This window comes from Pseudomonas sp. BAY1663 (genome assembly GCF_000582595.1).
Lineage (GTDB): Bacteria > Pseudomonadota > Gammaproteobacteria > Pseudomonadales > Pseudomonadaceae > Stutzerimonas > Stutzerimonas stutzeri_AF.
On record NZ_AZSV01000011.1, the window covers coordinates 1 to 57374 of the forward strand.

Consider the following 57374-nt stretch of genomic DNA (forward strand, 5'->3'; position numbering starts at 1 on the left):
GGAAGTATCAGCACACTCGATAATCGATTTAACGACAAACTTCCAGACAAACCGAACAGCAGCACCATCACCCAATCTTGCCAGTCCGATATCGAGCCTCTTTTTATGGCTGCAAGCACCGGGAGGCTCAGTCGGGCGCGGCGGTGTCACTCACCTCGCAGCCTTTGATCACCATGCGGATGATGGTCTCGGCAGCGGCGTTGTAATCGGCGTCGTCGAGGCGGGCCTTGCCGGTGACGGTGCTGATCTGCCAGTCGAAATCGGCGTAGGTTTGGGTCGCTGCCCAGATGCTGAACAGCAGGTGATGCGGGTCGACGTCGGCCATCAGGCCCTGGTCGATCCAGCACTGGATGCAGGCGATGTTGTGCGCAGCCTGGGCATTGAGCTGCGCGGTGCGCTCCGGCGACAGGTGCGGGGCGCCGTGCATGATCTCGCTGGCGAACACCTTGGATGCACAGGCGTGATCGCGGGAGATGCGGATCTTGGTGCGGATGTAGGCCCGTAGCACCTCGGCCGGATGGCCCGGCTGGTTGAACGGGGCCGAGGCTTCGAGCAGCGGCTCGACGATGCTTTCCAGTACCTCGCGATAGAGGTTTTCCTTGGACTTGAAGTAGTAGTAGACGTTGGGCTTGGGCAGCCCGGCGCGGGCGGCGATGTCGCTGGTCTTGGTGGCGGCGAAGCCCTTCTCGGCGAATTCCTCGCTGGCGGCTTTCAGGATCAGCTCTTTGTTGCGCTCACGGATACTGGACATAGGGCCTTTTCGCTGGCTGCCGTCGCTTGCCGACGACCGCCGGCATGCTAGCACCGGCTTCGCGAGACGCTCAACCCAGCGCCGGGCGGCGGGCGAAGGGGGCTGGCCCCTTCGCCGTGACGCTTAGAAGTGCGCCTTGACGATGGCGCTGAAGGTGTTCTGGTCGGTCTTGCCAACGAAGTTGCGGCTGACGTAGCCACCGTCTTCGATGCCGTACTTGTCCGACCAGTAGTCGTACTCGATACCGACGTAGAGCTTGCCCGGTGTGTAGTCCAGCGCCTTGCCCAGGTCGTACTTGATCTGCGGCACGATGTGCAGGTTCTTCGAGAGGAAGTCGCCACGCGACTCGGAGCCGGCGTCGTTGACCACCCAGTCGATGAAGCCGTCGAAGAGGATGTCGGACTTGCCGACCGGGAAGGTCATGGCCCAGGTCGGGGTGACCTGCCACTGGCCGGAGGCGCGCCCGGTTGAGCCATCGGGCTTGCGGTAGTAGAGGTTGAGGGCGAAGCGGTCGAAGCCGGGCAGCTCCAGGTCCACCGCCGGGCCGAGCAGGTAGTTCTGGTTCGGCACGCCGTCGGCCGAGCTTTCGCCGCGTTCGTAGGTGGCGGCGACCAGCACGTCCTTGACCGGGCCGAACGACAGCTCGCGGCCGCTGATCTTGCCCAGCGACAGGCGCGGGCTGAATTCGCCGTAGTAGGTGTGGCCGTCGTTACCGCTGACGCCGTTGAACCAGATGTTGTCGACGAACAGGAACATGTCGCCCCAGGCCCAGCCGCTGGCGTGCTCGAAGGTGACGGTCTGCTGGGTGTCCGGGTCGATCTTGTAGTCCTTGCCGTACAGGTAGGTCAGGCTGTTGTCCTGCCAGTGCAGCAGGTCGCCGGCCAGCGCCGGGGTCGCGATCAGGGCGCCGCTGAGGGCGAGGCAGAGTGGGGCAGTCTTCAGTTGCATGTGGAGGGTTCCTGTGTGTTTTTTTATCGGGCGAGGCCGAGCGCGACCGGGCGCGTATTCTGGGCGAAGGTCGCGGCGGCGGGAAGCGAGGCGTGCGCCGTTCAGCCGGTGGAATCGGCCCTGGCGGCCTGTGGCATGGCGTCGCGGCGGTGGCCGTCGTGCTCCCGGTAATCGGGGATGTTCACCGACAGGGTGTTGGTGCCCACGGCATCCTCGATCAGCTCTTCGGGGTCGAAGACGTCCTCTTCGCCCGGCTCACGCGGCAGGAAGAGATTGAGCAGGATCGCGCTGAAGGCGCCGATGGTAATCGGCGAGCCGAAAATATTCTTCAATACTTCAGGCAGATGACTGAGCACCTCGGGTACCGCCGCGACGCCGAGCCCGAGGCCCAGCGAGATCGAGACGATGAGCATGTTGCGGCGGTTCAGGCCGGCTTCGGCGAGGATCTTGATGCCGGCGATGGCGACGGTGCCGAACATGATCAGCGTGGCGCCGCCGAGGACCGGCTTGGGCATCGCCTGCAGCACGCCACCCACCGCCGGAAACAGCGCCAGCAGGATCAGGATCGCCGCGATGTAGCGGCCGACGTGGCGGCTGGCGACCCCGGTCAGCTGGATCACGCCGTTGTTCTGGCTGAAGGTGGTCATCGGCAGGCTGTTGAATACCGCGGCGATCACCGAACTGCAGCCGTCGCCGAGAATGCCGCCCCTGATCCGCCGCAGGTACAGCGGGCCACGGACCGGCTGGCGCGAGATCATCGAATTGGCGGTCAGGTCCCCGGCGGTTTCCAGCGGGGTGATGAGGAAGATCACCGCGATCGGGATGAAGGCCATCCAGTCGAAGGCGAAGCCGAACCTGAACGGCTGCGGCACGCTGAACGTCGGCAGCGTGGCGAGGCTGGAGAAATCCACCAGGCCCATCAGCCAGGCGGCGAAATAGCCGATGGTCAGCGCGACGATCACCGCCGACAGCCGCAGCAGCGGCATGCCGAAGCGGTTGAGCACGATGATGGTGCCCAGCACCAGCCCGGCCAGCGCCAGGTTGCGCAAGGCGCCGGGGTCCTCGGCGCCGTAGCCGCCGGCGATGTCGGTCATCGAGACCTTGATCAGCGAGAGGCCCATCAGGCAGATGATGGTGCCGGTGACCACCGGGGTGATCACCCGCCGCAGTTTGTTGATGCACTGGCTGAAGGCGATCTCGACGAAGGCGGCGCAGAAGCCGATGCCGAACAGCGTGGCGAGGATGTCCTCGGGACTGCCGCCACGGCCCTTGACGATGAAGCCGGCCGCGAGGATGGCGCTGAGGAAGCCGAAGCTGGTGCCCTGCAGGCAGAGCATGCCGGCGCCGATGGGACCGATGCGCCTGGCCTGGATGAAGGTGCCGATGCCGGAGACGAACAGCGCCATGCTGACCAGGTAGGGCACGTACTGGCCGAGGCCGAGCACGCTGCCGATGATCAGGGTGGGGGTGATGATGCCGACGAAACTCGCCAGGACGTGCTGCACGGCGGCGAAGATGGCGGGAAGCGGGGCGGGCCGGTCCTCCAGCTGGTAGATGAGGTCCTGGTTCGCTTGCGGAGCGCTGCCGCTCCTGGTTTCGGTTGCGGTCATTGTTAAGCCTGCCATTTGTTGTTGTACGGTCATGGGCTTGCGAGGCTTCACGGCACCTCTTTCGCTGGCCGCCGAAACCTGTTCGGTCGGTCAGGATGTTCGGACTATAGCAATCTGTAGACAGGCTAATAAACAATTAATTTTAATATTGTGCACAATTTTTATGCGCCGCTGGCCGCTCGGTGACGGGGGATTGACGCCCGTTGCGAAGCCGGACCGGAGCGTGCCGTCCGGCTTCGAACAGGGCCGCCGCGCGCGGCTCAGCGTGCACCGGCCGGTGCTATTCGCGCGGCCAGCGGCGTATGGCGGATCACCAGCTTTTCCAGTTCCGCCATGGCGAACACCAGCAGGCCGGCGCAGACCACCTGGCCCCACTGCAGCGGCGACAGAGCGGTCGAAGCGAAGATCGACTGCATGAGCGGCGCGTGGGTGAAGGCCAGTTGCAGGGGAATGCAGGCGGCGATGGCCAGCAGCACGTAGGGATTGCCCGTCAGGCCCTGGCGGTTGACGACCGAGGCGAGGATCGAGCGGCTGTTGAGCAGGTAGAACATCTCCGCCATCACCACCGCATTGACCGCCATGGTGCGCGCCGCCTCGACGTTGCCGCTGCTGTGCATTTCCCAGAGGAACAGGCCGAGGGCGCCGGTCATCATCAGCACCGACACCATCAGCACCCGCCAGACGAAGAAGCCCGACAGCAGGGCCTCGCCCGGCGGGCGCGGCCGGCGGCCCATGATGCCGCGTTCGGCCGGCTCGAAGGCCAGCGCCAGGCCCAGGGTGCTGGAGGTGACCATGTTGATCCACAGCACCTGCGCCGGCGTCAGCGGCAGGGTGAGTTCGAAGAGGATCGCCGCGATCACCACCAGCGCCTCGCCTCCGTTGGTGGGCAGCATGAACAGGATGAACTTCTTCAGGTTGTCGTAGACCGCGCGGCCTTCGCGCACGGCGGAGGCGATGGTGGCGAAGTTGTCGTCGGCGAGCACCATGTCCGCGGCCTCCTTGGCCGCCTCGGTGCCCTTCAGGCCCATGGCCACGCCGACGTCGGCGCGCTTGAGCGCCGGCGCATCGTTGACCCCGTCGCCGGTCATGGCCACCACCTGGCCGCCGTCCTGCAGGGCCTGCACCAGGCGCAGCTTGTGTTCCGGGCTGGCGCGGGCGAACACGTCGACGTCCATGGCGACCTGGCGCAGGGCGGCCTCGTCCATCAGCGCCACTTCGGCACCGGTCACCGCCGGCTTGCCGACGCCGATGGCGAGCTGGGCGCCGATGGCCCGCGCGGTCTCGGCGTGGTCGCCGGTGATCATCTTCACGCGGATACCGGCCCGATGGCATTCGTCCACCGCGACGATGGCCTCCTCGCGCGGCGGGTCGATGATGCCGACCAGTGCCAGCAGGGTGTAGCCGGTTTCGACGTCGGCGAAAGCCAGCTGGCCGTTCGCCGGCGCGGCGCGCTTGCAGGCCAGCGCCAGCAGGCGCAGGCCCTTGGCCGCGGTGTCGCTCGCCATGCGCCGCCAGTAGTCGCGGTCGATGGGCTGGTCGCCAGCATGGCCGGCCTGGCTGTCGCAGATGTCCAGGAGGCGTTCGGGCGCGCCCTTGACGAAGATCCAGGGCGCGCCGTCGCTATCATGGTGGTAGGAGGCCATGAAACGGTGCTGCGACTCGAAAGGAATCGAATCCAGCCGCGGCCAGGCGCCGTCGGCCACGTGCCGGCTGAAGCCGACCTTGCTGCCCAGCACCAGCAGCGCGCCCTCGGTGGGGTCGCCCATGACGCGCCACTGGTGGGCCTGCTGCTGGAGGTGGGCATCGTTGCACAGCACGCCGGTGCGGATCGCCAGCGCCAGCGCGGGGTAATGTTCGGGATCGACGATCTTGTCGTCGAGGCGGCAATCGCCCACGGGCTCGTAGCCCACCCCGGAGACGTCGAATACGTGATCGGCGCTGACCACCCGCTGCACGGTCATCTCGTTGCGGGTGAGGGTGCCGGTCTTGTCGGAGCAGATCACCGTCACCGAGCCCAGGGTTTCCACCGCCGGCAGGCGCCGGATGATCGCGTTGCGCTGGGCCATGCGCTGCACGCCCAGGGCCAGGGTGACGGTCATGATCGCCGGCAGGCCCTCGGGAATCGCCGAGGCGGCCAGGGCCACCACCATCATGAACATGTCGGCGGCCGCATGGCCGCGCCAGAGCGTGCCGAGGACGAAGGTGGCGGCGGAGGCGGCCAGCACGGCAAAGGCCAGCCAGCGGCCGAAATGATCCACCTGGCGCAGCAATGGGGTGGTCAGGTTGCGGATGCCGGTGAGCATCTGGTTGATCTTGCCCAGCTCGGTCGCCGCGCCGGTGGCGACGACGATACCGGTCGCCTGGCCGAATACCACCAGCGTGCCGGAGTAGGCCATGCCGTAGCGATCGCCGAGCGGCGCGTCGGCGGCCACCGCCTCGGTGCCTTTTTCCACCGGCAGGGACTCGCCGGTGAGCGCGGCCTCCTCGACGCGCAGTTCCTTCACCTTCAGCAGGCGCAGGTCGGCCGGCACGCGGTCGCCGGAAACCAGCAGCACGCGGTCGCCCGGCACCAGCTCGGCGGCGTCTATCTGCCGGCGCTCGCCGCCGCGCACCACCGTGGCATGCGGCGAGAGCATGGCGCGGATGGCGTCCAGCGCGGCCTCGGCCTTGCCTTCCTGGATGAAGCCGATGATGGCATTGATCACCACGGCGGCGAGCAGCACGCCGGTATCGACCCAGTGGCCGAGGATGGCGGTGATCAGCGCCGCGCCGAGCATCACGTAGAGCAGGATGTTGTGGAACTGCATCAGCAGCCGCATCAGCGTGCTGCGGCGCTTGGACGGGGTGAGGCGGTTGGGACCGTACTGGCCGATGCGCCGCGCCACTTCGTCGTCCGCCAGCCCGGCCGGGCCGCTTTGCAACTGCGTTTCGACTCCGGCGGCCGGCAGGGTGTGCCAGCTCGGTTGCGACTGTTCGCGGGGGCGGGTGGTCGAGCGGTCGGGCATGGCCGGCGCCTCTGGATGGTCCGATGCCGTCGAAGCTTACCCAAGTGCTTGCCGGCCGGCACGATCTGCGGCCGCCGTTGTGTTTCCGAACAATGCAATCGTCCCGGCGCGGCGCTCAGGCCTGCGGCTGCAGCTCCCGGGCGACGTTCTCGGCCAGGCCGGTGCCGGCCTCGGTCATGGTCAGGTAGGTGTGGTCCGCGCCGGCGGCCTGGATGCGCAGGGCGATGTCCTCGTACATGGCATGGGACACGATCAGGCCCTTGAAGCCGATGGCGCGCAGCTTGGTGGTGGAAATGATCTTGGCCTCGGGATCGTTCATCGCCAGCACCACGGCCTGCACGTCGTTCATCGCCAGGTTCTGCCAGAACAGCTGGTCTTCGGCATCGGCGAAGAACACGTTGCGGCCTTCCTTGGCGTTGCGCTCCACCATCACCGGGTCGGAGTCCAGGCTGGCCAGGCGGAAGCCCTTGCGCTGCAGGTGATCGTAGGCGGCGCGTCCGGTACGACCCATGCCCATCACCAGGATCTGCGCGCAGCCCAGCGACACCGGCTGTTCGTCGGGGTGGCGGATGTCGCGCTCCAGCGGGATCAGCCGCTTGGCCAGGCGCTCGTACAGTGGGTGGGCGACGCGGTTGAGCTGCGCCGAAATCACGAACGACAGTGCCACGCTGATCGCCAGCGGCGTCAGCCACTGCGGCAGCACCACGCTGGCGACGATCAGGCCGAACTCGCTGTAGTTGGTCAGGCTCGCGGCGCTGAGGAAGGCGCTGCGCGCACGCAGGCGGAAGCTGAGGAAGAGGAAGAAGAACAGCACGCCCTTGAGTGGAAGCAGCAGCGCCACCACGGCGGCGAAGATCATCGCGTTGGCATCCGGCAGGCCGCCGATGCCGATCTGCAGGAAAAACCCGACCAGGAAGACTTCCTTGATCGCCCACAGCGAATTGGACAGCTCGGTGGCGCGCGGATGCTTGGCGAGCATGGCGCCGAAGGCCAGGGCGCCGAGTTCCGAGCTCAGCCCGACCGCCTCGAATCCCGCGCCGCCGACCACCAGCGCCAGCATCAGGCCGAGCAGGACCAGCAGTTCCTCGTGGCCGCTGTGGTCGAGCAGGCGGAACAGCAGCGGCCGCAGCAGCGGCAGCAGGAACACCAGCAGCGCCCAGGCCGACGGGGTCTTGCCGCTGGCCAGGCTCATCACCACCAGGGCGATCAGGTCCTGGATGATCAGTACGCCGATCGCCACCCGGCCGTGGAAGGCGCGCAGTTCACGCTTGCCCTCCAGCACCTTGGCCGCCAGCACGGTACTGGAAAAGGACAGGCCGATGGCCAGCAGCAGGCTGTCCTGCCAGCTGGCATCGAAGAACAGCACGATCGCCGGCAGCACCAGCACGCTGGAAATGGCGAAGTGCAGCAGGCTGCCGCCGATCACCTCGCGGCGCACCAGGTTGCCCAGCTTGAGCTTGAGGCCGACGGTGAACAGCAGCAGGAGCACGCCGAGGTGCGCCAGGTGCTGGAGAATCACACCGTCCTGCTTGCCCACGCCGACATGTTCGCCGATCGCGGCCAGGGCGAAGCCGGCGCCCAGATAGCCGATCAGCGGCGGCAGGCCGATGGCACGGGCGAATAGGCCCAGGGTGAAGGCGAAGGCGATCCAGCTGGCTTCTAACATCGGTGGCATCCGGCAGGGCAGGGGCGGCGCATTTTAGCCAAGCCGGCATGACAACGGGCGATCGAACGCAATCGGCCCGGTAAAAAGGACGAGGCCCGCGCGATGGCGGGCCTCTGGCCTGCGACGAATGCGCAGTCTCAGCGATGACCCGCGCTGGCGCCCGTCAGCGCGCCGCGCTCGGCGCCGCCGAGCACGTTGAACAGCAGGTTGAGGGTCACCGCGCTGAGGGTGGCCACGGCGATGCCGCTGTGGGTGATCGGTTCCATCCAGTGCGGCAGCTGGGCAAAGAATTCCGGGCGCACCACCGGCACCATGCCCAGGCCGATGCTCACGGCGACCAGCAGCTGGTTGCGGCGATCGCCGATGTCGGCTTCCTGCAGGATCCTGATGCCGGTGGCCGCCACCATGCCGAACATCGCGATGCCGGCGCCGCCGAGCACGGCGGCCGGAATCGACGCGACCAGGAAGGCGGCCTTGGGCAGCAGGCTGAGGCTGACGAGGATCACCCCGGCCAGGGCGGTGACGTAGCGGCTGCGCACGCCGGTCATCTGCACCAGGCCGATGTTCTGCGCGAACGAGGAATGGGTGAAGGTGTTCATGAAACCGGCCAGGAAGGTGGCGCCGGCGTCGCACAGCAGGCCGCGGCGCAGGCGTTTGGGATCGATGCTCTCGCCGGTGATCTTGCCGAGCGCGAGGAACATGCCGGCCGACTCGACGAAGATGATCACCACCACCAGGCACATCGACAGGATCGGCGCGAGCGAGAACGTCGGCGCGCCGAAGTGGTTCGGCGCCACCACCTGCAGACTCGGTGCCTGGGCCAGCCCCGAGAGATCGACCATGCCCAGGCTGGCGGCCAGCACATAGCCCAGCGCCATGCCGATCAGCACCGAGACGTTGACCCAGAAGCCGCGCAGGAACTGGTTGATCAGCAGGATGGTGAGCAGCACCGCCGCGGCGATGCCGAGATAGTGCAGGGCGCCGAACTGCGACGCGCCGCTGCCGCCGCCTGCCCAGTTGACCGCCACTGGGAACAGCGAGAGGCCGATCGAGGTGATCACCGTGCCGGTCACCAGCGGCGGGAAGAAGCGCACGATCTTGCAGACGAAGGGCGCGATCAGCAGCCCGAACAGCCCGGCGGCGATGGTGGCGCCGAAGATGCCGGGCAGGCCGACGCCGGGCATGCCGGCCATGACCACCATGCTGCTCACCGCGGCGAAACTGGCGCCCATCATTACCGGCATGCGGATGCCGGCCGGGCCGATGCCCAGCGACTGCACCAGCGTGGCGATGCCGGCCACCAGCAGGTCGGCGTTGATCAGCAGGGCGATGTCCTCGCGGGGCAGGCCGGCCGCTTGGCCGACGATCAGTGGGACGGCGACGGCGCCGCCGTACATCAGCAGCACGTGCTGCAGGCTCACCAGGAGCAGTTGCAGGGGCGGCAGCCGGCGCGAGGCGCCGGCCGGCTCGTTGACGTCGTTCATGCAAAACACCTCGGGCGATTCTTGTTGTTGGCGGTCGCGATAGCCCCCTCTCGGAGGGGCCGGGTATTTCGTTGTGCGGTCGTGTTGGCTCTTGTTGGAAGGGGGCGGGCCGTACCCGTGGGAGAACGGCCCGGCGGCGTCAGTCGATGCTGGCGCCCTTGGCGATCCAGCTGGCGAGCAGGTCGCGCTCGTCCTGGGTCATCTGGGTGATGTTGCCCAGCGGCATGATCTGGCTGGCGACGCTCTGCGCGTGGATCTTCGGTGCCAACTGGCGGATCTGCTGCGGCGTATCGAACATCACCCCGGCCGGCGCGGCGCTGAACATCGGGCTGCTCGGCTGCGCCGAGTGGCAGACGGTGCAGCGCTCGTGGATCACCTGGCTGACCTTGGCGAAGTCGTCGCTGCCCTGTTGCTGCGCGCTGCCGGCCGCCTGCGGGGTACTGGCGGCGACATCCGGCGCGGCGGGCTGGCGCACGGGCGAGGTGACGAAGGCCAGGCAGATCATGCCCACCGCGGCGGCCGGTAGCGCCCAGGCGAAGCGGTTGCTGTCATGGCGGGTGTTGAAGTAGTGCCGCGCCAGCACCGACAGCGCGCCGAGGGCGGCGAGGATCAGCCAGTTGTACTGGCTGCCGTAGGTGCTCGGGAAGTGGTTGCTGATCATGATGAACAGCACCGGCAGGGTGAAGTAGTTGTTGTGCCGCGAGCGCAGCAGGCCCTTGGCCGGCAGCACCGGATCGGGCGTGCGATTCTGCTCGATGGCCGCCACCAGCGCGCGCTGGGCCGGCATGATGATGCGGAACACGTTGCCGACCATGATGGTGCCGATCAGCGCGCCGGTGTGGATGTAGGCCGCGCGGCCGCTGAAGATCTGCGAGTAGCCCCAGCAGGCGGCGATCACCAGCACGAACAGCACCAGGCCGAGCAGGACCGGCGTCTTGCCCAGCGGCGAGTCGCAGAGCAGGTCGTAGATGAACCAGCCGACGATCAGCGAGCCGAAGCCGATGGCGATGGCGGCGGCCGGGGACAGCTCGCTGCCCGGCGCGATCAGGTAGAGGCTCGGGTTGAGGTAGTAGACCACCATCAGCAGGGCGACGCCCGAGAGCCAGGTGGTGTAGGCCTCCCACTTGAACCAGTGGAGGTTCTCCGGCATCTGCGGCGGGGCCAGCTTGTATTTCTCCAGGTGGTAGATGCCGCCACCGTGGATGGCCCAGAGGTCACCCGAGAGCCCTTCGCGAGGGTTGCTGCGGTTGAGGTTGTTCTCCAGCCAGACGAAATAGAAAGAGGCACCGATCCAGCGATGCCGACGATCATGTGAATCCAGCGAATACCCAGGTTCAGCCATTCGGTCAGATGTGCGTCCACTTTTGTTTACCTCTCGCACGGCCGGCGAAGCGGCCGCTGTTTCTTCTTGTGGGAACCGGCTCGAGCACGTCGCGGACGCGGCAGATGCTCAGCGCGATTCCGATTGGGGGTCGAGGAGAAGCTGTTCACTCTCCGTGAAGAAGTACTCGTCGCAGTTGTTGCCAGAACCGCTGCGATCGACCACCAGGAATTCATCCCGCTTTTCGATCGTCAGCACCGGGTGGTGCCAGACGCCGCGGTGGTAATTGACGCCCTGCCTGCCATTGCTGACGAATGCGCGGACGTGGCCCGGTACAGGTGCATCGCCAGGTGGCGCGACCACGACCAGAAAGGGGTGGCCGAGCAGCGGCACGAAGGCCTGGCTGCCCAGCGGATGGCGCTCCAGCATGCGGATGGCCAGCGGCATCTCGAGCGCCTCGGCGGCGAAGATGCTGATGATCGCGCGGTCTTCCGGCTGCGCGGTCTCCACCGTCGCCAGCTTGTGGTAGCGACGGGTGGAGCCGTTGTTGATCATGAAATACTCGCTGCCGTCGGTCTCGATGACGTCGCCGAAGGGGGCGAAGGCGTCCTTGGTCAGCGGTTCGATGGTCAATGTGCGCATGCTGTTCTCGTTGTCTGGAGGATGTAGGAGCGAGCTTGCTCGCGATCCTGGGTTGCGTCATTCGCGAGCAAGCTCGCTCCTACAGGGTTATGTGCCTACGCATGGAGCGGAATCTGACCGATGCCGCCGCCGTAGCCGTTAGCGCGCTACCTTGCCGAACAGGCGCAGCCGGCTGACGCCGCCGTCCGGGAAGATGTTCAGGCGCACGTGGGTCACCGGGCCGAGCGGGGCGATCTGCTCGGCAAACTCGTGCTCGGCGTGCATCTGCAGTTTCTGGCTCGGCAGCAGCTCGCGCCAGAACAGGCTCTGGGTCTCGATCTGGCTGTCGGTGCCGCCCTTGACGTAGGCCGCCTGGATCGAGCAGCTGTCCGGGTAGTTGCCCTTGAAGTGCAGGGTGTCGACGACGATGCGCTCGATCTCGCCCGGATGGCCGAGGGCGACGATCACCCAGTCGTTGCCCGGGGTGCGGCGGCGCGCGGTTTCCCAGCCGTCGCCCATGTTCTCGCCACGATTCGGGTTGAGGATGTTGCTCATGCGGCCGAAGTGCTCGTCGGAGCAGGCCAGGGCGCGACCGCCGTTGAGCGCGGCGGCCAGATCGACCTGCTGGTTGTCGCCGATGGCGCTCCAGTCGCGGAACGGGATGCCGTGCACGCGCAGGCGCGCCACGCCGCCATCCGGATAGATGTTGAAGCGCAGGTGGCTGATCGGCTGCTCGAAGGCGATCTCGTGGTAGTGATGGCTGTTGCCTGAAGCTCCACCGCCGGGAGGATTTCCGTCCAGACGGTGGCGTCGGTCGGGTCGCCCTCGGCGACGAAGCAGGCCTCCAGCGATGCCGACGGCGGGAAATTGCCGGTGAAGTGGCTGGTGTCGATGTCAACGCCCTTGATCCAGCCCGGCACGCCCAGGCGGATCACCGCGTGGTCGTAGCCCTCGAACCGCTTGCGGCGCGATTCCCAGCCGTCCATCCACTTGCCGTTGTCATCGAACACGCCCTCCTTCCATACGGCCGGCGTCGGCTGGAACAGCCGGTTGACGTCGGCGAACCAGTCGTCGGTGACGGAGATGGCGCGGGTGCCCAGGCGGGCGTCGGCCAGGTTGACGTATTTCTCGAAGGGTACGGCGTAAGCTTTCATCGCGATCTGCCTTGAGTTGAGTGGAGCGGTTTCTGCCTTTATTGCCTGTGTTGCGGTGTTGCCTGTTTGCCCGTTCCGGCTACATGGCCTGCAGTCGGAACAGGGCGATCTTGTTGATCTCGGCCAGCGCCGTGGCGAATTCCTGCGCGGGCGTGTTGTGGATGCGCTCCTCGAAGGCCGCCAGGATCTGGTGCCGGTTGCTGCCTTTCACCGCCTTGATGAAGGGGAAGCCGAACCGGGCCTTGTAGGCGTCGTTGAGTTCGGTGAAGCGGGCGAATTCCTCGGCGCTGCACTCATGGATGCCGGCGCCGGCCTGTTCCGAGGTGGAGGAGGCGGTGAGCTCGCCGCGGATGGCGGCCTTGCCGGCGAGGTCCGGGTGCGCGTTGATCAGCGCCAGTTGGGCCTCGTGCGGCGCGCCGAGGAGGACGTCGGCCATGCGCCGGTGCAGGGCGTCGATGTCGTCGAGGCTGGCGTCCACGCCGCGGTCGTAGGCCTGTTCGGCGACCCAGGGCGAGTGCTCGTAGATGTCGGCGAAGGCGGCGACGAACGCGTCGCGGTCGAGCTGGGACGGGGTCAGGGTCTGGAAGCGGCTCATTGTGCGCCCTCTTGCTTGAACGGGTGGGTGGCGTGCCAGTGGCGGGCGATATCGGCGCGGCGGGCGAACCAGACGCCGTCGTGGCCCTTCACGTAGTCGATGAAGCGCGCCAGCGCGGCGATGCGTGCCGGGCGGCCGAGCAGGCGGCAGTGCATGCCGATCGAGAGCATCTTCGGCGCGCCGTCGCAGCCTTCGGCGTAGAGCACGTCGAAGGCGTCCTTGAGGTAGGTGAAGAAGTCGTCGCCGCTGTTGAAGCCCTGCACCTGGGTGAAGCGCATGTCGTTGGTGTCCAGCGTGTAGGGGATCACCAGGTGCGGCTTGTCCGGGGTCGATTCCGGGTCCCAGTAGGCAGGTCGTCGTCGTAGGTGTCCGAGTCGTAGAGGAAGCCGCCTTCCTCGCGCACCAGGCGCCGGGTGTTGGGGCCGGTGCGCCCGGTGTACCAGCCGACCGGGCGTTCGCCGGTCAGCTCGGTGAGGATGCGGATGGCCTCGAGCATGTGCTCGCGCTCGGTGGCCTCGTCCATGTACTGGTAGTCGATCCAGCGGTAGCCGTGGCTGCAGATCTCGTGGCCGGCGGCGGCCATCGCGCGGATCACCTCCGGATGACGCTGGGCGGCCATGGCCACGGCGAAGATGGTCAGCGGGATATCGTGGCGCTCGAACAGCTTGAGCAGGCGCCAGACGCCGGCGCGGCTGCCGTATTCGTAGAGCGACTCCATGCTCATGTGGCGCACGCCCTGCAGCGGCTGCGCGGCGACCATCTCGGAGAGGAACGCCTCGGACTCCTTGTCGCCGTGCAACACGCAGCGCTCACCACCTTCCTCGTAATTGAGCACGAAGGACAGGGCGATGCGGGCCTCGCCCGGCCAATGCGGATGGGGAGGGTTGCTGGCGTAACCGATGAGATCGCGTGGGTAGTCGGCGCTCACTGTGATGCTTCCTGTGTGGCGGGTCGTGAAGGGGCGACCGGATGTTGAGATTGTATACAAAACGATTTGCGCTTTGTAAATAAGAAATTTGCCACCCGTTGCCTCCGCTTGTCCGGCGAGGCGCGCCAATCCACGTCGTCCGCCGCCGGAAAGCCCAGCAGGAAGCGGGCCAGCTCGTGTCTTTGCGATTGTGTACAAGATTATTATGAAATTGTCTTGAATGGCTGCGCGCGCATGCTATGCTCCAGCGCATTCCATCCATCGAAGCGGAGGTGCCCGTGGGCCGTTTGACCACACACGTACTGGATGCTGCCCACGGTTGTCCGGGCAGCGGTATCAAGGTCGAGCTGTATCGCGTCGAGGCGCAGGGCCTGGAACGGGTCGCCACGCGCGAAACCAATGCCGACGGTCGTTGCGACAGTCCGCTGCTCGAAGGCGACACCTATCGCTCGGGCGTCTACCAGCTGCAGTTCAGTGCGGGCGACTACTACCGCCGCCGTGGAACCGCACTGGCCGAGCCGGCGTTCCTCGACGTGGTGGTGCTGCGTTTCGGCATCGATGCCGGGCAGGAGCATTACCACGTGCCGCTGCTGATCTCGCCTTACAGCTATTCCACCTACCGGGGTAGTTGAATCCGTTTACCGTGCAACGACTCTCCCTGAGTCCCTTTACCCGCCCGCGTGGCGGGTTTTTTGTGGGGTGTGGTGGACTCAGGCTGGACGTATTCAACCCACCACGCGCACGGTGAAACCTTGTAGGCGCCCGCTTGCGGGCGATCCATCGCCGGCAAGGACTCGGCGTCCCCCCCCAGGCTCCTACGGGCCCGATGTGCACATGCTGTTTTTGCTCGCGAGATCGTGAACAGGCTCTGAGGCGATAGGTGGAAAAGCCCGGCGAGCCTTACCGGCTCAACAACGATGCCGCTCCCGCGCTCCCGAACAGTGCCGCACTGGTCCGGTTGAACCAGACATGCCCCTTGCCGGTGCGCAGATAGCGCGCCGCTCCCTGCGCGCCGAACCCGTAGGCCAGCTTGCAGCACAGGTCCAGCACCGCCCAGGTCACGATCATCACCAGCAGCTGCGGCAGCAACGGCTGCCCCGCGCTGAGGAACTGCGGCAGGAAGGCGGCGAAGAACAGGATGTCCTTCGGGTTGCTGCCACCGAGAATGAAGGCCCGGCCGAACAGCCGACCAAAGCGCGGGGCCAGCGCCGGGCTCTCGATCTCACGCGCCGCGGGTGCCTGGCGCGCCTCCTGCCAGCTCTGCCAGGCCAGGTAGAACAGGTACAGCGCACCGACCAGCTTGAGCGTGCTGAACAGCCGCTCCGAGGCCAGCAACAGCGCGCCGAGGCCCAGCGCCGAGGCGCTGAGCAGGGCGATGGAGGCTGTCACGCCGCCGAGGAAGGCCGGCCAGGAGCGGCGCACCCCGTAGGTCAGGCTGTTGCTGATCATCAACAGCGACAGCGGGCCGGGGATGAGGATCACCACCAGCGCCGCACCCGCGAACAACAGCCACATCTCCAGGGTCATGAGGGCCTCCTATAGCCAAAGCAAAAGCCCCACCGCGAGGCTGTGGGGCCGTGGTGAGCCGGGCGCTGCCGGCCCGGTTCAGAGAAACGCGAATTTGGCGATGAATATGACACAGAGCGCATACAGGCTGATCGACACCTTGTCGCGCTGGCCGGTCAGCAGCTTGAGCGTCGCATAGGTGAGAAAGCCCAGGGCGATGCCGTTGGCGATGGAAAAGGTCAGCGGCATCATCACCACGGTGACGATCGCCGGGATGGTGTCGGTGAGGTCTTCCCAGTCGATGTGCGCCATGCCGCTCATCATCAGCATCGCCACGTAGATCAGCGCGCCGGCGGTGGCGTAGGCGGGGATCATGCCGGCCAGCGGGGCGAAGAACATCGCGGCGAGGAACAGCACGCCGACGGTGATCGCGGTCAGCCCGGTGCGCCCGCCGGCGGCGACGCCCGAGGCGCTTTCCACGTAGCTGGTCACCGGCGGGCAACCGACGAAGGCGCCGACCACGCTGGAGGTGCTGTCGGCTTTCAGTGCGCGGGACAGGTTCTGGATCTTGCCGTCCGCGTCGACCAGCTGCGCACGGTGCGCCACGCCCATCAGCGTGCCGGCGGTGTCGAACATGTTCACGAAGAGGAAGGCGAGGATCACGCTGATCATCGCCACGTCGAGCGCGCCGGCGATGTCCATCGCCAGCCAGGTCGGTGCCAGGCTCGGCGGCATCGACACCAGACCGTTGTACTCCACCAGCCCCAGCGTCCAGCCGATGCCGGTGACCGCGAGCATGCTGACCAGAATCGCGCCGAACACGTTGCGGTGGCTGAGCACGGCGATCAGCAGGAAGCAGATCGCCGCCAGCAGCGCCGAGGGTTCGCCGAACGAGCCCATGGTCAGCAGCGTGGCCGGGCTGTCGACGACGATGCCGGCGGTCTTCAGGCCGATCAGCCCGAGGAACAGCCCGACCCCGGCGCCCATGGCGAAGCGCAGGCTCATGGGGATGCTGTTGAGCAGCCATTCGCGGATGCGCGACAGGCTCATGATCATGAACAGCACGCCGGAGATGAACACCGCACCGAGGGCGATCTGCCAGCTGTAGCCCATCTCGCCGACCACCGTGTAGGTGAAGAAGGCGTTCAGCCCCATGCCCGGCGCCAGGCCCACCGGCCAGTTGGCGTACAGGCCCATGAGGAAGCAGCCGAGCGCGGCGCCGATGCAGGTGGCGACGAACGCCGCGCCGTGATCGACGCCGGCGTCGGCCATGATGTTGGGGTTGACGAAGATGATGTAGGCCATGGTGACGAAGGTCGTCAGGCCGGCGAGCAGCTCGGTGCGGACGCTGGTGCGGTGCTCGCTGAGCCTGAAGAAGCGGTCGAGCCAGCCGGGTGCCTTGTGCTGCAGGTGCGCAGCCTTGTGTTCCTGCTTGATGCTTTCCACTGGGTGTTCCTCATCGTTCTTGTTGTCGATCACCCGGAGCGCAAGTACTCCCGAGGGGCGGGTGATGGTAGGCGCATCCTGTTCCGGTAGTTGACCGAAAGGTCAGAAATGCTCACTGGATTATGCGTTTGTATACAAAAAATGCAAACGATGAAACGGAATAAGCAGCCGTTTTGTCGGAAACACTGGTGTCGAGTCGCCATGTGGCAGCTATTCAGGGGCTTTAGCGGAAGTCCCAGGAAAGGCGTAAAAAGTTGATTGTGCACAATATATGCGACTTTTCTTTCGCTTTATTTTGCTCGGCGAACTGCCCGCCGCTGCGTGAACGCAGTAAAGTTCTGCCTTGCCGACACCTCATATGCGAGCCCCCGATGAACGAACAATTGCAGCCCCTGAAGAAGCCGGGCAAGACCGGCAAGACTCGCACCGGGACGCAGGACGATATCGTTTATGCGCACATCTTCGACGCCATCCTCGAGCAGCGCCTGGCACCGGGCACCAAGCTCAGCGAGGAAGCGCTGGGGGAAATCTTCGGCGTCAGCCGCACCATCATCCGCCGCGCATTGTCGCGCCTGGCCCATGAAGGCGTGGTGCTGCTGCGGCCCAATCGTGGCGCGGTGGTCGCCAGCCCGAGCGTCGACGAGGCGCGGCAGATCTTCTTCGCCCGCCGCCTGGTGGAACGTGCGATCACCGAGCTGGCGGTGCAGCATGCCAGCGACGAACAGCTCGCCGAGCTGCGGCAGATGGTGACGGACGAGCGCGACTGCTTCGCCCGCGGCGACCGCGGCGCGGGCATCCGCCTGTCCGGCGAGTTCCACCTCAAGCTCGCCGAGGCGGCGAAGAATGCACCGCTGGTGAGTTTCCAGCGCAGCCTGGTGTCGCAGACCTCGCTGATCATCGCCCAGTACGAGAGCGGTAGCCGCTCGCATTGTTCCTACGACGAGCACAACGAACTGATCGATGCCATCGCCGCGCGCGACAGCGACCGGGCGGTGAGCCTGATGATGCATCACATGGATCACATCGACAGCAAGCTCAACCTCGAGGAAGACAGCGCCTCGAACGACCTGCACGCGGTCTTCTCGCACCTGACCCTGATGAAGAAGAAGGCGCGGACGGCCCGCTAGCCCGCGCTCCGCGGTTCCTCTCGGAGCCTCCCGCGAACTCATCGCGGTGCTCCGGATTCATCGGGTAGTCGCTTCGCATCAGCCTCCCGCCGCGCCACTTCGCGGTAGTACGCTTTGTTCGTAATGTTATGTTATAACTTCTATCTTCTGGCGATAAACCTTGCCACACATCGTATCGGGCGGCGCGGAGATGGAGTTTGTGATCGTGATCGAATGCCATGACTTGCAGTGGGGCGCCGGCGGGCGTGCGCTCACGCCGCCTCTCAACCTGCAACTGCCTGCCGGCAGTCTGACGGCGGTGATCGGCAACAACGGCGCGGGCAAGAGTGGCCTGCTGCGGGTATTGGCCGGGCTCGATCGCTCCCTGGCCGGTCACATTCGAATGAGCGTGGCGCGCCCGGGCGGTGTGGCCTATCTGCCGCAGCAGCAACAGATCGACCGGCAATTTCCGATACGTCTGCTGGAGCTGGTCAGGGGCGGTTTCTGGGGCAGTCGGCTCGGCCGTAGCGAACGCCAGGCGCGGCTACGTCAGGTACTGGCCGACTGGGGCTTGCTCGATCTGCAGACCCAGGGCCTGCACGCGCTGTCCGGTGGGGAACTGCAGCGGGCGCTGCTGGCCCGGATGAGCCTGACCGATGCGCAGGTACTGCTGCTCGACGAACCCGAGGCGGCACTCGACGAGACCGGTCTCGATCTGCTCTGGCAGCACCTCCGACGCTGGCAGCAGCAAGGCAGAACGCTGGTGCTGGTCAGCCACAACCTCGACAGCCTTCGGGAGAAGCGCTGCAACGCACTGCGTATCGCGCGCAACGGCTGCGTCGCAGCGCCGATCGATCAGCTACTCGATCGTGATCCGCTCGGGCGAGTGGCGTGATGGCCGATCTGCTCTGGAGCCCCTTTGCCGAGTTCGCCTTCATGCGCCGCGCGCTGCTCGGCGGCGTGGCGCTGGCCTGCAGCGCGGCGCCGCTGGGTGTCTTCCTGATCCTGCGGCGGATGAGTCTGATCGGCGATGCCATCGCCCACGGCATCCTGCCGGGTGCGGCGCTGGCATTCTGGCTGTTCGGTCTCAGCCTCCCGGCACTGACGCTCGGTGGCCTGACCGCCGGGCTCGGCATGGCCGGCGCAGCGGCCTGGGTCAGCCGCCGTACCGGCTTGCGCGAAGACGCCAGCCTCGCCGCGCTTTATCCCATTTCGCTGGCCAGCGGCGTGCTGCTGCTCGGCCTGGCGGGACGCAAGCTCGACCTCTTGCACCTGCTGTTTGGCTCCGCGCTGGCCGTGGACGCCGACACCCTCAGCGGCATGCTCGCCACGGCGGCGTTCAGCTGCTGGTGCTGGCACTGATCTACCGCGCCCTGGCGCTGGACAGCCTGGACCCGTTGTTCCTGCGCAGCGTCAGCCGAATCGGGCCATTGGCCCATGCGGGCTTTCTGACACTGGTGGTGCTCAACCTGGTGATCGGCTTCCAGGCCATCGGTGCGCTGATGGTGGTGGGGCTGATGATGCTGCCGGCTGCGGCCGCGCGCTTCTGGAGCCGACGCCTGCCCGTCCTGTTGCCGCTGGCGGCGCTGCTGGGCGCCCTGTGCGTATGGCTGGGGCTGCTGCTGTCGTTCTACGCCAGCCTGCCCAGCGGGCCGTGCATCGTGCTGCTGGCGGGGGTGTTCTACCTGATTTCAGTCGTTGCGGGCCCGGTATATGGCCTGCTGCGTTCGCGCGCTTCAATCCAGACCGTCTGAGGTATCACCCATGCGTTACCTGTTTCTGTTGTTGGCCCTCTGGCTGCCCCTTTCCCTGCAGGCGGCCGAAAAGATCAGCGCCGTGACCAGCTTCAGCATCCTTGCCGACATGACGCGGGAGGTCGGTGGCGAGCATATCGAACTGACCAATCTGGTCGGTCCCGACGCCGACGCGCACCTTTATGAACCCAGCCCGGATGATGCCCAGGCCTTGCTCCGCGCCGACCTGATCATCGCCAACGGGCTGGGCTTCGAACCCTGGCTGGAGCGCCTGCTGGCCAGCAGCGAGCCTGCGGGCAAGCGGATCGATGCCAGTGCGGGTGTCGTGCCTCTGATGCTGGAAGAGGAGGGCGAGGCGGTGCCTGACCCTCATGCGTGGCAGAGCCTGACCAATGCCGAAATCTACGTGCGCAATATCGCCAAGGCGCTCGTGGCGCTCGATCCGGCGCATCGCAACGACTATGAGCGGCGTCGTGACGCCTACCTGAGCCGGCTACACGCGCTGCTGAAGAAGGCCGATACCCGTATCGGCAGCCTGCCGGCCAGCCAGCGCAAGGTCGTAACCAGCCATGACGCCTTCGGCTATCTGGGGCAGGCCTGGCAGCTCCAGTTCATCGCGCCGCAGGGGCTGTCGACCCATGACGAACCCTCGGCCGCCGACGTGGCCGCGTTGATCCGCCAGCTCCGCGAGGAAGGGGTGAGGGCCGTGTTCGTGGAGAACATTCGTGATCCGCGGCTCATCGAGCAGATCGCCGAAGAGGCGGGCGCCACGGTCGGCGGCACCCTGTACTCCGATGCGCTGGCCAGCGCAGGGCCGGCCAGCACCTACCTCGGCATGTTCGAGCACAACCTCGATACGCTGATGCAGGCGTTGCAGCGCTAGCCAGCCTTGCGATGCACCGAGACGCCGGCGGCGAAGGTTTCCTTCACCGCGCGGTCGTCGCCGAGGATCATCAGGGCGAAGAGCTTTTCCTGCAGGGTCGTCGCCTGGCTCAGGCGATAGTCGATCAGCGGCGTCGCCTTGTAGTCGAGCACCACGAAGTCGGCCTCCTTGCCCGGCTGCAGGTTGCCGATCCGGTCGTCCAGATAGAGCGCCCGCGCGCCGCCAAGGGTGGCGAGATAGAGTGCCTTGAACGCGTCGAGCTTCTGGCCCTGCAGCTGCAGCACCTTGTATGCCTCGTTGAGGCTGGCGAGCTGCGAGAAGCTGGTGCCGCCGCCGACATCGGTGCCCAGGCCGACGCGCACACCGAAGCCTTCCACCTTGGCCAGATCGAACAGGCCGCTGCCGAGGAACAGGTTGGAGGTCGGACAGAACGACACCGCCGAGCCGGTCTCACCGAGGCGTTTGCACTCGTCGTCGCACAGGTGGATGCCGTGGGCGAACACCGAGTGCGGGCCGATCAGGCCGTGGTGGTCATAGACGTCCAGATAGCCCTTGCGCTCGGGGAACAGCTCCTTGACCCACTCGACCTCCTGCTTGTTCTCGGAGATGTGGGTGTGCATGTACAGCTCGGGAAATTCGGCGAACAGCTTGCCGGCCAGGGTGAGCTGCTCCGGCGTGCTGGTCGGGGCGAAACGCGGGGTGACGGCATAGTGCAGTCGGCCCTTGCCGTGCCAGCGCTCAATCAGCTCGCGGCTGTCGGCGTGGCCGGACTCGGCGGTGTCGGTGAGGAACTCCGGGGCGTTGCGGTCCATCAGCACTTTGCCGGCGATCATCCGCAGATTGCGCTTCTCGCACGCCTCGAAGAAGGCGTCCACCGACTGCTTGTGCACCGTGCCGAACACCAGCGCGGTGGTGGTGCCGTTGCGCAGCAGCTCGCCGAGAAACAGCTCGGCCTGCTGGCGGGCGTGGGCCATGTCGCTGAAGCGGCCCTCGTTGGGGAAGGTGTAGGTTTCGAGCCAATCCAGCAGCTGCGCGCCGTAGGAGCCGATGACGCCGACCTGCGGGTAGTGGATATGGGTGTCGACGAAACCCGGAGTGATCAGCGCGTCCGGGTATTCGACAACCTCGGTGCCGGCCGCCAGGGTCGGCAGCAGCTCGGCGGCGTGGCCGATGCGCGCGACCTTGCCGTCCTCGACGACCAGCAGGCCGTCCTCGAAGTATTCATGGGATTGCTCGATGCCCACTTCGCGCGGGTCGGCGAGGCAGTGGAGCAGGGCGGCACGGTAGGCTTTGGCTTGGGGCATGACGGTTCTCGGAATCGTTGTATGAATACGGTGCGGCATTGTGGGAGGCCCGACCTCGGGGCGAGCTTTTCAGCCCGTTTCGCCTCCCACGGGAAGGAGAATGGCCGGGTGATCAGCTAGCCTGAGAGCGCCGCGAGGCGGGTATCAGCATCGGCACGGGTTTTTCGCCGTCTGCGGTCTTCTCCCCACCCTTTTCACCGAAATGCGCGTTGTAGGTGGCGATCACCTCGCCGGCGATGGACACGGCGATCTCCACCGGCAGCTTGCCCTTCACTTCGGCGATGCCCATGGGGCAGCGCATGCGCTGCACGGTCTCCGGCTGGAAGCCGCGGTCCCGCAGACGGTGTTCGAACCTGGCGCGTTTGCTCTTGGAGCCGATCAGCCCGTAGTAGGTGAAATCGTTGCGCGAAAGGATCGCGGCGGTCAGTTCCAGGTCGAGCTGATGATTGTGGGTCATGACGATGAAGTAGCTGCCGGCGGGCATGTTATCCACTTCCTCGAGCACATCGTCGTTGACCACCTTTTCCACGCCGCGCGGAATCTCGGCGGGAAATTCGTTATCGCGCGAATCGATCCAGCGCACCTTGCACGGCAGGCTGGCCAGCAGCGGCACCAGCGCGCGCCCGACATGCCCGGCACCGAACACGGCGATATGCGCCTGCGGCTGGCCCATGGGCTCGAACAGCAGCACCGTGGCGCCACCGCAGCACTGGCCGAGGCTGGCGCCGAGGGAGAAGCGCTCGAGGCGGGTGTCACGGCTGCGCTTTTCCAGCATTTCACGGGCGATCTGCCGGGCCTTGTACTCCAGGTGGCCGCCGCCGATGGTGTCGTACAGGCGCTCACGGCTGACCACCATCTTCGAGCCGGCATTGCGCGGCGTGGAGCCGCGTTCCTCGATGATGGTCACCAGTACGCAGGGTTCGCCTTGTTGTTGCAGGTCGGCGAGTGCGTCGATCCAGGACAGGTTGCTCATGGCTTGACCCTTCGTAGGGTGGGTGGCCGCCCCGTGGAAAACCGCGAAGCGTTTTCCACCGGAACATTCGTAATGCGACCGTGGTGGACAAGCAGAGCGTTGTCCACCCTACGGGTCAGTGCGCGGTTTCCACTGCGGGCTCCGGTATGGACGCCGCCTGTTGCTTCAGCTTGCGCATCTGTTCCACGCCCCAAAGCACGCGCTCGGGGGTCGCCGGAGCATCGATCTGCGGCTGCGCCCGGTAGTCGGCCAGGCTCGCCACCGCATCCTTGATCGCGCACCAGACCGAAATGCCGAGCATGAACGGCGGCTCGCCCACGGCCTTGGAATGGAACACGGTGTCTTCGGGGTTCTTGCGGTTCTCCACCAGCTTGACCCGCAGATCCAGCGGCATGTCCGCCACCGCCGGGATCTTGTAGCTGGCCGGGCCGTTGGTCATCAGCTTGCCCTTGTCGTTCCAGACCAGCTCTTCCATGGTCAGCCAGCCCAGACCCTGGACGAAGCCGCCCTCGACCTGGCCAATGTCGATGGCCGGGTTCAGCGAGGCGCCGACGTCATGCAGGATGTCGCTGCGCAGCATCTTGTATTCGCCGGTCAGGGTATCGACGATCACTTCCGAGCAGGCCGCGCCATAGGCGAAGTAGTAGAACGGCCGGCCGCGCGCCTGACTGCGGTCGTAGTAAATCTTCGGCGTGCGGTAGAAGCCGGTGGACGACAGCGAGACCTGGCCGAAATAGGCCTGCTGGATCAGCTCCTCGAAGCTGATGTAGTGGTCGCGCAGGCGCACCTGGCCGTTCTTGAACTCGACGTCTTCCTCGAAGATCTGCCACTTGCGTGCGGCGAACTCCACCAGCCGCTGCTTGATGGTCTGCGCCGCGTTCTGCGCCGCCTTGCCGTTGAGGTCGGCGCCGCTGGAGGCTGCCGTCGGCGAGGTGTTAGGCACCTTGTCGGTGTTGGTGGCGGTGATCTGGATGCGCTCGATATCCACCTGGAACACCTCGGCCACCACCTGCGCGACCTTGGTGTTCAGGCCCTGGCCCATCTCGGTGCCGCCGTGGTTCAGGTGGATGCTGCCGTCGGTGTAGACGTGCACCAGCGCGCCGGCCTGGTTGAGGAAGCTGGCGGTGAAGCTGATGCCGAACTTCACCGGCGTCAGCGCCAGGCCCTTCTTCAGGATCGGGCTTGCGGCATTGAACGCGCGGATATCTTCGCGTCGCTTTGCATAGTCGCTGCTGGCTTCCAGCTCGGCGGTCATCTCCTCGAGCATGTTGTGCTCGACGGTCTGGTAGTAGTGGGTGACGTTGCGCTCGGTCTTGCCGTAGTAGTTGCGCTTGCGCACCTCGAGCGGGTCCTTGCCCAGCTCGCGGGCCACCGCGTCCATGATTTCCTCGATGGCGACCATGCCCTGTGGGCCGCCGAAGCCGCGGTAGGCGGTGTTCGAGGCGAGGTTGGTCTTGCAGCGATGGCCATTGATGGTGGCGTCGCCCAGGTAGTAGGCGTTGTCGGAGTGGAACATGGCGCGGTCGACGATCGAGCCGGAAAGGTCCGGCGAGTAGCCGCAGTTACCGGCGAGGTCGATCTCGATGCCGTGCAGCAGACCGTCATCGTCGAAGCCGACGTCGTACTCGACGTAGAACGGGTGGCGTTTGCCGGTCATGGTCATGTCTTCCATGCGCGGCAGGCGCATCTTGGTCGGCCGACCGGTGAGGTGCGCGATCACCGCGCACAGGCACGCAGGTCCCGCGGCCTGGGTTTCCTTGCCGCCGAAGCCACCGCCCATGCGGCGCATGTCGATGACGATCTTGTTCATCGGCACGCCGAGCACTTCAGCCACCAGCTTCTGCACCTCGGTGGGGTTCTGCGTCGAGGTATAGACGATCATGCCGCCATCTTCGGTGGGCATGACCGAGGACACCTGTGTCTCCAGGTAGAAGTGCTCCTGCCCGCCGATGTGCAGCGAACCCTGCAGCCGACGCGGCGCGCTGGCCAGGGCGGTGGCCGAGTCGCCGCGCTTGTGGGTGTGGCTGTCGAGCACGAAGTGCTTCTTGTGCAGCGCCTCGACCACGTCGAGCACCGGCTCCAGATCCTCGTATTCGATGATCGCGGCCATGGCCGCCTTGCGTGCGGTTTCCAGGCTGTCGGCAGCCACGGCGATCACCGGCTGGCCGATGAACTCGACCTTGCCGTCGGCCAGCAGCGGGTCGCCGGGCATCACGGCACCGATGTCCAACTGGCCCGGCACGTCCTTCGCCGTGATGGCGATGGCCACACCCGGAATCTGGTAGCAGGGCGCGGTGTCGATGCGGACGATGCGGGCGTGGGCGCGCTCGCTCATGCGGGCATAGACGTGCAGCTGATTGGGAAACTCCAGCCGGTCGTCGACGTACACCGCCTCGCCCGAGACATGCTTGGGCGCGCTGTCGTGCTTGACGCTGCGACCGACGCCGGTGACCAGGTCCTGGGTGAACAGCGCCGCGATTTCTTCCTGAGTGCGGGTGGTTACGTGGTTAGACATAAGCGGTCACCCTCGTCTCGGTCTTCGGTGCATGTTGTTCGAGGAAGCACTTGCGCAGCAGGTTCTGTGCGACCAGCAGGCGATACTCGCGGCTGGCGCGGAAGTCGGTCAGCGGCGTGAAGTCTTCGGCCAGCGCATCGCAGGCCGCCTCCACGGTCTGCTGGTTCCAGGGCGCGCCGTTCAGGGTCGCCTCGCAGGCCGCGGCGCGCTTGGGAATCGCCGCCATGCCGCCAAAGGCCACCCGGCATCGGCGACCACGCCATCGGTGATCTGCAGGTCGAACGCGGCGCAGACAGCGGAGATGTCGTCGTCCAGTCGCTTGGAAACCTTGTAGGCGCGGAACAGGCGATCCGGTGTGGCGCGCGGCACTCGTACCTTCTCGATGAATTCCCCGGGCTGGCGCGCGGTGACCTTGTAGTCGATGAAGTAATCCTCGAGCGGCAGGGTGCGGCTGCTGGCGCCCTTGCGCAGGACAACTTCGGCACCCAGGGCGATCAGCAGGGGCGGCGAGTCGCCGATCGGCGAGGCGTTGCCGATGTTGCCACCGAGCGTGCCCTGGTTGCGGATCTGCAGCGAGGCGAAGCGCTGCAGCAGCTCGCCGAAATCCGGGTACTCGGTGGCCAGCGCGGCGTAACAGTCGGTCAGCGGGGCGGCAGCACCGATCTCGATGCTGCTGTCAGTCACCTCGACCTTTTTCATCTCGGCGATGTGGCCGACGTAGATCATTACCGGCAATTCGCGGTGGAACTGGGTGACTTCCAAGGCCAGGTCAGTGCCGCCGGCCAGCAGCCGGGCGTCTGGGTTGGCGCTGTAGATGTCAGCCAGGTCGCCCACCGTCAGCGGCGACAGGCAACGCTTGTCACCGCTGTTCAACTCGGCGGTCTCACGCGGTTCGATGGCCTTGAGCTGGACAATGGTCTCGGCTTCGCGGGCATCGAACTGGTCCGGCTGCTTGGCACAGCAGGCCTGTTCGGCGGCTTCGAGGATCGGCCGGTAGCCGGTACAGCGGCAGAGGTTGCCGGCCAGGGCTTCGTGGGCCTGGTGCGGATCGTATTCATTGACCGCGCCGGCGTTCTTCTGCAGGGCGAACAGGCTCATGACGAATCCGGGGGTACAGAAGCCGCACTGCGAGCCGTGGCAGTCGACCATCGCCTGCTGGACGCTGTGCAGCCGGCCCTGGTCCTTGAGGTCTTCGACGCTGATCAGCTGCTTGCCGTGCAGCGCGGAGACGAAGGTCAGGCAGGAGTTGAGGGTGCGATAGCGCAGGCGGTCGCCCACCAGTTCGCCGACCACGACGGTGCAGGCGCCGCAATCGCCGGAGGCGCAGCCTTCCTTGGTGCCGGTCTTGCCGCGGTATTCGCGCAGGTATTCGAGCACCGTGGTGTTGGGATCGAGCGCGCTTTCGCTGCGCACTTCCCGGTTGAGGAGAAACTGGATCAAGGCGAGGCCTCCGGCTGTTGTTCTTGTGAAGCGAAAACTAGCGGCATCTGACTTTTCGGTCAACTAATTCCTGACTCAAAAGTCAATGTGGCCGACGAGCGCACCTTCCGGACGGAAACATCGCGGCTGCCGTCCGGGGTCTTTACTTCAAGTTAAGTTGCTTCAGGCGTTCTCGGCCTGCATGTCGCGACGATAGGCGTAGGTCTCGGCGAAGCGCGAGAGCATGTACCGGCTGCAGGTGGTGCTCGGGTATTTCGGCGGATTGGTTTCGTCGTAGCACCCGGGCAGGCAGGCGATCTCGGTGTCCAGATGCGGCTCGGCGAAGAACGGCATGGAGTAGCGGTCCACGCCCAGCGGGCTGATCACGCGATGGGGCGTCGACTTGTAACGGTCGTTGCTCCAGCGCGCCATCATGTCACCGATGTTGACCACGTAGGTGCCCTCGATGGGCGGTGCGTCGATCCACTCGCCCTTGACGTTCTGCACCTGCAGGCCGCCGGCCTGGTCCTGATGGAGCAGGGTCACGCAGCCGTAATCGGTGTGCGCGCCGGCGCCTTGCTGATCGGCGCTGGTGGCGGTCTGCCGGGGCGGGTAGTGGATCATGCGGAACACGCTGATGGGCTCGACGAAGCGCTTGTCGAAGAAGTCGCGCTCGATGCCCAGGGCGAGCGCGATAGAACGCAGCAGCGTGCAGGCAAGGTCCTGCATGTCGCGGTAGTGCCTTCCATCAGCTCGGTCCAGCCTTCGATCTGCAGCGGATGACGGTTGGGCCCGCGCAGTGGTTTGCCGGCAAGTACCTCGGGATGATCGGCAGGCATATGGAAACCCATGTCGAAGGTTTCCTTGAGGTCGCACGGCTGGCTCGGGTCCAGCTGCTCGGTGGCGACGGTGCCGTAGCCGCGGTGGTGCTGGCTCTTGGTGATGTCGATCTCGAGCTTCTGCTCGGCCGGCAGCGCGAAGAAGCGGCGGGCATGCTCGCTCAGCGTGGCGATGCGCTCGGCGCTGATCGGGTGACCCTTGATATAGAAGAAGCCCCACTCGCGGCAGGCGCGGTCGATGGCCTCGGCGACGGCCAGATGGCCGGCCTCGTCGGCGTTATAGAGCGGGGCAATATCGATGATGGGCAGTGAGTTCATGGCTGACTCCGGGTACGGCGCCGCCGGTCTTCTCGTACCGGCGGCCTTCGAGGGCAATGCCCCTGCATGCGGTTCGCCCGGAGGCGGGACGGCACGCGAGATTCCGCAGTGCGCCGGTGGGGCCGGCGCGGGTGACGCTTACTTCGGCATTTCAGCCTTGACGCCCTGGACGTAGTAATTCATCGAGGCGAGGTCCTTGATGCTGGCGGTCTCGCCCTCGGCGATGCGCACTTCGCCAGCCTGGTCCTTGATCGGGCCGGTGAACGGATGGAATTCACCGCTCTTGATGCGGGCGATGATCTGCTCGGCCTCGGCCTTGACGTCAGCAGGCACCAGATCGCTGATCGGCAGGCTGATGCTGTCCTGTGCCAGCCCGCCCCAGAAGTCCTCGGATTTCCAGTTGCCGGCCATTACGGCTTCGGCGGACTTGGTGTAGTGCGGGCCCCAGTCGTTGACGATGGAAGTCAGCACGGCCTTGGGCCCGAAGTGCTGCATGTCCGAGGCGTAACCGACGGAATAGACGCCACGGCGCTCGGCGGCCTGGATCGGTGCCGGGCTGTCGGTGTGCTGGAAGATCACGTCCACGCCCTGGTCGATCAGCGCGTTGGCGGCATCGGCTTCCTTGCCCGGATCGAACCAGGTGTTGACCCACACCACCTTGATCTCGGTGCCAGGGTTGTACTTGTCCAGCGCCAGCTGGATGGCGTTGATGTCGCGGATCACTTCCGGAATCGGGAAGGACGCGATGTAGCCGACCTTTTGGGTCTTGGTCATCTTCGCCGCGAGGAAACCACCGACGTAGCGACCCTCGTAGGAACGGGTCAGGTAGGTGCCGACGTTCTTCGCCTGCTTGTAACCGGTGGCGTGCTCGAAGGTGACCTTGGGGAACTGCTTGGCGACCTTCAGCGTGGGGTTCATGTAGCCGAAGGAGGTAGTGAAGATCAGGTCGTAGTCGCTCTTGGCCATGTTGCGGATGACCCGCTCGGCATCGGCGCCTTCCGGCACGTTCTCGACGAAGCTGGTCTTCACCTTGTCGCCCAACTGCTCTTCCATGTACTTGCGACCCTGCTCATGCTGGTAGGTCCAGCCGTGGTCGCCGATCGGGCCGATATAGACGAAGCCGACCTTCAGCGGATCGGCGGCCGAAGCGGCTGCCGTGGTGAGAGCGGCGCTGAAGCCGATCGCTGCGGCCAGGGCACGCAGCAGGGTTTTCCGTGTGTGTTTCTGCATGGGGGTGACGCTCCTTCTGGCTTTGCTGGCAAAGCATGGTTTTGGCTTGAAGCGTAGTAGCAAAAAGCTGACCAACTAGACAAAAACCTTCGGTGTGCGGAAATGCGTGGCATGTAGCTTGCGCCCGATGCGGTACGGGGATTCGCCTTTGGTGCGCCGGCCGCCCGTCACGCCCCGAGAGGGTGCAGCCGTGGGCGCGGAGGGGCCGTCCGCGGTGCACGATGAGGCGTGTCTCCGCGTGGATGGCTTCGGCCATCCACCCTACGTTCAGCATGGCGCGTGCGGAACCGTAGGGTGAAAAACTCGCGAAGCGATTTTCCACGCGGGACGCCACGCAAAACCATCGCTTCAGCCGGCCACCAGCTGCCGGGCTGCCTGCTGGTGATCGGCGATCAGCCCGGCGACGTCCAGCCCTTCGATCTGGCCCTCGATCACGCGCCACTTGCCGCCGATCATTACCCGATCGGCACGGTCGGCGGCGCATAGCAGCAATGCGGCGATGGGGTCGTGGCTGCCGGAGAAGCGCAGTTCGTCGAGCTTGAACAGGGCCAGATCGGCCTGCTTGCCGACCGCCAACTCGCCGATGTCGCTGCGCCCGAGCAGGCGCGCGGAGCCGCGGGTCGCCCAGCCGAGTACCTTCTGCGGGGTGATCTTCTCAGCGCCGTAGCGCAGGCGCTGGATGAACAGCGCCTGACGCGCCTCGAGCATCATGTTGGAGGCGTCGTTGGAGGCCGAACCGTCCACGCCCAGGCCGATGATGGCGCCCTTGTCCTCGAGCTCAAGCGTGTGGCAGATGCCGGAGGCCAGGCGCATGTTGGAACTCGGGCAATGGCAGATACCGACACCGGCTGCACCCAGGCGGTGAATTTCCACCTGGTTGAAATGGATGCCATGGGCCAGCCACGTTCGCGGGCCGAGCCAGCCGACGCTCTGCAGGTAGTCCACGGTGCGCATGCCGAAGCGTTTCGCGCAGAACTCCTGTTCGTCCAGGGTCTCGGCCAGATGGGTATGCAGGCGCACGTCGCGTGCTTCGGCCAGCTCCGCGCAGGTCCGCATGATGTCGGTGGTGACCGAAAACGGCGAGCAGGGCGCCAGGGCGATCTGGATCTGCGCGCCGTCGCCGCGTTCGTGGTAGCGGTCGATCAGCCGCTCGCTGTCGGCGAGGATGGCCTCGGCGTCCTGCACCACGCTCTTGCAGGGCAGACCGCCGTTCTCCTTGGACAGGTTCATCGAACCGCGGGTGAGCATGGCGCGCATGCCCAGTTCGCGGACGGCCCCGACCTGGATGTCGATGGCGTCCTCGAGCCCGCCCGGAAACAGGTAGTGGTGATCCGCCGCCGTGGTGCAACCGGACAGCAGCAGCTCGGCCAGCGCCACCTTGCTCGCCAGCTGCAACGCCTGCGGCGTCAGCCGCGCCCAGACCGGGTAGAGGGTCAGCAGCCAGTTGAACAGCGGCTCGTTGACCACCGGCCCCCAGGCGCGGGTCAGGGTCTGGTAGAAGTGGTGATGGGTGTTGACCAGCCCCGGCAGCACCACGTGTTCGCGGGCGTCGAAGGTCTCATCGACCGGCCGGGCAGGGGAAGTGCCAGCGGCGAGCAGCTCGACGATGACGCCGTTCTCGACCACCAGCCCGCCGGGGGCCGGTTGGTCGTTGGCGGTGAAAAGGGCGAGGGGGTTCTTGATCCAGATGCGCTCAGCAGGCATGGCCGGCTTTCTCCTGAAGGGTTGGGTTCAGAGTAGCCAGCTCAGTTATGCCCTGTCTGCTGATCCAGGGGGCGCCCGGTCGGGGGACGCGGCGCGGCTGGAAAGATAACCCATTCGCTGGATTTTGCCAGCATGCGCCGGCGCTGGCTGCAGCCGCTACCAGGGCAGCGGGTCGCCCTGGTAGTCGATGAAACGATGCCCGCCCTGGCCGGCCGCCCGGGTGACCTGCTCGACCAGCCCCTTGCAACTGGTCGCCACGTCCAGCGGCGCTTCGTCGCCGCCCATGTCGGTACGTACCCAGCCGGGATGCAGCGACAGCACGCTGATGCCGGTCTCGCCCAGTTCGGCGACGAAGCTGCGCGTCAGGTGGTTGAGGGCCGCCTTGCTGGCGCCGTAGAGCGACATGCCCATGCCCGGCCCGGACTCCACGCTGCCCATGATCGAACTCATGAAGGCGATCACCCCGGCATGCGGGTCCACCAGCGGCAGCAGGCGCTCGGCCAGGCGGATCGGCGCCACGGCGTTGGTGGCGAACAGCTCGCCGATCTCGTCGCGGCTGGCCTGGCTCGCCGGCTTGTCCTTCGGCCCGGTGATGCCGGCGTTGATATGCAGCAGGTCGAGCCGCGTGCCGGCCAGGCGCTCGGCCAGTGCCTCGATGCCGGCGGCGTCGGTGATATCCAGCGCCTCGATCCGTACGCCGGCCAAGGTCTGCAGGTGCGGCGCACGCTGTGGCTCGCGCACGCTGGCGATCACCTGCCAGCCCGCATCGTTCAGTTGTTCGACCAGGCCAAGGCCCAGGCCACGGGAGGCGCCGATGACGAGTGCGGTCTTGCTCATGGAGATGTCCTCAAGCGGGCGGCGAAAGGGCAAGGATAGCGCGTGATGGGCGTGGGGGCGCGCTGTCTTAGCGTGCGACGACTCAGAGCGGCGGCAGGTCTTCCGCCAGGTCGGTGGCGTAGATGCCGGGGATGTGCAGTTCGCTCTGCACCAGTTGCTGGCCCTCCATCTGCGGCTGGGTCACCCAGGTGAGGATGTCGTAGTAGCGGCGGATGTTGGCGACGAAGTGCACCGGCTCGCCGCCACGGGCATAGCCGTAGCGGGTCTTGCTGTACCACTGCTTCTGCGCCAGGCGCGGCAGCATCTGTTTCACGTCCAACCACTTGTTGGGATCGAGCCCTTCGACCTCGGCCAGCTTGCGGGCATCTTCCAGATGGCCGCCGCCGATGTTGTAGGCGGCCAGGGCGAACCAGGTCCGGTCGGGTTCCAGAATGCTTTGCGGAAGGCCCGCATGCACCTGGAGCAGGTATTTGCCGCCACCCTGGATGCTCTGTACCGGATCCAGGCGGTTGGTGACGCCCATGGCATTGGCCGTGCGCAGGGTCAGCATCATCAGGCCGCGCACGCCGGTCTTGGAGGTGGCCTCGGGCTGCCAGTGGGATTCCTGATAGCCGATCGCCGCCAGCAGCCGCCAGTCGAGGCCGTGTTGCCTGGCGGTTTCGCGGAAGGTCTTCTCGTAGCGTGGCAGGCGCTGCTGCAGATGCTTGGCGAAGGCGTAGGCGCCGACGTAGCCGAGCACGTCGACATGGCCGTAGTAGCGTTCGCGCAGACGCTGCAGGGTGCCGTTCTGCTGGGCCTGGTCGAGAAACGCGTTGGCCGCCTGCAGCAGGCTGTCGTCCTCGCCCTTGGCGACGATCCAGGCCAGGCTGTTCTGCTCGCCAAGGTCGAAACCGGCGCGGATATTGGTGAAGTACACCTGGTTCATCGACAGTTCGTTGGATTCGACCAGGGTCAGGTCGATCTGGCCTTCGTCGACCATGCGCAGCAGGTCGACCACCTCGACCGCATCGGATTCCTCGTAGCGCAGCTCCGGCAGCTCGGCCTGCAGGGCCGCGAGCTTCTCCGCCTGGCTGCTGCCCTTGAGCACCAGAATGCGCTTGCCGACCAAGTCCTCGGGGCGGGTCGGCCGGCGCTGGCCGTTGCGGTAGACGACCTGGGTGGTCACGTCGAGGTAGGAATGGGTGAAGCGCGCCAGCGCCTGGCGGCCCTCGCTGGCCACCAGCCCCGCTGCCGCGAGGGCCGGGCCGCCGGGGCGGTTCAGGCGAGTGAAGATTTCCTCGATGCTGTCGGCGCTTTCGATCTGCAGCTCGACGTCCAGGGTGCTGGCGAAGCGCTTGACCAGTTCGTACTCGAAGCCGGCTTCGCCGTTGCGGTCCTGGAAATAGGTGGAGGGGCTGTTGCGGGTGATCACGCGCAGGACGCCTTCCTCCTGTATGCGCTCGAGCTCGCTGGGCTTTTTCGCACAGCTGCCGAGCATCAGGAAGATTCCGGTCGCCAACAGCCAGATGGCGCAGCGCTTGCGGAACACGGTTTGGGCAAACATCGGCGCAGTATACGCAAAGGCGAACCGCCACCATATCTGGACAGCGAAGCGGCTCTCTGTTAAGCGACGGCCTGTCCGGATGCGCGATCGAGTGGCCGGCGGCGCGTTCGTGGCCCTGTCTCGCGCGGTTGCAGAACGAGCGGGGCCCTGCAGCCTGGATGTTCGCAGCGAGTCCGGCATAATGCCGGGCCCTGGAGATCTTTACCCAATGTCCGACCTCGAGCCCAAGCCCTGGTTCGTCTATCTGGTGCGTGCCGCCAATGGCGCGCTGTACTGCGGTATCAGCGACGATGCGCAACGGCGCTTCGCCGAGCACCAGCGTGGGCGGGGCGCGCGGTTCTTCCATTCCAGCCCGGCGCAGGCCCTGGTGTATGTCGAGGCCTGCGCGAGCAAGGGCGATGCATTGCGCCGGGAGATCGCCATCAAGCGGCTGGACAAGCGTGCCAAGGAGCGGCTGGTCGCCCGTGCCGCCGAGGTCTCGTGAATGACGGCTCAATCAGCCGGTGGGCTCGTTCGCAGGGACCGTCTAAGCTGATGGCGTTCGAACCCCGATCCTCTACCCGAAAACCTGGCGGAGCCTGTCATGCACGAGCTGATCCTGCACCACTATCCCACCTCGCCGTTCGCCGAGAAGGCCCGCCTGCTGCTGGGGTTCAAGCAGTTGTCCTGGCGTTCGGTGATGATCCCACCGGTCATGCCCAAGCCGGATCTGACCGCGCTGACCGGCGGCTACCGGCGTACGCCGGTGCTGCAGGTCGGCGCCGACATCTATTGCGACACCGCGCTGATCGCCCGTCGCCTGGAGGCGGAGAAGGTCACGCCGGCGCTGTTCCCCGAAGGCCAGGAGTTCAACGTCGCGGTGCTCGCGCAGTGGGCCGATTCGGTGCTGTTCCTCAATGCGGTGAGCCTGGTCTTCCAGCCCGAATCCATGGCCCTGCGCTTCGCCCAGGCACCCAAGGAGTTCGTCCAGGCGTTCAGCAAGGACCGCGCGCAGCTGTTCAGCAACGGTACGGTGACCCGCGTGCCGCTGGAGCAGGCGAAGAACGACTGGCCCACCTTGATGGCGCGTCTGCAGCAGCAACTGGCCCGTGAGGAGGGCGAATTCCTGTTCGGTGCCGCGCCTTCGCTGGCCGACTTCGCGGTAGCGCCGTGCCTGTGGTTCCTGCGTGCCACGCCGGTGACCGCGCCGTTGGTGGACGACTACCCGGAGGTCAAGGCATGGCTGGACAAGGTGCTGGGCGTCGGCCACGGCTCCCACAGCGAGCTCTCCGCCGAGGATGCGCTGCGCATGGCGCGCGAGGCGGACCCCGTGGCCGTGCCGGAGGAACCGTTCGCCGAGCCCAATGGCTTCCATGAGGGGCAGCGGGTGGCGATCAGCGCGGTGGACTACGGTGCCGATCCGGTCGAAGGGGAGTTGGTCTTCGCCGGTGTCGAGGAGTCGATCCTGCGCCGCACCGACGATCGCGCGGGCGTCGTGCATGTGCATTTCCCACGCATCGGCTATCGCATCGAGGCGTGCTGACCGCGCGTGTCATGGCCTGCTTTCGCGCAGGCGCGGCAGCTCCTCGGCGAGTTCGCGGAAATAGGCCAGGCGTTCGTAGCAGAGCGTCAGCTCGCCGCCGATGCGGTTGAACCAGGCATCCGGCGCGCCGCAGGTGGTCATGCGCAGGGTCAGGTCGCGGGGCAGGTCGAAGGCTTCGCTGGCCTTTCTCGCGACGGCCTCGAGTTCGCCGCTGGCGCGGATTTTCCTCAGCAGTTCGGCCCCGCCGGGCAAGTGGCCGGGCGGGGTGTCGTAGACCACCTGGATGCGATGGCGCAGTGGTTGCTCGTCGCGCCGCTTGAAGTGTTCGCGAAACCAGCCCACCGCATGGGCGACCTGCTGGTATTCCTCGGGGCAGTAGAGCGCACGTTCCACCGGCAGCCCGCTCATCTCCAGCACCCAGTCCAGGCGGTCCGGGTCGCTGCCGTAGGCCAGGCAGGCGATGTTGTAGAAGCGCTGGGCATCCAGCGCGTGGCTGTCCCAGACGGGCACCGGCGTGCCGGCTTGCTCGGCGTTCTTCCACTCCAGCCGCCAGTAGTCGGCGACATCCATCAGCTTGGCGTAGAACTCGGCGCTGTGCTGTTCCTGCTGCAGCAGGAACAGCCCCATGAAGCCGAGCTGGTCGGCGGCATCTTCCTCACGGCCGAGGATCGGCAGTTGCAGTTCGCTGATCAGCAGGTGCCCCATCTCGTGCATCAGCGTGAATTCGGCATTGGCGACGGTAAAGCGAACCGCGTCCATCGCGGGCGGGGCCGGCGTCTCCCGGTCCTGCGCCGTTGCCGCCAGCGGCAGGAACGACAGCAGCAGGAGCAACAGGCGTCGCCGGTTCATCGCATGCGCTCCAGATCGGCATGGCTGAACGGCGCCGGATGCGCCGGCCAGTCGAGGGCCAGGCGTTCGAATTCGCGCGCCAGCAGGCTGGCGACGATCAGGTCGCGCAGCCAGCGGTGGTCAGCGGGGATCACGTACCAGGGAGCCGCGTTGCCGTGGCTGACGCTCAGCACGTCGGCCCAGCTGGCCTGGCGCTCGGCGAAGTGGCGATGCCCCTGCAGGTCGTCCAGGGTCAGTTTCCAGCGCTTGTCGGGCCGTTCGAGGCGCTGGTGCAGCCGGTGTTTCTGCTCGTCGACGGATAGCTGCAGATAGCACTTCAACGGCCGGACCGTAGCGCCGGCAGTTGCCGCTCGAAGTCCGCGATCGCCACCTGCCGCGCGGGAATATCCGCGGCGCCGCACAGCCCGTCGCGCAGGTCGCTGACCAGTGCCTCGTAGTAGCTGCGATTGAACGCGCCGAGGATGCCCGGGGCGGGCAGGCGCTGCCGGTAGCGCCAGAGAAAATCGTGGCGGCGCTCATCGGCGCTCGGCGCCTGGAAACTGCAAGGCGCCAGGCCGAGCGGGTCGAGGCCGCCGAGCACGCGGCGGATGACGCCGTTCTTGCCGGCACAATCCGGGCCCTGCAGCACCAGCAGCAGGGCATCCCGGCGGTTGGCCCAGAGCATGGTCTGCCGCTCGCGCAACCAACCCTTGAGCGCCGCCAGCCGGGCCTGTGCCTGCGGCTTTTCCAGGCCGTAGCGGCGGGCCGGGTCGCGCGCCAGCGGCGCCGCGGGATCGCACAGGCAATCGTCGAGAACGGTGTCCGGCAGGCGCATGGCGGCTCCTCGGCTGCGTCAGTCCTTGCGGCGCTTGAGCTGGTCCTTCAGCTGGGTCGGCAGCTGGCGGATGATCAGCATGTCGCGGGCCTCGTCGTACTCGATCTTCGACCCCAGCAGGTGCGATTCGAAGCTGATCGACAGCCCCTCGGCGCGGCCGGTGAAGCGGCGGAACTGGTTGAGGGTGCGCTTGTCCGGCGGAATCTCCGGCGACAGACCGTAGTCCTTGTTGCGGATGTGGTCGTAGAAGGCCTTGGGGCGTTCCTCGTCGATCACCCCGGAGAGCTCTTCCAGGGTCATCGGCTCGCCGAGCCGGGCCTGGGTGCTGGCGTAGTCGACCAGGGCGCTGGTCTTCTCGCGGGCCTGCTCTTCGGGCAGGTCCTCGCTCTCGACGTAGTCGCTGAAGGCCTTGAGCAGCGTGCGCGTCTCGCTGGGGGCGTCGACACCTTCCTGGCAGCCGATGAAGTCGCGGAAGTATTCCGAGACCTTCTTGCCGTTCTTGCCCTTGATGAAGGAGATGTACTGCTTCGACTGCTGGTTGTTCCGCCACTCCGAGATGTTGATCCGCGCGGCCAGGTGCAACTGGCCGAGGTCCAGGTGCTTGGCCGGGGCCACGTCCAGCGATTCGGTGACGGCCACGCCTTCGCTGTGGTGCAGCAGGGCGATGGCCAGGTAGTCGGTCATGCCCTGCTGGTAGTGGGCGAACAGCACGTGGCCGCCGGTGGAGAGGTTGGATTCCTCCATCAGCTTCTGCAGGTGCTCGACGGCCTGGCGGCTGAATGTGGTGAAGTCCTGGTTGCCTCCAGGTACTGGCCGAGCCAGCCGCTGAAGGGGTAGGCCCCCGATTCCTCGTGGAAGAAGCCCCAGGCCTTGCCCTGCTTGGCGTTGTAGCTTTCGTTGAGGTCGGCCAGCAGGTTTTCCATGGCCTGTGACGCGCCCAGCTCCGAATCGCGGGCATGGAGCACGGCTGGGGTGCCGTCCGGCTTTTTCTCGATCAAATGAACAATGCAGTGGCGAATCGGCATGGGGAACTCGTCAAGGGGTGGCTGAACAGCTGCAGTTTAACCGAGCGTAACAGTCCGATGAGCAGTTGCAGAGGTTCGGGGGTAGCTGAGTAAACTGGTCGCCTTTTCCCCAAGGAATGACGCTCATGACTGCTGCGTGGCGCAACTGCGCCTGGATGCTCTTCGGTGGCTCGCTGATCCTCGCCATATCGCTGGGGGTACGCCATGGTTTCGGCCTGTTCCTGCCGCCGATGAGCGCCGAGTTCGGCTGGGGGCGCGAAGTGTTCGCCTTCGCCATCGCGGTGCAGAACCTCATCTGGGGCCTGGTGCAGCCGGTGACCGGGGCGCTGGCGGATCGCTTCGGCGTGGCGCGCGTGGTGGTCGTTGGCGGGGTGCTCTATGCGGTCGGGCTGGCGCTGATGGCGATTGCCGATTCGCCGGCCACGCTGACGCTGAGCGCCGGGTTGCTGATCGGGCTGGGGCTGTCGGGGACCTCGTTCTCGGTGATCCTCGGCGCGGTTGGTCGTGCCGTACCGCCGGAAAGGCGCAGCATGGCGATGGGCATCGCCAGTGCCGCGGGTTCCTTCGGCCAGTTCATCATGCTGCCGGGCAGCCTGGGGCTGATCGAATGGCTGGGCTGGTCTTCGGCGTTGCTGGCGCTGGGGCTGCTGGTGGCGCTGATCGTGCCGCTCGCCGGGATGATGCGCGGTCCCGAGCAGGCACCGGTGGCGGTCGGCGCGCAGCAGTCGCTCGGCGAGGCGCTGCGCGAGGCGGCCGGGCATTCCGGGTTCCGCCTGCTGGCGCTGGGCTTCTTCGTCTGCGGCTTCCAGGTGGTGTTCATCGGCCTGCACCTGCCGGCCTACCTGGTCGACCAGCATCTGCCGGCCCAGGTCGGCACCACCGTGCTGGCGCTGGTCGGGCTGTTCAACGTGGTGGGTACCTATACCGCCGGCTGGCTGGGCAGCTGCTATTCGAAGCCGAAGCTGCTGGCCGGGCTGTACCTGATCCGTGGGGTGGTGATCAGCGCCTTCCTGCTGGCGCCGTTGAGCGTCTGGAGCGCCTATGCCTTCGGCATCGCCATGGGCCTGCTGTGGTTGTCCACGGTGCCGCTGACCAACGGTACGGTGGCGACCATGTTCGGCGTGCGCAACCTGTCCATGCTCGGCGGCATCGCCTTTCTCTTCCACCAACTGGGCTCGTTCTTCGGCGGCTGGCTGGGCGGCTGGCTGTACGACCGTACCGGCAGCTACGACCTGGTCTGGCAGATCGCGATCGCCCTCAGCCTGATGGCCGCGCTACTCAACTGGCCGATCCGCGAGCAGCCGGTCGAGCGCCTGCGCGCCGTGGCGGAGGTCGGCTGATGCGGCGCCTCTGGCTGGGCGGGGGCGCCGCGCTGCTGCTCGGCCTGCTGGCGCTGCTCGCCTGGTGGGGTTGGCAGCGCGGAGGGCTGGCGTTATTGCAGTTGGGGCTGGGCAGCTGCTGAGTCATCGGGCGACTGCAGGGCGCGCAGCCGGTCGATCATGTAGCGCACGTGCAGGTGCAGGGTGAACAGCTCGTGGGAGTAGGACAGTGGCACCTCCACCACCCGCAGTTCGTTGTCCAGCTGCTCCATGCGCCGGATCTGTTCGTCCAGTTCCGCGCCGATGCTGCCGTCGTGGATTTTCTCGTCCGTCTCGTGCAGGTAGCGATACCACTTGAAGATCCGTGAGCGCATGCGCCACTGGTACAGCGGCGAGACCGACTTGAACAGCGGCAGCAGTATGGCGATGAACGGCAGCAGCAGGAGGATGTAGCGGTCGACCCAGGACGCGATGCTGAACGGCAGATAGCGCTGCAGATACGGCGGGCCGTTGCGGTAGTAGCCGGCGGCCTCGGCGGTCAGCGGCAGGCTCATGGGTTCGGCGCGCGGGAAGCCGTTCGGTGGGTCGAGCAGGTTGCCGTCGCGCAGCACATCGCGCGCGGCTTCCAGCAGCATCGGCGTCAGCGCCGGGTGCAGGCTGTCGTTGGCGACCAGGGTTGCCAGCGGCGAAAGGGTCTGCAGGTCCCGCTGCGGCGTGTCGCGGGCCAGATCGAGCAGGCCCTGTGGTATCCGCAGCGCGCTCAGGAAGGGGAAGTGCGCCTGCAGCGCGGCGGTGCGCGGGATTTCCAGCAATTGCAGTTGGGGATGTGCGGCCAGCTCACGGATCATGTCGTTGTTCGGCGGGCCGACGAAGAAGGCCGCGTCCAGTTCGCCGGCCAGCAGCGCTTCCAGGGCGCGGCGCCCGCCCAGTGGCTGCCAGTCGGCGCCGGGCTGCTCGACACTGGCGGCGAGTATGTCTTGAACCGCGGCGAGCGTGCCGCTGCCCTCGCTGCCGAGCCCCAGGCGCAGCGAGCGCAGCTGGCGCAGATCGGCCAGGACCAGGCCCTGGCGGGCGAACAGCCACAACGGCTCGCTGTACATCACCCCGAGGCCCTTCAGGCGCCGCCGCTGGCTGTCCTCCAGCAGCAGCTCGGTGCCGCTCTGGACCAGCGCGAACTGCACGGCGTCGCCTGCCAGCAGGTGCCTCAGGTTGTCCATCGAGCCCTTGGATGTCTGCAGTTCCAGCTCGATGCCTTCTTGCTCGAGGCGGGCCTGCAGGCGCCGGCCGAAATCATGATAGCCGCCGCCCTCGCTGCCGGTGGCCATGCGCAGACGGGTCGGTGGCGCCGGGTCCAGCGCCCAGACGAACAGGCCGACCAGTACGGCGAACAGGGGGATCAGCCACAGATGGGCCCGGATGACGATCTTTAGGTCGTTGAGACGGTGCATGCGCTGTGCCTGTTCCGTGTGGCTGTCTGGACGACCACCATAACCAGCGCCACCGCGGATGGCGAGAGCAGGACTCTACGACGGGGCGACCGGCGTGGGCTGGCGAAGATTGCAGAAACAAGGGAATCAAATCGCGAATCCTTGCTCAAAGAGCGAAGCGGCGTTCAGGAAGTTAACGACAAATCGCCGGTTTTTAGCCGCGGCTATCGGAATTTGTGCGTGTGTGTTCGCCAAGCGGGCGGCTGCCATCGGCATCGAGCGATGGCGCGGTTGTCGCCTAACCGTCATCAACACTTGGTAAATACCTGCCGCACGCAGCCAATGGAGCCATAAGTACATGTCCACACTCACCGAACTCGCCCAGCACATCGCCAAGCTCTACCCCCTGCAGGACAAGCGAGTCGGCAAGCGTTATCGCGTGGTTGGCGAACTGGCCGGCATGACCGAGCTGGAAGAAATCAACGGTGAGCCGCGCTACATCCAGACCCTGGCCCTGAAGGACAAGCAGGTCTGGGACCTCGCCGTCTGATGCGGATTCGCGACGCCCGCCCGGCAGACCTGCCTGCCATCGGCTCCTTGCTCGAGCAGCTGGGCTACGCCGACACCGAAACCTTTCTCGCCGAACGCCTGGCGCAGCAGGGGGCGCACCCCGATGCCGCGCTGTTGGTGGCCGAGCAGGATGGCCGCGTGGTAGGGCTGATCTCGCTGCACTTCATCGTGCAACTGGCCCTGGCCGGCGATTTCTGCCGCGTCAGCTATCTGTGTGTCGATGCCGCTGTGCGTGCCGGCGGCATCGGTGCGGCACTGCTGGAGGCGGCACAGCGGCTCGCCGAGCAGCGCGGTTGCGATCGCATGGAGCTGCACTGCGACAGCCGCCGGGTTGCCGCCCATGGCTTCTATGCGCGCCTCGCTACGAGGATGCGCCGAAGTATTTCCGCAAGTCGTTGCGCTGATCAGGAGCTGTTGCCCCAGCGTTGCGCCCGCCAGTCGGCCTGCTCGGCCTCGCAGAGGAAGGTCCAGGCCACGAAGCGGCTGCGCTTCTGCCCTTGGGCCATGTCCACCACGCGGATGCGCCGTGCGCCGAGACGCTGCAGCCGCTTGTGCAGCGGCGCGACGTTGCCGCCCTTGGAGACCAGCGTGCTGTAGCAGTAGACCTGCGTGCCGAAGGTCGCACTCTGCTCGGCCAGGCGCGCGATGAACGCCGCTTCGCCGCCCTCGCACCAGAGTTCCGCGGCCTGCCCGCCGAAATTCAGCGTCGGCAATTTGCGTGCGGGATCGAGCCTGCCGAGGTTGCGCCACTTGCGCTGGCTGCCGCTGCTGGCTTCGGCCTGGGAGGCATGGAAGGGCGGGTTGCAGAGGCTGATGTCGAAACGGTCCTCGGGCCGCACCAGGCCCGTGAAGACCTGCCGCGGCGCCGCCTGCTGCCGCAGTTCGATGGCCTTGTCGAGCCCGTTCGCCGCGACCAGGGTGCGCGCCGAGGCCAGTGCGGTGGCGTCGATGTCCGAGCCGGTGAAGCGCCAGCCGTATTCGCGCTGGCCGATCAACGGATAAATGCAGTTGGCGCCGGTGCCGATGTCCAGCGCATGAATGCGCAGGCCGCGCGGAGTCGTCCCGCCGTTGTCCTCGGCGAGCAGATCGGCCAGGCCGTGCAGGTAGTCGGCGCGGCCGGGAACCGGCGGGCACAGGTAGCCCGGCGGAATGTCCCAGTGCTCGATGCCGTAGAACTGCCTGAGCAGCGCGCGATTGAACACCTTGACCGCATCCGGGTCGGCGAAGTCGATGCTCTGCTTGCCGTACGGGTTGACGATGACGAAATCGGCCAGTTCCGGGCTGGCGGCGATCAGGGCCGGGAAGTCGTAGCGGCCGCTGTGGCGGTTGCGCGGGTGCAGCACGGCTCTGGCCGGTTCGCCGCGGGCGGGCTGGGGGCGTCTGTTCGGGGTTCTGCTCGACATGGGGGCGGGACAGTGGCGGTTCAGGCGCGCATTGTCCCACAACCAGCGGGGATTATCGTGCGCCTACGGCGAACGGTGGCGCGGCACCGCCAGCATCCACAGCAGCCCCCAGAGCAAGGCCCCGGCGCCCAGCCAGAAGGCGCTGTGCAGGCTGCCGCCCATGCCCATCCAGACGCTGGTCAGCCAGGGCGCGGCAAGCTGGGTCAGCCCGTAGAGCGCAATCAGCGCCGCCGACAGGCGCGGGCCCTGGTGCGGATGCAGCGTGCGCGCCAGGCGCTGGGTTAGCAACACCGTGCCGAGGAAGGTGCCGCCGACCAGCACCGCGCAGAGCAGGATGCCGCTGGCGCTGGGCAGCAGCAGTGCGGCCAGCACGCCGATCAGTTGGGCCAGATAGCTCAGGCGCAGGGCGATGTCGTCGCCCATGCGCACGCCGAGCCGGTTCCACAGCCAGGGCGAGGGCAGTGTCGCCAGGGCCACCACCAGCCAGCTGCCACCGACCAGGAAGTCGCCGGGTTCGACCTGCAGGCGCGCGACCATCGGCAGGAAGGTCATCGGCAGGATGTAGCCCATGCCGGCGCCGGCATAGGAGAGAAACAGCGGGGTGCTGGCGCGATCGAACAGCCGGCCGCTGGGCGGGGTCGCCGGTGTCTCGTGGAGCTCTTCGGGCGGCATGTCCAGTCGTGCCAGCTGGCGCCAGCCCCACCAGGCCAGCGGTAGCGAAAGGATCGCCGCTGGCCACCAGCGATCGGCTCCCTGCAGCATGCCGTCGCTCAGGCTGACCAGCAGGCTGGAGAGGATCAACCCCACGCACACGCCGAGATAGACCAGGCCGCTGGACGAGACGCGCTGGTGCCGCGCCAGCCATTCGAGGATCAGCGACGGCGCCTGGACGAACACCAGGCCGTTGCTGATGCCGTTGAGCAGGCGCAGTGCGGCGAGGGCGTCGGCGGATTCGGCCTGGGTCTGCAGCAGGCTGCTCAGCACGTGCAGCGCCAGCGCCCAGGGCAGGCTGCGGCGGATTTGCGTGACGCGGTGCCAGCGCAGCGCGAGCAGCGCGCCGAGCAGATAGCCGAGGTAGTTCCAGCTGGCGATGCTGGCGCCCTGCTGCACGTTGAGCAGGCCGTCCTCGACCAGCCAGGGCAGCAGCGGGGTATAGACGAAGCGGCCGAGGCCGTGGACGACCAGCAGCAGGATGGCGGCGGCCAGCAGGACCGGAAACAAGGCAGGGCGGTGGGACATGGTGAGTTCTTTTTGGAATGAGGGCCCGAGCTTAGCCGCTGGTGCCGTTCGCGACCATGCCACTTTTAGCCGGGGCCCGCCTCGCCTGCCTCCTCGATGGGGCGTCGCCGCGTTCTCTCTGCGGGATCGGCCGCCGGCGCTAGAACGGGAACAGCAGCGGTATCAGCAGCACCGAGACCAGCATCACCAACAGCGTGAAGGGCACGCCGACGCGCACGAAGTCGGCGAACCGATAGTGGCCCGGACCGAGCACCAGCGTGTTCACCGGCGAGGAGATCGGCGTCATGAACGCTGCCGAGGCGGCGAGGGCAACGGTCATCGCGAACGGATAGGGCGAGGCGCCCAGCTGCTCGGCGATCGACAGCGCCACCGGCGTCATCAGCACCGCGGTGGCGGTATTGGAGATGAACAGGCCGATCAGCGCGGTGAGCAGGAACAGGCAGGCCAGCAGCGCGCGCGGCCCGGCGTCGCCGAACAGCTCGATCAGGCCCTCGGTGGCCAGGGCGATGCCGCCGGTCTTCTGCAGAGCCAGCGCGAACGGCAGCATGCCGACGATCAGCATCAGGCTCTGCCAGTGGATGGCCTTGTAGGCGCTGTCCATGTCGATGCAGCGGAACAGTCCCATCACCAGGCAACCGATCAGCGCGGCCAGCACGTTGGGCACCAGGCCGCTGACCATCAACGCCACCATCGTGGCCAGGCCGAGCAGGGCGAAGGGCGCCTGGCTGGCGGCCGGGGCGACGTCGTCCACCTCGGCCGGCAGGCTGAGCACCAGGAAGTCGCGGCTCATGCCCTGCAGGCGATGGATGTGCTTCCAGCTGCCGGCGACCAGCAGGGTGTCGGCCGGCTTGAGCTTATCGTCCACCAGCAGGCCCTGCAGCGCTTCGCGGTTGCGCCGCAGGCCGACCACGTTGAGCTTGTGCCGGCTGCGAAAGCCCAGTTCCTGGATGGTCTTGCCCGGCAGGCGCGAATCGGGTGGCAGGGCGACTTCCGCCAGGCCCAGCTCGCGGGCATGGTCGGCGTAGTAGGAGCTGGCCAGGTGCAGGGGTTCCAGGCCGAGTTCGTCGTAGGCGCCGAGCAGGCCGATCGCGGGGCTGGCCAGGTCCACCAGCAGCACGTCGCCGACGAACAGTTCGGTATTGCCGGTGGCGATCAGCAGCAGGCTGCGGAAGCGGTTGTGGCGTTCGATGGCGATGACGTTGATGCCGTACTGCGTACGCAGCTGCAACTCGTCGAGCGCCTGGTTGGCCAGAACCGAGCCCGGCCGCACGCGCAGGCGTCGTTCACGCTCGGTGAGCCGGTACGCGCGGGCCAGGTCGGCCAGGGTATGGCGCGGCATCAGGGCTTCGTGGGCATCGCTGCCACCGAGCCAGCGCCGCGCCACCAGCATGTAGCCGATGCCGAGCAGGAGGATCGTCAGGCCGATCGGGGTGAAGGTGAAGAACGCGAAACCGTCCAGTCCGGCGCGGCGCAGCGCGCTGTGGACCACCAGGTTGGGCGGCGTCGCCACCAGCGTCAGCATCCCGCTGATCAGGCCGGCGAACGCCAGCGGCATCATCAGCCGTCGCGGCGAGACCTTCATGCGCGTGGCGATGCCGAGCACCACCGGAATGAAGATCGCCACCACGCCGGTGGAGCTCATCACCGAGCCGAGCCCGGCGACGGCGAGCATGAGCAGGATCAGCAGGCGGGTTTCGTTGCTGTCGGCGGTGCGCAGCAGCCAGTCGCCCAGGCGATAGGCGATACCGGTGCGTACCAGGCCGTCGCCGATGACGAACAGCGCGGCGATCAGCACCACGCTCGGGTCGCTGAAGCCCGCCAGGGCCTCCTGCACGCTGAGCACGCCCGACAGCGGCAGGGCGACCATCGCCAGCAGCGCGACCACGTCCATGCGCGGCCGGTTGGCGATGAACAGGCCGACGCAGCCGGCCAGCAGCGCCAGCACCAGCAGCAGGTCGCCGTTCATGGCGATCAGGGGTAATCGAGAATGGACTTGATCCGCGGCAGCTGGCGCTCGATCCAGCCCTTGTCGATGGCGCCCCAGTCGCGAATGGCGTAGTGGCCGGCGTTGTGCCGCTCGCCGTCGTCCTGGACGAAGGCGCAGTCGATATCCAGTTCCGCCAGGGCGGCGAGGGTGTCCTGGGCGGTGCGCCGCGGCATGCCGGTCGCGGCCATCAGCGCCGGAACGCTGGTGGCGCTGCCGCTATCGATCAGCCAGGCGACGTAAAGCCGACGGTAGAAGCTGGTTTTGGTCTTGCTGATGGTCATGCCGGAGTCCTTGCCAGGTCATTGGGAAGCGCCGCACGGGCTTCGACGACCTGGCAGGACGGCCGATGCCGATCAGCGCAGGGCGAGCATGCCGATGTAGGTCGCTGCGCCCGCAGTGTAACCGAGGAAGGCCAGCAGGCTGACCCGCTTGACGTACCAGGTGAAGCTGATCTTCTCCATGCCCATGGCGGCCACACCGGCTGCCGAGCCGATGATCAGCGTGCTGCCGCCGGTGCCGGCGCAGTAGGCGAGCATCTCCCAGAAATTGCCGTCGACGATGAACTGCGTCAGCCAGCCGGTTTCTTCGGCGGCCGCCGCGGCGAGCATCTTCTGGCTGACCAGCGGATACATCTTCATCGCACCGGCTACCAGGGGCACGTTGTCGACCACGGCCGAAAGCAGGCCGATGGCGTAGTTGATCGCGTAGATGTTGCCGAGCGATTCGCGCAGCGCGGTGGCGACCTGGGTCAGATGGCCGGCGGTGGCGAGGCTGGAGACGGCCAGCAGGATGCCGAGGAAGAACAGTACGCTGGGCGTGTCCACCTTGCGCAGGACGCCGACCACCGAAAGCGGGTGCTTGTCTTCGGCATTCTTGTTGCGGTGGATGAACTCGGTGGTTACCCAGAGCACGCCGAGGCCGAAGAGGATGCCCATGTAGGGCGGCAGGTGGGTGATGGTCTTGAATACCGGGACGAACAGCAGCGAGCCCAGCCCGAGGCACAGCACCAGGTTGCGTTCGAACGGCGTGGTAGCCGGCGGGTATTTTTCCGCCAGGTGCGCCCGTGCCCGGGGCCGCGGGGCTTCTCCGTGCAGGCGGAGGCTGAGGATGAGCAGCGGTACCAGCAGGCACACCAGGCTTGGCAGGAACAGCCCGGTGATCACGCCGGAGGCGCTGATCTGGTTGCCGATCCAGAGCATGGTGGTGGTCACGTCACCGATCGGCGACCAGGCGCCGCCGGCGTTGGCGGCGATCACTACCACGCCGACGAACAGCCAGCGCTCCGGACGGCCGCGGATCAGTTTGCGCAGCAGGGAAACCATGACGATGGTGGTGGTCAGGTTGTCCAGCGCCGCGGAGAGGAAGAAGGTCAGGAAGCCGACGATCCACAGCAGATGCACGCGCTTGCGCGTCTGGATGCGATCGGTGATCGCCTTGAAGCCTTCGTGGGAGTCGATCAGCTCGACGATGGTCATCGCGCCGAGCAGGAAGAAGAGGATTTCCGAGACTTCGCCGAGGTGATGGCGCAGCGCTTCGACCACCACCGCAGAGGAGTCGGCCGGGTCATGGCTGCCATGTTGCAGCAGCGGCAGGATATGGTCGGCGCCCAGCACCAGGATGGTCCAGGTGAGTACCGCGGTGAGAATCGCGGCGGCGGCCTTGTCGATTTTCAGGGGATGTTCGAAGGCTATGCATAGGTAGCCTATGACGAACACGACAGCCATGAGTGCATACATCGGAGGGACTCCATCTTGGGGAATCTTGCCGGGCTTGCGGGCGCGATGACGCAGGCTCAGCGGCTGGCAGGCTGCCGAGGACGATTGGCTGTGCGAGGTGAAACAAGTCGGGAACCGCAGGGCGCGGCAGTTGCCTGCCGCAAGGGGACGGTTGCGCGTACGGCGGGATGCCAACGGGCATTCCGCTTCGCTGCAGGGGGCTCATTTCGTATCGTCGAGCTGTTCGTGTTGGCTTCTAACGGCCTGCCAGTTTGTAAATGGGTGTTTCGTGTGCGACATAGTGTATCAGCGTTGACGGCAATAACTTGTCATCAATCAAGAGGAGACGCATCAGCAAAAAGGCCAGCATCTTTGGATGCTGGCCTTTTCGTTTACAGCGTCGCGATACGCTCGCGTTGTTCCAGGAGCCTGGCCCTGGCCTGTTCGGCTTCGGCCAGCTTGGCGCGTTCCTTGTCGATCACCTCGGCTGGCGCCTTGTCGACGAAGGCGGCGTTGCCGAGCTTGCCGCCGACGCGCTTGACCTCGCCGTCCAGCCGGCCGATTTCCTTGTCCAGGCGTGCCAGTTCGGCATCCTTGTCGATCAGCCCGGCCATCGGCACCAGCACCTGCATGTCGCCGACCAGGGCGATGGCCGACAGCGGTGCCTCTTCGCCGGCCGCGAGGATGCGTACGCTTTCCAGCTTGGCCAGCTTCTTCAGGAGTGGCTCGTTCTCGTCGAGGCGACGCTGGTCGAGCGCCGAGACGTTGCCCAGCACCACGTCGATGCGCCTGGCCATGGAGATGTTCATCTCGCCGCGGATCTGGCGGATGCCGAGCATGAAGGCCTTGACCCACTCGATGTCGCCCTCGGCGGCCTCGTCGAGACGCTCGGGGTTGAACTCCGGCCAGGGCTGCAGCATCAGCGTCGGGCCCGACTTGCCGGCCAGCGGCGCGACGCGCTGCCAGATTTCCTCGGTGATGAACGGCATGAACGGGTGCGCCAGGCGCAGCGTGGTCTCCAGTACCCGCACCAGGGTACGGCGGGTGCCGCGCTGGCGTTCGACGCTGGCGCTCTCGTCCCACAGCAGCGGCTTGACCAGCTCCAGGTACCAGGCGCAGTACTCGTCCCAGATGAACTCGTAGAGCGCCTGGGCGGCCAGGTCGAAGCGGAAGGCTTCCAGCTGGCGGGTCACCTCGGCCTCGGTACGCTGCAGCGCGGAGATGATCCAGCGGTCCACCGACGAGAGCTCCACCGGCTCGTCGTTGGCACCGGTGTCCTTGTCTTCGGTGTTCTCGAAGACGAAGTTGGCGGCGTTCCAGAGCTTGTTGCAGAAGTTGCGGTAGCCCTCGACCCGGCCCATGTCGAACTTGATGTCACGGCCGGTGGAGGCCAGCGAGCAGAAAGTGAAGCGCAGGGCGTCGGTGCCATAGCTGGCGATGCCTTCGGGGAACTCGGCGCGGGTCTGCTTGGCGATCTTCTCGGCGAGCTTGGGTTGCATCATGCCGCTGGTGCGCTTGTCCAGCAGTTCGTCGAGGGTGATGCCGTCGACGATGTCCAGCGGGTCGAGCACGTTGCCCTTGGACTTGGACATCTTCTGGCCCTGGCCGTCGCGCACCAGGCCGTGGACGTAGACGGTCTTGAACGGGATCTGCCCGGTCAGGTGGGTGGACAGCATGATCATCCGGGCGACCCAGAAGAAGATGATGTCGAAGCCGGTGACCAGCACGTCGGTGGGGTGGAAGGTCTTGAGGAACTCGGTCTGCTGCGGCCAGCCGAGGGTGGAGAAGGTCCACAGGCCGGAGCTGAACCAGGTGTCCAGCACGTCCTCGTCCTGGCGCAGCGATTCGTCGTTGCGGATGTCGTACTTCTTGCGCACCTCGCTCTCGTCGCGGCCGACGTAGACGTTGCCGGCCTCGTCGTACCAGGCCGGGATGCGGTGGCCCCACCAGAGCTGGCGGCTGATGCACCAGTCCTGGATGTCGCGCATCCAGCTGAAGTACATGTTCTCGTACTGCTTGGGCACGAACTGGATCTCGCCGCTTTCCACCGCGGCGATGGCCTTCTCGGCCAGCGGCTTGGTGGAGACGTACCACTGGTCGGTCAGCCAGGGTTCGATGACGGTGCCGGAACGGTCGCCGCGCGGCACCTTCAGCGCGTGGTCGTCGATCTTCTCCAGCAGGCTCATGGCCTCGAACTCGGCGACGATGGCCTTGCGCGCGTCGAAGCGGTCCATGTGCGCGTAGCCGTCGGGCAGGCGGCCGTCGACCTTGTCGTTCGGCGAGCCGTCGATGTTGCACACCTGGCGCGCGCCAGCACGCAGGCGTTCTGGTCGAAGATGTTGATCAGCGGCAGGTGGTGGCGCTTGCCGACCTCGTAGTCGTTGAAGTCGTGGGCCGGGGTGATCTTCACGCAGCCGGTGCCGAACTCGCGGTCGACGTAGTCGTCGGCGACGATCGGAATCAGGCGGTTGACCAGCGGCAGCATGACGTGGCGGCCGATCAGGCTCTTGTAGCGCTCGTCCTCGGGGTGCACGGCAATGGCGGCGTCACCGAGCATGGTTTCCGGGCGGGTGGTGGCGACGACCAGGTAATCCAGGCCCTCGGCGGTCTTGCAGCCGTCGGCCAGCGGATAGCGCAGGTGCCAGAGGTGGCCCTTCTCGTCGTGGTTCTCCACTTCCAGGTCGGAAATGGCGGTGTGCAGCTTGGTGTCCCAGTTGACCAGACGCTTGCCGCGGTAGATCAGCCCGTCTTCATGCAGGCGTACGAAGGCTTCCTTGACCGCCTCGGAGAGGCCTTCGTCCATGGTGAAGCGTTCGCGCGACCAGTCCACCGAGGAGCCCAGGCGACGAATCTGCCGGGTGATGTTGCCGCCGGATTCTTCCTTCCATTGCCAGACCTTCTCGAGGAATTTCTCGCGGCCCAGATCGTGGCGGCTGACACCCTGGGCGGCCAGCTGGCGCTCGACCACCATCTGCGTGGCGATACCCGCATGGTCGGTGCCCGGCTGCCAGAGGGTATTGCGGCCCTGCATGCGGCGGAAGCGGATCAGCGCGTCCATGATGGCGTTGTTGAAGCCATGGCCCATGTGCAGGCTGCCGGTGACGTTCGGCGGCGGGATCATGATGGTGTAGGGCTCGCCGGCACCTTGCGGGGCGAAATAGTTGTTCGATTCCCAGGTCTGGTACCAGGAAGTCTCGATGGCGTGCGGCTGGTAGGTCTTGTCCATGCGGCGGGACCCTTAGAACGGCTGGTCGGAAAAACGGGCAAGTATAAAGGCAAACGGTCGTAAGGTTTTACGGCGGCGCATTTTTACTGCGAATGGTTCTGCCGATCGGCCTGCTGCCTCAGGGCCGGGGTGAGCGGGTCAGCTTGTCGAGCCGGCTTTCCAGGCGGCGCTTGAGCTCGGCCTCGATCTGCGGCACGAAGTCGTCGATCACTTCCTGCAGGATCAGGTTGGCCGCGGTGCGCAGTTCGTGGTCGATGTGTCGTTCGGCCAGCGAACGGAAGGCGGTGCGCACGCTGGGCTCGCGCGGCTCGCCGTCGGCCGGGGTGCCGGTGGAGACGGCCGGGGCGGGCTCGACGATATCCGACAGCAGCGGAATGCTATCGGGGTCCAGTGCCTCGCTGGCATCCGGGAAATCGTCACCCAGCAGGGCGCGGATGGATTCCAGGTCGCTGAGCAGTTCGGCGGGCTTGTTCGGGGTTTTCGGTGTCATCTGTGTGGTTCCGGGCTGGTGCATCCCGGCTGTTTGCCAGGGGTATCCCTTGCTGTCTAAAGATTGGAGCGGCTAGAGCTCGACCCTTTGTGGATCATAGCCCTGGCGCCGATAGAGGCGGAAATTGTCCCGGCAGGCGGTCAGCAGCTGCGGTTCCTGATTGACGATTTCGATGATCCGGCTGAACTGGTCGATGTGTGGCGAGAGTGTCGGCGCCAGGTTGACCAGCAGGCCCTGGGGGGCCTGCGGTGCCTGTTCCAGGCCGATGACCACCGGCGCCTGCGGATCGTCGGCGTGCAGCTCGTGGGGAATGAAGCGTTCGTCACGGAAGCACCAGAGCAGTTCGTCGAGCTGGCTGGCCTGGGCCTCGTCGCTGCAGCGGACGAAGACCCGCAGGCCGTGCTGCCAGCCCTTGGCCGCGAGCTGGCAGGCCGCCCGCAGGCGGCCGAGCGGATTGGTGTCCGGCAGCACGTAGAACTCGACGCGCGTCATCGCCGGGCCTCGTCATGGCCGGGCAGTCTGCGCCGGCCATGGGGTGCATGTGCGACGATCGCCCGCATCTCAGCTGGCCCGGTCCAGCAGGTACTGGGTCAGCAGCGGCACGGGGCGGCCGGTGGCGCCTTTCTCCTTGCCGCCGCTGATCCAGGCGGTGCCGGCGATGTCCAGGTGGGCCCAGGCGAACTTCTTGGTGAAGCGCGAGAGGAAGCAGGCGGCGGTGATGGTGCCGGCCTTCGGCCCGCCGATGTTGGCGATGTCGGCGAAGGGGCTGTCCAGCTGTTCCTGGTATTCGTCGAACAGCGGCAGTTGCCAGGCGCGGTCGGTGGTGCTTTCGCCAGCCTGCAGCAACTGCTGGATCAGTTCGTCGTTATTGCCCAGCAGACCCGAGGTATTGCTGCCCAGGGCGACGATGCAGGCGCCGGTCAGGGTCGCCACGTCGATCACCGCACGCGGCTCGAAGCGCTCGGCGTAGGTCAGGGTATCGCACAGCACCAGCCGGCCTTCGGCGTCGGTGTTGAGGATCTCCACGGTCTGGCCGCTCATGGTGGTGACGATATCGCCCGGGCGGGTCGCGCCGCCGCCGGGCATGTTCTCGGCGCAGGCCAGCAGGCACACCAGGTTGATCGGCAGCTGCAGCTCGAGCACGGCCTTGAGGGTGCCGAGCACGCTGGCGGCGCCGCACATGTCGTACTTCATCTCGTCCATGCCGAGGCCCGGCTTGAGGCTGATGCCGCCGGTGTCGAAGGTGATGCCCTTGCCGACCAGTGCGTAGGGCTTGTCGCCCTTCTTGCCGCCGTTGTACTGCAGGGCGACGATGCAGCCCGGCTGGTCGCTGCCCTGGGAGACGGCGAGGAACGCGCCGGCGCCCAGCTCGCGCAGTTTCTTCTCGTCGAGCACCTCGACCTTGAGGCCCTTGTAGGCCTTGCCCAGCTGCCTGGCCTGCTCGGCGATGTAGCTGGGGTGGCAGACGTTCGGCGGCAGGTTGCCCAGGTCGCGGGTGAAGGCCATGCCGGTGGCGATTGCCGTGGCTTCGCGCGTAGCCCGTTCGGTTGCGGCCTGCTCGGCCTTGTCGCAGAGCAGGACGATCTTCTGCAGCGCGCGCGGGTCGGCCTTCTTGCTCTTGAAACGATCGAACACGTACTGGCCGTCGGCGAGGATTTCCACCAGCAGGCGGGTACGGGCATAGCTGTCGCGGCCCTTGACCTGCACGTCCTGCAGGGCGAACGCGGCGTCGCCGCCGCCGAGGTTCTTGATCGCCGCCAGTGCGGCATTGGCCACCTTGCGCCACTGGCGGCTGTCGAGCTCGTCCGCCTTGCCGATGCCGACCAGCAGCACGCGCTCGGCCTTGAGATTGGGCAGGCCGTGCAGCAGCAGGGTCTGGCCCGCCTTGCCCTGGATGTCGCCACGCTTGAGCGCCGCGCCGAGGGCGCCGCCGCTGGCGCTGTCGACGCTCTGGGCGACGCTGCCGAGGCTGCGGTCCTCGCCCAGCGGCAGGATCAGGGTGGCGGTCTTCTGGGTGGCTGCTTTGGCGCTTTTGACAACGAATTCCATGACGTGGTGTCCCCAAGACAAAGAGTCGGGTTTGCAGGATAATGCCGGGCTTGTTTTCCGGTGGCTCGCCTGTTCGGTCGTTGCTAACGACTGCGCCAGGCTGGAAACGTTGCAATCGACCGCGTTTGCCGGCGATCGCTTCGACGCGGCACGCCGCGGCCGACCGGTTCGTCGATACCTGTTTTCATCGGTCTGCTGCGGCGGGCCGGCAACTGGCGGTTAGTTTGAGCGTTGCCGCCGGAGCCTGACAACCCTGGAGTGTCTGGTTTGATCGTCTTTCGTTACCTGTCCCGAGAGCTGCTGATCACCATGAGCGCGGTCAGCGCCGTGCTGTTGGTGATCATCATGAGCGGCCGTTTCATCAAATACCTGGCCCAGGCCGCCCAGGGCGTGCTCGATCCGGGCGTGTTGCTGCTGATCATGGGCTTCCGCCTGCCGGGTTTCCTGCAGCTGATCCTGCCGCTCGGGCTGTTCCTCGGCATCCTGCTGGCCTATGGGCGGCTCTACCTGGAAAGCGAGATGACCGTGCTCTCCGCCACCGGCATGAGCCAGCGCCGCCTGCTGGCCTACAGCCTGGCACCGGCGGCGCTGGTCGCCGCGCTGGTCGGCTGGCTGAGCCTTGGCCTGGCGCCGCAGGGCATCGCCGAGGTGGACCGCATCCTCAACCAGCAGGATTCGCTGACCGAGTTCGACACCCTGGTGCCGGGGCGCTTCCAGACCCTGCGCGGCGGCTCGCGCGTGACCTATACCCGCGAGCTGTCGGCCGACCGCAGCGAACTGGCCGGGGTGTTCATTTCCGAGACCAACGTGTCGCGGCAGACCGGCAAGGAGGGCAGCCTCTCGGTGCTGGTCGCCGAGAGTGGCAGGCAGGAAATCCAGCCCGACGGCAGCCGCTACCTGATCCTGGAGAACGGCTACCGTTACGACGGCAATCCCGGGGAAGCGGACTACCGGGCGATCCAGTACGACACCTATGGCGTGCTGCTGCCCAAGCCGGAAGTGAGCATGGAGCTGAGCGAGCGTGAGGCGCTGCCGACCCGCGAACTGCTGGGCAGCGACAACCTGCGCTACCGGACCGAGCTGCAGTGGCGTCTCTCGTTGCCGTTGCTGGTGTTCGTCGTCACCGTGCTCGCCGTGCCGCTGGCCAAGGTGAATCCGCGGCAGGGGCGTTTTCTCAAGCTGTTGCCGGCGATCCTGCTGTACATGACCTATCTCGCCCTGTTGATCGCGGCCCGCGGCGCGCTGGACAAGGGGCGCATCCCGATGGCGCTGGGGTTGTGGTGGGTGCACGGGCTGTTCCTGGCGATCGGTCTGTTGATGCTGTTCTGGGAGCCATCAGGCTGCGAATGAGCAGGCGCCGCGCGCAGCTGGAGGTGGCCCGTGGTTAAGCTCGATCGCTACATCGGTATCCATGTCTTTCTCGCCATCCTCAGCGTGCTGGGCATCATCGTCGGGCTGGCGTTGCTGTTCGCCTTCATCGACGAGCTGGGCGACGTCGAGGGCAGCTATGGGCTGTTCGACGCGCTGCAATACGTGCTGCTGACCTCGCCGCGCCGGCTCTACGAGATGCTGCCGATGGCGGCGCTGATCGGCTGCCTGATCGGCCTCGGCACGCTGGCCAGCAGCAGCGAACTGACCATCATGCGCGCGGCCGGGGTCTCGCTGGGGCGCATCGTCCTGGCGGTGATGAAGCCGATGCTGATCCTGCTGGTGGCGGGCATCCTGATCGGCGAATACGTCGCCCCCTGGACCGAGGACATCGCCCAGGCCAAGCGCTCGCTGGCGCAGGGCGCCGGTGAGGCGCAGAGCAGCAAGCGCGGCCTGTGGCATCGGCAGGAGAACGAGTTCGTGCACGTCAATGCGGTGCAGCCGGGCGGCGTGCTGGTGGGGGTGACCCGTTACCGCTTCGACGATGAACGTCGGCTGCTGTCGGCCAGTTTCGCCCGACGCGCCAGCTACCAGGGCGATCATTGGCAATTGCAAACCCTGTCGACCACGCATTTTCGCGGCGACCACACCGAGGTGGTGCGGGCGCCGGAGGAGCGCTGGGACGTGCAGTTGACGCCGCAATTGCTCGGCACCGTGGTGATGGAGCCGGAGGCGTTGTCCATCACCGGGCTGTGGCGCTATATCCACTACCTGGGTGAGCAGGGATTGAACAACGGTCGCTACTGGCTCGCCTTCTGGACCAAGGTCCTGCAGCCGGCGGTGACCGTCGCGCTGGTGCTGCTGGCGATATCGTTCATCTTCGGGCCGCTGCGTTCGGTCACGCTCGGGCAGCGGATCTTCACCGGCGTGGTGGTCGGCTTCGTCTTCCGCATCATCCAGGATCTGCTCGGGCCGGCGAGCCAGGTGTTCGGCTTCTCGCCGCTGCTCGCCGTGGTGCTGCCGGCGGGTGTCTGTGCGCTGATCGGCGTCTGGCTGCTGCGGCGGGCGGGCTAAGGGCAGCAGCAAGCTGCAACGCCGGGAGCGCATCCCGGCTTGTGGTCTGTCGCTATTTCTTGTGGATGTTCTTCGGCAACTGCACGGCCTGGCTTTCGGAGTAAATGTCGTGCCAGGTCCGCTTGCGCTTGTCCCAGAGCATCCACCAGTAGCCCAGTCCCAGGCACAGCCAGGAGAGGATGGCGATCAGGAAGCGCAGCAATGCCTGCCATAGATCGATGGCGCTGCCGTCGGCGTTCTGGATGCGGATGCCCCAGACCTGCATGCCCAGGGTCTGGCCGTTGTGGGTCCAGAACTTGGCGAAGAAACCGAACAGGCTGAACAGCAGCAGCGTCGAGAGAAGGGGGTCGATGTCCAGGCCGCCGGCCTCGGCCAGGGCCTTCAGCTGATCGCTGCCATATAGCAGGCGCAGCAGGACCTGCTGGTAGAACAGTGTCACCACCATCATCAGGGCGATGCACAGCAGGCTGTCGTAGAAGATGGCGGCGAATCGGCGCACCAGGCCGGCGGCGGGAAATTGCCCCTGCGGGCTCAGCAGGTGTTTGCGCATTGCGTGTCTCGATGATGGGGCGGGGTGGGCATTCTACGGAATTGCGCGCATAAAAAAGCCCCTGATGTTGCCATCAGGGGCTTTTCGGAGCGGCGCTTAGCCAGGATCTGAACCTGGTCGGCCTGCATGCCCTTTTGACCTTGCACGGCGATGAAGCTGACTTTCTGGCCTTCTTTCAGGCTCTTGAAGCCGTTGCCTTCGATCGCGCGGAAGTGCACGAACAGATCCGGACCGCTCTCGGGAGTGATGAAACCAAAACCTTTCTCGTCGTTAAACCACTTGACGGTACCGTTCTGACGATTCGACATGTCTTTGTATCCTTGAAACTCAAAAGTAGAATTGCCCCTGCAATGGCAGGAAGCTGGAACTGGTTGCAAAGAGTAAGAGAGTCGAGCGGAGTAGCGGATCTGAAGATCTACTGCACCAGGTCACGATTCAACAGCGACCCATGCAAACACAGTGGGCACACTCTACGATAACTCGCCGGGGAATGCCAACCCCTCGGAGCCATAGAATTTGCCCTGTCCAGGCGGCGCCATTTCGGCGCATTTTAGGTGGCTGCGACCCGCTGATTCCAGCGGTCGATGCATGGGTCGGCTGTGTCGATATCGCTGCGACAGCCTGCGAAAAACGCGGTGATGCCAGATCGTCTTGCGGATGAAGCGTTCGAGTCAGGCGATCGCCGATTCGGCTGGGCCTGGTGTCGATGAAACTGCGCTACGGCGTGCCGGCTTCGTTCGCAACGCGATTGCCTCGTTGCTGAGGCGCACAGCTCGCTGCGTCGTAGCGATTCACTGATGGTGCCCCGAGAGAGACTCGAACTCTCACGTTGTTACCAACGGCGGATTTTGAATCCGCTGCGTCTACCGATTCCGCCATCGAGGCACAGTGGCGGCGCAGTATAGGGATGCGTGGCTGGGCGGTCAATCGTTTGGCGTGGTCAGGCCGACGTCTTTCGGATAAGCTTTGCGCCCTTTTCGTATCCCTTGAATGACTCGCATGCAAGTCGCCGATTTTTCCTTCCAGTTGCCGGATGCCCTGATTGCCCGGCACCCCCTGGTCGAGCGCCGGGCCAGCCGTCTGCTGGTGCTCGAAGGCGAGTCCGGCGAGTTGTCGCACCGGCGTTTCGCCGACCTGCTCGAGCAGGTGCACCCCGGCGACCTGATGGTATTCAACGATACCCGGGTGATCCCCGCGCGGCTGTTCGGCCGCAAGGCCAGCGGCGGCAAGCTGGAGATCCTCGTCGAACGGGTGCTGGATGGTCATCGCGTACTGGCGCACGTGCGT

The 57374-nt window shown here is 66.2% G+C and carries 42 protein-coding genes, 1 tRNA gene and 11 pseudogenes (1 of these 54 running past the window's edge); 14 read left to right on the forward strand and 40 right to left on the reverse strand.

What is annotated here, in order from left to right; all coding sequences use genetic code 11:
- Window positions 1-127: 127 nt before the first annotated feature.
- The 12 genes and pseudogenes from BAY1663_RS05255 to puuE all read right to left on the reverse strand — a co-directional run bounded on the left by BAY1663_RS05255 (window position 128) and on the right by puuE (window position 14083).
- Window positions 128-751: a TetR/AcrR family transcriptional regulator gene (locus BAY1663_RS05255; RefSeq protein WP_037038390.1), complete on the reverse strand. Its 624-nt coding sequence runs from the start codon at window positions 749-751 to the stop codon at window positions 128-130.
- 123 nt (window positions 752-874) lie between these two features.
- Window positions 875-1699 carry an outer membrane protein OmpK gene (locus BAY1663_RS05260; protein WP_037038391.1) on the reverse strand — a complete coding sequence of 275 codons (825 nt, stop codon included), beginning with the start codon at window positions 1697-1699 and terminating at the stop codon, window positions 875-877.
- Window positions 1700-1800: 101 nt separating this feature from the next.
- Window positions 1801-3309 (reverse strand): uracil-xanthine permease family protein, encoded by a 1509-nt coding sequence (locus BAY1663_RS05265; protein ID WP_177325794.1) that lies wholly within the window; start codon window positions 3307-3309, stop codon window positions 1801-1803.
- A 260-nt stretch (window positions 3310-3569) separates the two neighbouring features.
- Window positions 3570-6314: a cation-transporting P-type ATPase gene (locus tag BAY1663_RS05270; RefSeq protein ID WP_037038392.1), complete on the reverse strand. Its 2745-nt coding sequence runs from the start codon at window positions 6312-6314 to the stop codon at window positions 3570-3572.
- 115 nt (window positions 6315-6429) lie between these two features.
- Window positions 6430-7980: a cation:proton antiporter family protein gene (locus BAY1663_RS05275; protein ID WP_037038393.1), complete on the reverse strand. Its 1551-nt coding sequence runs from the start codon at window positions 7978-7980 to the stop codon at window positions 6430-6432.
- Window positions 7981-8117: 137 nt separating this feature from the next.
- Window positions 8118-9464, reverse strand: coding sequence for a nucleobase:cation symporter-2 family protein (locus tag BAY1663_RS05280; protein WP_037038394.1), 1347 nt, complete (start codon window positions 9462-9464; stop codon window positions 8118-8120).
- Between the two features lie 139 nt (window positions 9465-9603).
- Window positions 9604-10826: pseudogene (locus BAY1663_RS05285) on the reverse strand (urate hydroxylase PuuD).
- An 88-nt stretch (window positions 10827-10914) separates the two neighbouring features.
- Window positions 10915-11427 carry an ureidoglycolate lyase gene (locus tag BAY1663_RS05290; RefSeq protein ID WP_037038395.1) on the reverse strand — a complete coding sequence of 171 codons (513 nt, stop codon included), beginning with the start codon at window positions 11425-11427 and terminating at the stop codon, window positions 10915-10917.
- Window positions 11428-11565: 138 nt separating this feature from the next.
- The gene (gene alc, locus BAY1663_RS25000) at window positions 11566-12246 is read right to left on the reverse strand and encodes an allantoicase (RefSeq protein WP_371257588.1); all 681 of its coding nucleotides are present in this window, start codon (window positions 12244-12246) and stop codon (window positions 11566-11568) included.
- Window positions 12130-12560: pseudogene (locus tag BAY1663_RS25005) on the reverse strand (allantoicase); the annotation flags it as partial. The gene alc and the pseudogene BAY1663_RS25005, both read right to left, overlap by 117 nt.
- Before the next feature lie 79 nt (window positions 12561-12639).
- Window positions 12640-13155: a 2-oxo-4-hydroxy-4-carboxy-5-ureidoimidazoline decarboxylase gene (gene uraD / locus BAY1663_RS05300; protein WP_037038396.1), complete on the reverse strand. Its 516-nt coding sequence runs from the start codon at window positions 13153-13155 to the stop codon at window positions 12640-12642.
- Window positions 13152-14083 (reverse strand): annotated as a pseudogene (gene puuE / locus BAY1663_RS05305) (allantoinase PuuE). The gene uraD and the pseudogene puuE overlap by 4 nt, the downstream one beginning before the upstream one ends.
- Before the next feature lie 278 nt (window positions 14084-14361).
- Between puuE and uraH the strand changes: the two are divergent.
- A complete protein-coding gene (gene uraH, locus BAY1663_RS05310) occupies window positions 14362-14715 on the forward strand; it encodes a hydroxyisourate hydrolase (protein ID WP_037038442.1) in 354 nt (117 codons plus the stop codon).
- A gap of 268 nt (window positions 14716-14983) precedes the next feature.
- Here the strand turns inward: uraH and BAY1663_RS05315 are convergent, their stop codons facing one another.
- Together BAY1663_RS05315 and BAY1663_RS05320 are read right to left on the reverse strand one after the other, a co-directional pair.
- Window positions 14984-15610: a LysE family translocator gene (locus BAY1663_RS05315; RefSeq protein ID WP_037038397.1), complete on the reverse strand. Its 627-nt coding sequence runs from the start codon at window positions 15608-15610 to the stop codon at window positions 14984-14986.
- Between the two features lie 78 nt (window positions 15611-15688).
- Complete coding sequence (locus BAY1663_RS05320; protein ID WP_037038443.1) at window positions 15689-17035, reverse strand: NCS2 family permease; 1347 nt, start codon at window positions 17033-17035, stop codon at window positions 15689-15691.
- Between the two features lie 371 nt (window positions 17036-17406).
- Here BAY1663_RS05320 and BAY1663_RS05325 point away from each other — a divergent pair, with 371 nt between their 5' ends.
- From BAY1663_RS05325 to BAY1663_RS05340, 4 genes and pseudogenes are all read left to right on the forward strand, one after another.
- A complete protein-coding gene (locus tag BAY1663_RS05325) occupies window positions 17407-18162 on the forward strand; it encodes a GntR family transcriptional regulator (protein WP_037038398.1) in 756 nt (251 codons plus the stop codon).
- 199 nt (window positions 18163-18361) lie between these two features.
- Entirely contained in the window at window positions 18362-19036 is a 675-nt protein-coding gene (locus BAY1663_RS05330) for a metal ABC transporter ATP-binding protein (protein WP_037038444.1), read from the forward strand.
- Window positions 19036-19895 (forward strand): annotated as a pseudogene (locus BAY1663_RS05335) (metal ABC transporter permease). Before BAY1663_RS05330 ends, BAY1663_RS05335 begins: the two are co-directional and overlap by 1 nt.
- A gap of 10 nt (window positions 19896-19905) precedes the next feature.
- Window positions 19906-20778 (forward strand): metal ABC transporter substrate-binding protein, encoded by an 873-nt coding sequence (locus BAY1663_RS05340; RefSeq protein ID WP_037038399.1) that lies wholly within the window; start codon window positions 19906-19908, stop codon window positions 20776-20778.
- Here BAY1663_RS05340 and guaD read toward each other — a convergent pair.
- The 9 genes and pseudogenes from guaD to mltF all read right to left on the reverse strand — a co-directional run bounded on the left by guaD (window position 20775) and on the right by mltF (window position 33460).
- Entirely contained in the window at window positions 20775-22082 is a 1308-nt protein-coding gene (guaD, locus tag BAY1663_RS05345) for a guanine deaminase (RefSeq protein WP_037038400.1), read from the reverse strand. The genes BAY1663_RS05340 and guaD overlap by 4 nt on opposite strands.
- A 112-nt stretch (window positions 22083-22194) precedes the next feature.
- Window positions 22195-23046 (reverse strand): xanthine dehydrogenase accessory protein XdhC, encoded by an 852-nt coding sequence (xdhC, locus tag BAY1663_RS05350; RefSeq protein WP_164838428.1) that lies wholly within the window; start codon window positions 23044-23046, stop codon window positions 22195-22197.
- Between the two features lie 124 nt (window positions 23047-23170).
- Window positions 23171-25570, reverse strand: coding sequence for a xanthine dehydrogenase molybdopterin binding subunit (gene xdhB, locus BAY1663_RS05355; RefSeq protein ID WP_037038402.1), 2400 nt, complete (start codon window positions 25568-25570; stop codon window positions 23171-23173).
- Window positions 25563-27010, reverse strand: a pseudogene (xdhA, locus tag BAY1663_RS05360) (xanthine dehydrogenase small subunit). Before xdhA ends, xdhB begins: the two are co-directional and overlap by 8 nt.
- 162 nt (window positions 27011-27172) lie before the next feature.
- A pseudogene (locus BAY1663_RS05365) lies at window positions 27173-28146 on the reverse strand (2-oxoglutarate and iron-dependent oxygenase domain-containing protein).
- 138 nt (window positions 28147-28284) lie between these two features.
- Window positions 28285-29376, reverse strand: a complete 1092-nt coding sequence (locus tag BAY1663_RS05370) for a BMP family ABC transporter substrate-binding protein (protein ID WP_037038403.1) — start codon at window positions 29374-29376, stop codon at window positions 28285-28287.
- Window positions 29377-29724: 348 nt separating this feature from the next.
- Entirely contained in the window at window positions 29725-31080 is a 1356-nt protein-coding gene (locus tag BAY1663_RS05375) for an 8-oxoguanine deaminase (RefSeq protein ID WP_037038404.1), read from the reverse strand.
- A gap of 156 nt (window positions 31081-31236) precedes the next feature.
- The gene (locus BAY1663_RS05380; RefSeq protein WP_037038405.1) at window positions 31237-31917 is read right to left on the reverse strand and encodes an SDR family oxidoreductase; all 681 of its coding nucleotides are present in this window, start codon (window positions 31915-31917) and stop codon (window positions 31237-31239) included.
- A gap of 82 nt (window positions 31918-31999) precedes the next feature.
- Window positions 32000-33460, reverse strand: a complete 1461-nt coding sequence (gene mltF, locus BAY1663_RS05385; RefSeq protein WP_037038406.1) for a membrane-bound lytic murein transglycosylase MltF — start codon at window positions 33458-33460, stop codon at window positions 32000-32002.
- Window positions 33461-33668: 208 nt separating this feature from the next.
- Between mltF and BAY1663_RS05390 the strand changes: the two genes are divergently transcribed.
- The gene (locus BAY1663_RS05390; RefSeq protein ID WP_037038407.1) at window positions 33669-33944 is read left to right on the forward strand and encodes a GIY-YIG nuclease family protein; all 276 of its coding nucleotides are present in this window, start codon (window positions 33669-33671) and stop codon (window positions 33942-33944) included.
- Between the two features lie 99 nt (window positions 33945-34043).
- Entirely contained in the window at window positions 34044-34982 is a 939-nt protein-coding gene (locus tag BAY1663_RS05395; RefSeq protein WP_037038408.1) for a glutathione S-transferase family protein, read from the forward strand.
- A 9-nt stretch (window positions 34983-34991) separates the two neighbouring features.
- Here the strand turns inward: BAY1663_RS05395 and BAY1663_RS05400 are convergent, their stop codons facing one another.
- From BAY1663_RS05400 to yejK, 3 genes and pseudogenes are all read right to left on the reverse strand, one after another.
- On the reverse strand, window positions 34992-35831 hold the full coding sequence (locus BAY1663_RS05400) for a DUF4344 domain-containing metallopeptidase (RefSeq protein ID WP_037038409.1): 840 nt from the start codon (window positions 35829-35831) through the stop codon (window positions 34992-34994).
- Window positions 35828-36645 (reverse strand): annotated as a pseudogene (locus tag BAY1663_RS05405) (hypothetical protein). The gene BAY1663_RS05400 and the pseudogene BAY1663_RS05405 overlap by 4 nt, the downstream one beginning before the upstream one ends.
- Window positions 36646-36663: 18 nt before the next feature.
- A pseudogene (yejK, locus tag BAY1663_RS05410) lies at window positions 36664-37670 on the reverse strand (nucleoid-associated protein YejK).
- A 125-nt stretch (window positions 37671-37795) separates the two neighbouring features.
- Between yejK and BAY1663_RS05415 the strand changes: the two are divergent.
- The gene (locus tag BAY1663_RS05415; protein WP_037038410.1) at window positions 37796-39010 is read left to right on the forward strand and encodes an MFS transporter; all 1215 of its coding nucleotides are present in this window, start codon (window positions 37796-37798) and stop codon (window positions 39008-39010) included.
- On the forward strand, window positions 39010-39132 hold the full coding sequence (locus BAY1663_RS25010; protein WP_256046184.1) for a hypothetical protein: 123 nt from the start codon (window positions 39010-39012) through the stop codon (window positions 39130-39132). Before BAY1663_RS05415 ends, BAY1663_RS25010 begins: the two co-directional genes overlap by 1 nt.
- Here the strand turns inward: BAY1663_RS25010 and BAY1663_RS05420 are convergent.
- Window positions 39103-40437, reverse strand: a complete 1335-nt coding sequence (locus BAY1663_RS05420; RefSeq protein WP_037038411.1) for a TAXI family TRAP transporter solute-binding subunit — start codon at window positions 40435-40437, stop codon at window positions 39103-39105. The genes BAY1663_RS25010 and BAY1663_RS05420 overlap by 30 nt on opposite strands.
- A 337-nt stretch (window positions 40438-40774) precedes the next feature.
- Between BAY1663_RS05420 and BAY1663_RS05425 the strand changes: the two genes are divergently transcribed.
- Window positions 40775-40966 (forward strand): hypothetical protein, encoded by a 192-nt coding sequence (locus tag BAY1663_RS05425; RefSeq protein ID WP_037038412.1) that lies wholly within the window; start codon window positions 40775-40777, stop codon window positions 40964-40966.
- Window positions 40966-41286, forward strand: a pseudogene (locus tag BAY1663_RS25820) (N-acetyltransferase family protein); the annotation flags it as partial. The gene BAY1663_RS05425 and the pseudogene BAY1663_RS25820, both read left to right, overlap by 1 nt.
- Window positions 41287-41390: 104 nt before the next feature.
- Here BAY1663_RS25820 and rlmF read toward each other — a convergent pair.
- The 10 genes from rlmF to BAY1663_RS05475 form a co-directional block, all read right to left on the reverse strand.
- Entirely contained in the window at window positions 41391-42389 is a 999-nt protein-coding gene (gene rlmF, locus BAY1663_RS05435; RefSeq protein WP_037038414.1) for a 23S rRNA (adenine(1618)-N(6))-methyltransferase RlmF, read from the reverse strand.
- Between the two features lie 63 nt (window positions 42390-42452).
- Entirely contained in the window at window positions 42453-43628 is a 1176-nt protein-coding gene (locus BAY1663_RS05440; RefSeq protein WP_037038415.1) for a YbfB/YjiJ family MFS transporter, read from the reverse strand.
- A gap of 139 nt (window positions 43629-43767) precedes the next feature.
- A complete protein-coding gene (locus BAY1663_RS05445) occupies window positions 43768-45594 on the reverse strand; it encodes an SLC13 family permease (protein WP_037038416.1) in 1827 nt (608 codons plus the stop codon).
- A 5-nt stretch (window positions 45595-45599) separates the two neighbouring features.
- Window positions 45600-45896: a helix-turn-helix domain-containing protein gene (locus BAY1663_RS05450; protein ID WP_037038417.1), complete on the reverse strand. Its 297-nt coding sequence runs from the start codon at window positions 45894-45896 to the stop codon at window positions 45600-45602.
- A 72-nt stretch (window positions 45897-45968) separates the two neighbouring features.
- Window positions 45969-47351, reverse strand: a complete 1383-nt coding sequence (gene nhaD / locus BAY1663_RS05455; protein ID WP_037038418.1) for a sodium:proton antiporter NhaD — start codon at window positions 47349-47351, stop codon at window positions 45969-45971.
- A gap of 371 nt (window positions 47352-47722) precedes the next feature.
- Window positions 47723-49630: a valine--tRNA ligase gene (locus BAY1663_RS05460; protein WP_371257586.1), complete on the reverse strand. Its 1908-nt coding sequence runs from the start codon at window positions 49628-49630 to the stop codon at window positions 47723-47725.
- Window positions 49513-50556 (reverse strand): class I tRNA ligase family protein, encoded by a 1044-nt coding sequence (locus tag BAY1663_RS25825; RefSeq protein WP_371257587.1) that lies wholly within the window; start codon window positions 50554-50556, stop codon window positions 49513-49515. The genes BAY1663_RS05460 and BAY1663_RS25825 overlap by 118 nt, the downstream gene beginning before the upstream one ends.
- A 118-nt stretch (window positions 50557-50674) precedes the next feature.
- Entirely contained in the window at window positions 50675-51046 is a 372-nt protein-coding gene (locus tag BAY1663_RS05465; protein WP_037038419.1) for a hypothetical protein, read from the reverse strand.
- A 72-nt stretch (window positions 51047-51118) separates the two neighbouring features.
- Window positions 51119-51538: a DNA polymerase III subunit chi gene (locus BAY1663_RS05470; protein ID WP_037038420.1), complete on the reverse strand. Its 420-nt coding sequence runs from the start codon at window positions 51536-51538 to the stop codon at window positions 51119-51121.
- Between the two features lie 69 nt (window positions 51539-51607).
- Window positions 51608-53095 carry a leucyl aminopeptidase gene (locus BAY1663_RS05475; protein ID WP_037038422.1) on the reverse strand — a complete coding sequence of 496 codons (1488 nt, stop codon included), beginning with the start codon at window positions 53093-53095 and terminating at the stop codon, window positions 51608-51610.
- A 267-nt stretch (window positions 53096-53362) separates the two neighbouring features.
- Between BAY1663_RS05475 and lptF the strand changes: the two are divergent.
- Window positions 53363-54483: pseudogene (gene lptF, locus BAY1663_RS05480) on the forward strand (LPS export ABC transporter permease LptF).
- Window positions 54476-55537, forward strand: coding sequence for an LPS export ABC transporter permease LptG (gene lptG / locus BAY1663_RS05485; RefSeq protein WP_037038423.1), 1062 nt, complete (start codon window positions 54476-54478; stop codon window positions 55535-55537). The pseudogene lptF and the gene lptG overlap by 8 nt, the downstream one beginning before the upstream one ends.
- A 52-nt stretch (window positions 55538-55589) precedes the next feature.
- On the opposite strand, the gene BAY1663_RS05490 is transcribed toward lptG, so the two are convergent.
- The 3 genes and pseudogenes from BAY1663_RS05490 to BAY1663_RS05500 form a co-directional block, all read right to left on the reverse strand.
- A complete protein-coding gene (locus BAY1663_RS05490) occupies window positions 55590-56087 on the reverse strand; it encodes an RDD family protein (RefSeq protein ID WP_037038425.1) in 498 nt (165 codons plus the stop codon).
- Window positions 56088-56188: 101 nt separating this feature from the next.
- Window positions 56189-56395, reverse strand: a pseudogene (locus BAY1663_RS05495) (cold-shock protein); the annotation flags it as partial.
- A gap of 490 nt (window positions 56396-56885) precedes the next feature.
- Window positions 56886-56972 (reverse strand) — tRNA-Leu (locus BAY1663_RS05500).
- A 114-nt stretch (window positions 56973-57086) separates the two neighbouring features.
- On the opposite strand from BAY1663_RS05500, the gene queA reads away from it, so the two are divergent.
- Window positions 57087-57374, forward strand: the 5' end (the start) of a protein-coding gene (gene queA, locus BAY1663_RS05505) for a tRNA preQ1(34) S-adenosylmethionine ribosyltransferase-isomerase QueA (protein WP_037038426.1). 762 nt of this gene lie beyond the right edge of the window; 288 of the gene's 1050 nt are visible here — the first part of the coding sequence; its start codon is at window positions 57087-57089; its stop codon lies beyond the right edge, outside the window.

What these genes read in the sequence shown, in the direction of transcription:
- BAY1663_RS05255 (WP_037038390.1), bottom strand. Translation starts at nt 751, where the DNA reads ATGTCCAGTATCCGTGAGCGCAACAAAGAGCTGATCCTGAAAGCCGCC.
- BAY1663_RS05260 (WP_037038391.1), bottom strand. Translation starts at nt 1,699, where the DNA reads ATGCAACTGAAGACTGCCCCACTCTGCCTCGCCCTCAGCGGCGCCCTG.
- BAY1663_RS05265 (WP_177325794.1), bottom strand. Translation starts at nt 3,309, where the DNA reads ATGACCGCAACCGAAACCAGGAGCGGCAGCGCTCCGCAAGCGAACCAG.
- BAY1663_RS05270 (WP_037038392.1), bottom strand. Translation starts at nt 6,314, where the DNA reads ATGCCCGACCGCTCGACCACCCGCCCCCGCGAACAGTCGCAACCGAGC.
- BAY1663_RS05275 (WP_037038393.1), bottom strand. Translation starts at nt 7,980, where the DNA reads ATGTTAGAAGCCAGCTGGATCGCCTTCGCCTTCACCCTGGGCCTATTC.
- BAY1663_RS05280 (WP_037038394.1), bottom strand. Translation starts at nt 9,464, where the DNA reads ATGAACGACGTCAACGAGCCGGCCGGCGCCTCGCGCCGGCTGCCGCCC.
- BAY1663_RS05290 (WP_037038395.1), bottom strand. Translation starts at nt 11,427, where the DNA reads ATGCGCACATTGACCATCGAACCGCTGACCAAGGACGCCTTCGCCCCC.
- uraD (WP_037038396.1), bottom strand. Translation starts at nt 13,155, where the DNA reads ATGAGCCGCTTCCAGACCCTGACCCCGTCCCAGCTCGACCGCGACGCG.
- BAY1663_RS05315 (WP_037038397.1), bottom strand. Translation starts at nt 15,610, where the DNA reads ATGACCCTGGAGATGTGGCTGTTGTTCGCGGGTGCGGCGCTGGTGGTG.
- BAY1663_RS05325 (WP_037038398.1), top strand. Translation starts at nt 17,407, where the DNA reads ATGAACGAACAATTGCAGCCCCTGAAGAAGCCGGGCAAGACCGGCAAG.
- BAY1663_RS05340 (WP_037038399.1), top strand. Translation starts at nt 19,906, where the DNA reads ATGCGTTACCTGTTTCTGTTGTTGGCCCTCTGGCTGCCCCTTTCCCTG.
- guaD (WP_037038400.1), bottom strand. Translation starts at nt 22,082, where the DNA reads ATGCCCCAAGCCAAAGCCTACCGTGCCGCCCTGCTCCACTGCCTCGCC.
- xdhB (WP_037038402.1), bottom strand. Translation starts at nt 25,570, where the DNA reads ATGTCTAACCACGTAACCACCCGCACTCAGGAAGAAATCGCGGCGCTG.
- BAY1663_RS05370 (WP_037038403.1), bottom strand. Translation starts at nt 29,376, where the DNA reads ATGCAGAAACACACACGGAAAACCCTGCTGCGTGCCCTGGCCGCAGCG.
- BAY1663_RS05375 (WP_037038404.1), bottom strand. Translation starts at nt 31,080, where the DNA reads ATGCCTGCTGAGCGCATCTGGATCAAGAACCCCCTCGCCCTTTTCACC.
- BAY1663_RS05380 (WP_037038405.1), bottom strand. Translation starts at nt 31,917, where the DNA reads ATGAGCAAGACCGCACTCGTCATCGGCGCCTCCCGTGGCCTGGGCCTT.
- mltF (WP_037038406.1), bottom strand. Translation starts at nt 33,460, where the DNA reads ATGTTTGCCCAAACCGTGTTCCGCAAGCGCTGCGCCATCTGGCTGTTG.
- BAY1663_RS05390 (WP_037038407.1), top strand. Translation starts at nt 33,669, where the DNA reads ATGTCCGACCTCGAGCCCAAGCCCTGGTTCGTCTATCTGGTGCGTGCC.
- BAY1663_RS05395 (WP_037038408.1), top strand. Translation starts at nt 34,044, where the DNA reads ATGCACGAGCTGATCCTGCACCACTATCCCACCTCGCCGTTCGCCGAG.
- BAY1663_RS05400 (WP_037038409.1), bottom strand. Translation starts at nt 35,831, where the DNA reads ATGAACCGGCGACGCCTGTTGCTCCTGCTGCTGTCGTTCCTGCCGCTG.
- BAY1663_RS05415 (WP_037038410.1), top strand. Translation starts at nt 37,796, where the DNA reads ATGACTGCTGCGTGGCGCAACTGCGCCTGGATGCTCTTCGGTGGCTCG.
- BAY1663_RS25010 (WP_256046184.1), top strand. Translation starts at nt 39,010, where the DNA reads ATGCGGCGCCTCTGGCTGGGCGGGGGCGCCGCGCTGCTGCTCGGCCTG.
- BAY1663_RS05420 (WP_037038411.1), bottom strand. Translation starts at nt 40,437, where the DNA reads ATGCACCGTCTCAACGACCTAAAGATCGTCATCCGGGCCCATCTGTGG.
- BAY1663_RS05425 (WP_037038412.1), top strand. Translation starts at nt 40,775, where the DNA reads ATGTCCACACTCACCGAACTCGCCCAGCACATCGCCAAGCTCTACCCC.
- rlmF (WP_037038414.1), bottom strand. Translation starts at nt 42,389, where the DNA reads ATGTCGAGCAGAACCCCGAACAGACGCCCCCAGCCCGCCCGCGGCGAA.
- BAY1663_RS05440 (WP_037038415.1), bottom strand. Translation starts at nt 43,628, where the DNA reads ATGTCCCACCGCCCTGCCTTGTTTCCGGTCCTGCTGGCCGCCGCCATC.
- BAY1663_RS05445 (WP_037038416.1), bottom strand. Translation starts at nt 45,594, where the DNA reads ATGAACGGCGACCTGCTGCTGGTGCTGGCGCTGCTGGCCGGCTGCGTC.
- BAY1663_RS05450 (WP_037038417.1), bottom strand. Translation starts at nt 45,896, where the DNA reads ATGACCATCAGCAAGACCAAAACCAGCTTCTACCGTCGGCTTTACGTC.
- nhaD (WP_037038418.1), bottom strand. Translation starts at nt 47,351, where the DNA reads ATGTATGCACTCATGGCTGTCGTGTTCGTCATAGGCTACCTATGCATA.
- BAY1663_RS25825 (WP_371257587.1), bottom strand. Translation starts at nt 50,556, where the DNA reads ATGGACAAGACCTACCAGCCGCACGCCATCGAGACTTCCTGGTACCAG.
- BAY1663_RS05465 (WP_037038419.1), bottom strand. Translation starts at nt 51,046, where the DNA reads ATGACACCGAAAACCCCGAACAAGCCCGCCGAACTGCTCAGCGACCTG.
- BAY1663_RS05470 (WP_037038420.1), bottom strand. Translation starts at nt 51,538, where the DNA reads ATGACGCGCGTCGAGTTCTACGTGCTGCCGGACACCAATCCGCTCGGC.
- BAY1663_RS05475 (WP_037038422.1), bottom strand. Translation starts at nt 53,095, where the DNA reads ATGGAATTCGTTGTCAAAAGCGCCAAAGCAGCCACCCAGAAGACCGCC.
- BAY1663_RS05490 (WP_037038425.1), bottom strand. Translation starts at nt 56,087, where the DNA reads ATGCGCAAACACCTGCTGAGCCCGCAGGGGCAATTTCCCGCCGCCGGC.